This window comes from Gemmatimonadota bacterium, assembly GCA_016713785.1.
GTDB lineage: Bacteria > Gemmatimonadota > Gemmatimonadetes > Gemmatimonadales > GWC2-71-9 > JADJOM01.
In genome coordinates this window covers 512621-567110 of sequence record JADJOM010000003.1, presented here as the reverse complement: position 1 = coordinate 567110, position 54490 = coordinate 512621, and the positions used below count along the sequence as shown (strand labels likewise).

60 protein-coding genes and 1 other RNA gene (1 of these 61 only partly in view) are annotated in these 54490 nt (G+C 72.0%); 27 read left to right on the top strand and 34 right to left on the bottom strand.

Translation table 11 applies throughout. The features are described from left to right. The 17 genes from IPJ95_10240 to IPJ95_10160 all read left to right on the top strand — a co-directional run. Positions 1–311 carry the 3' portion of a VOC family protein gene (locus IPJ95_10240; protein MBK7923990.1) on the top strand. It extends 190 nt beyond the left edge of the window, so 311 of the gene's 501 nt are visible here — the last part of the coding sequence; its start codon lies off the left edge, out of view; it ends in the stop codon at positions 309–311. A 19-nt stretch (positions 312–330) separates the two neighbouring features. Next, the gene (locus IPJ95_10235) at positions 331–1077 is read left to right on the top strand and encodes a class I SAM-dependent methyltransferase (protein MBK7923989.1); all 747 of its coding nucleotides are present in this window, start codon (positions 331–333) and stop codon (positions 1075–1077) included. 15 nt (positions 1078–1092) lie between these two features. After that, complete coding sequence (locus IPJ95_10230; protein MBK7923988.1) at positions 1093–1545, top strand: GNAT family N-acetyltransferase; 453 nt, start codon at positions 1093–1095, stop codon at positions 1543–1545. A 43-nt stretch (positions 1546–1588) separates the two neighbouring features. Continuing rightward, a complete protein-coding gene (locus IPJ95_10225; GenBank protein ID MBK7923987.1) occupies positions 1589–2155 on the top strand; it encodes a DinB family protein in 567 nt (188 codons plus the stop codon). Next, entirely contained in the window at positions 2152–2487 is a 336-nt protein-coding gene (locus IPJ95_10220) for an MGMT family protein (GenBank protein ID MBK7923986.1), read from the top strand. Before IPJ95_10225 ends, IPJ95_10220 begins: the two co-directional genes overlap by 4 nt. Then, a complete protein-coding gene (locus IPJ95_10215; GenBank protein ID MBK7923985.1) occupies positions 2484–2990 on the top strand; it encodes a GTP-binding protein in 507 nt (168 codons plus the stop codon). The genes IPJ95_10220 and IPJ95_10215 overlap by 4 nt, the downstream gene beginning before the upstream one ends. A gap of 3 nt (positions 2991–2993) precedes the next feature. Then, positions 2994–3407, top strand: coding sequence for a ribonuclease E inhibitor RraB (locus IPJ95_10210; GenBank protein MBK7923984.1), 414 nt, complete (start codon positions 2994–2996; stop codon positions 3405–3407). Between the two features lie 2 nt (positions 3408–3409). After that, on the top strand, positions 3410–3919 hold the full coding sequence (locus tag IPJ95_10205) for a GNAT family N-acetyltransferase (GenBank protein ID MBK7923983.1): 510 nt from the start codon (positions 3410–3412) through the stop codon (positions 3917–3919). A gap of 72 nt (positions 3920–3991) precedes the next feature. Next, positions 3992–4426 carry a CBS domain-containing protein gene (locus IPJ95_10200; GenBank protein MBK7923982.1) on the top strand — a complete coding sequence of 145 codons (435 nt, stop codon included), beginning with the start codon at positions 3992–3994 and terminating at the stop codon, positions 4424–4426. A 37-nt stretch (positions 4427–4463) separates the two neighbouring features. Then, positions 4464–4907, top strand: coding sequence for a hypothetical protein (locus IPJ95_10195; GenBank protein MBK7923981.1), 444 nt, complete (start codon positions 4464–4466; stop codon positions 4905–4907). 24 nt (positions 4908–4931) lie between these two features. Further along, a complete protein-coding gene (locus tag IPJ95_10190) occupies positions 4932–6215 on the top strand; it encodes a PhzF family phenazine biosynthesis isomerase (protein MBK7923980.1) in 1284 nt (427 codons plus the stop codon). After that, positions 6212–6688, top strand: a complete 477-nt coding sequence (locus IPJ95_10185) for a GNAT family N-acetyltransferase (GenBank protein MBK7923979.1) — start codon at positions 6212–6214, stop codon at positions 6686–6688. Before IPJ95_10190 ends, IPJ95_10185 begins: the two co-directional genes overlap by 4 nt. A gap of 51 nt (positions 6689–6739) precedes the next feature. Beyond that, complete coding sequence (locus IPJ95_10180; protein MBK7923978.1) at positions 6740–7003, top strand: hypothetical protein; 264 nt, start codon at positions 6740–6742, stop codon at positions 7001–7003. A 42-nt stretch (positions 7004–7045) separates the two neighbouring features. Then, entirely contained in the window at positions 7046–7402 is a 357-nt protein-coding gene (locus IPJ95_10175) for a hypothetical protein (GenBank protein ID MBK7923977.1), read from the top strand. A 5-nt stretch (positions 7403–7407) separates the two neighbouring features. Then, positions 7408–8001 (top strand): DUF4126 domain-containing protein, encoded by a 594-nt coding sequence (locus tag IPJ95_10170; protein MBK7923976.1) that lies wholly within the window; start codon positions 7408–7410, stop codon positions 7999–8001. Positions 8002–8011: 10 nt separating this feature from the next. Continuing rightward, on the top strand, positions 8012–8536 hold the full coding sequence (locus IPJ95_10165; protein MBK7923975.1) for a hypothetical protein: 525 nt from the start codon (positions 8012–8014) through the stop codon (positions 8534–8536). After that, entirely contained in the window at positions 8533–9018 is a 486-nt protein-coding gene (locus tag IPJ95_10160) for a YbhB/YbcL family Raf kinase inhibitor-like protein (GenBank protein MBK7923974.1), read from the top strand. The genes IPJ95_10165 and IPJ95_10160 overlap by 4 nt, the downstream gene beginning before the upstream one ends. Here IPJ95_10160 and IPJ95_10155 read toward each other — a convergent pair. Further along, complete coding sequence (locus tag IPJ95_10155; GenBank protein ID MBK7923973.1) at positions 9015–9461, bottom strand: hypothetical protein; 447 nt, start codon at positions 9459–9461, stop codon at positions 9015–9017. The genes IPJ95_10160 and IPJ95_10155 overlap by 4 nt on opposite strands. 189 nt (positions 9462–9650) lie before the next feature. On the opposite strand from IPJ95_10155, the gene IPJ95_10150 reads away from it, so the two are divergent. The 6 genes from IPJ95_10150 to IPJ95_10125 all read left to right on the top strand — a co-directional run bounded on the left by IPJ95_10150 (position 9651) and on the right by IPJ95_10125 (position 14326). Continuing rightward, the gene (locus tag IPJ95_10150) at positions 9651–10283 is read left to right on the top strand and encodes an aquaporin family protein (protein MBK7923972.1); all 633 of its coding nucleotides are present in this window, start codon (positions 9651–9653) and stop codon (positions 10281–10283) included. 128 nt (positions 10284–10411) lie between these two features. Beyond that, positions 10412–10765: a DMT family protein gene (locus tag IPJ95_10145; GenBank protein ID MBK7923971.1), complete on the top strand. Its 354-nt coding sequence runs from the start codon at positions 10412–10414 to the stop codon at positions 10763–10765. A gap of 90 nt (positions 10766–10855) precedes the next feature. Next, on the top strand, positions 10856–11350 hold the full coding sequence (purE, locus tag IPJ95_10140; GenBank protein MBK7923970.1) for a 5-(carboxyamino)imidazole ribonucleotide mutase: 495 nt from the start codon (positions 10856–10858) through the stop codon (positions 11348–11350). Next, on the top strand, positions 11347–12477 hold the full coding sequence (locus IPJ95_10135; GenBank protein MBK7923969.1) for a 5-(carboxyamino)imidazole ribonucleotide synthase: 1131 nt from the start codon (positions 11347–11349) through the stop codon (positions 12475–12477). The genes purE and IPJ95_10135 overlap by 4 nt, the downstream gene beginning before the upstream one ends. Positions 12478–12509: 32 nt before the next feature. Further along, the gene (locus IPJ95_10130) at positions 12510–13088 is read left to right on the top strand and encodes a DUF2911 domain-containing protein (GenBank protein ID MBK7923968.1); all 579 of its coding nucleotides are present in this window, start codon (positions 12510–12512) and stop codon (positions 13086–13088) included. 17 nt (positions 13089–13105) lie between these two features. After that, entirely contained in the window at positions 13106–14326 is a 1221-nt protein-coding gene (locus tag IPJ95_10125; GenBank protein ID MBK7923967.1) for a glycosyltransferase family 4 protein, read from the top strand. A gap of 54 nt (positions 14327–14380) precedes the next feature. On the opposite strand, the gene ssrA is transcribed toward IPJ95_10125, so the two are convergent. Further along, positions 14381–14746, bottom strand: a transfer-messenger RNA (tmRNA) gene (ssrA, locus tag IPJ95_10120). 218 nt (positions 14747–14964) lie between these two features. Here ssrA and IPJ95_10115 point away from each other — a divergent pair. Continuing rightward, complete coding sequence (locus tag IPJ95_10115; protein MBK7923966.1) at positions 14965–17109, top strand: von Willebrand factor type A domain-containing protein; 2145 nt, start codon at positions 14965–14967, stop codon at positions 17107–17109. A gap of 85 nt (positions 17110–17194) precedes the next feature. On the opposite strand, the gene IPJ95_10110 is transcribed toward IPJ95_10115, so the two are convergent. Genes IPJ95_10110 through IPJ95_10090 form a run of 5 tightly spaced genes read right to left on the bottom strand, consistent with a single transcriptional unit; the run spans position 17195 to position 21614 of the window. Next, the gene (locus tag IPJ95_10110) at positions 17195–18601 is read right to left on the bottom strand and encodes a GGDEF domain-containing protein (protein ID MBK7923965.1); all 1407 of its coding nucleotides are present in this window, start codon (positions 18599–18601) and stop codon (positions 17195–17197) included. Then, complete coding sequence (locus tag IPJ95_10105) at positions 18598–19521, bottom strand: hypothetical protein (GenBank protein ID MBK7923964.1); 924 nt, start codon at positions 19519–19521, stop codon at positions 18598–18600. Before IPJ95_10105 ends, IPJ95_10110 begins: the two co-directional genes overlap by 4 nt. After that, a complete protein-coding gene (gene larB / locus IPJ95_10100; protein ID MBK7923963.1) occupies positions 19521–20294 on the bottom strand; it encodes a nickel pincer cofactor biosynthesis protein LarB in 774 nt (257 codons plus the stop codon). The genes IPJ95_10105 and larB overlap by 1 nt, the downstream gene beginning before the upstream one ends. Then, on the bottom strand, positions 20291–21286 hold the full coding sequence (dusB, locus tag IPJ95_10095) for a tRNA dihydrouridine synthase DusB (protein ID MBK7923962.1): 996 nt from the start codon (positions 21284–21286) through the stop codon (positions 20291–20293). The genes larB and dusB overlap by 4 nt, the downstream gene beginning before the upstream one ends. Before the next feature lie 55 nt (positions 21287–21341). Next, on the bottom strand, positions 21342–21614 hold the full coding sequence (locus IPJ95_10090) for a hypothetical protein (GenBank protein ID MBK7923961.1): 273 nt from the start codon (positions 21612–21614) through the stop codon (positions 21342–21344). Between the two features lie 133 nt (positions 21615–21747). Between IPJ95_10090 and IPJ95_10085 the strand changes: the two genes are divergently transcribed. Continuing rightward, positions 21748–22200 (top strand): PTS sugar transporter subunit IIA, encoded by a 453-nt coding sequence (locus IPJ95_10085; protein ID MBK7923960.1) that lies wholly within the window; start codon positions 21748–21750, stop codon positions 22198–22200. Positions 22201–22207: 7 nt separating this feature from the next. On the opposite strand, the gene guaA is transcribed toward IPJ95_10085, so the two are convergent. The 5 genes from guaA to IPJ95_10060 form a co-directional block, all read right to left on the bottom strand. Further along, positions 22208–23761 carry a glutamine-hydrolyzing GMP synthase gene (gene guaA / locus IPJ95_10080; GenBank protein ID MBK7923959.1) on the bottom strand — a complete coding sequence of 518 codons (1554 nt, stop codon included), beginning with the start codon at positions 23759–23761 and terminating at the stop codon, positions 22208–22210. 53 nt (positions 23762–23814) lie between these two features. Further along, positions 23815–25116 carry a diaminopimelate decarboxylase gene (lysA, locus tag IPJ95_10075; protein MBK7923958.1) on the bottom strand — a complete coding sequence of 434 codons (1302 nt, stop codon included), beginning with the start codon at positions 25114–25116 and terminating at the stop codon, positions 23815–23817. After that, positions 25116–26564 carry a proline--tRNA ligase gene (locus IPJ95_10070; protein ID MBK7923957.1) on the bottom strand — a complete coding sequence of 483 codons (1449 nt, stop codon included), beginning with the start codon at positions 26562–26564 and terminating at the stop codon, positions 25116–25118. Before IPJ95_10070 ends, lysA begins: the two co-directional genes overlap by 1 nt. 11 nt (positions 26565–26575) lie before the next feature. Continuing rightward, positions 26576–27880, bottom strand: coding sequence for a histidine--tRNA ligase (locus tag IPJ95_10065; protein ID MBK7923956.1), 1305 nt, complete (start codon positions 27878–27880; stop codon positions 26576–26578). 65 nt (positions 27881–27945) lie between these two features. Next, positions 27946–29178 carry a bifunctional folylpolyglutamate synthase/dihydrofolate synthase gene (locus IPJ95_10060; GenBank protein MBK7923955.1) on the bottom strand — a complete coding sequence of 411 codons (1233 nt, stop codon included), beginning with the start codon at positions 29176–29178 and terminating at the stop codon, positions 27946–27948. An 81-nt stretch (positions 29179–29259) separates the two neighbouring features. On the opposite strand from IPJ95_10060, the gene IPJ95_10055 reads away from it, so the two are divergent. Continuing rightward, on the top strand, positions 29260–29808 hold the full coding sequence (locus IPJ95_10055; GenBank protein ID MBK7923954.1) for a YkgJ family cysteine cluster protein: 549 nt from the start codon (positions 29260–29262) through the stop codon (positions 29806–29808). Between the two features lie 67 nt (positions 29809–29875). On the opposite strand, the gene IPJ95_10050 is transcribed toward IPJ95_10055, so the two are convergent. The 11 genes from IPJ95_10050 to rpsO all read right to left on the bottom strand — a co-directional run bounded on the left by IPJ95_10050 (position 29876) and on the right by rpsO (position 41925). Further along, a complete protein-coding gene (locus IPJ95_10050) occupies positions 29876–30736 on the bottom strand; it encodes an acetyl-CoA carboxylase carboxyltransferase subunit beta (GenBank protein ID MBK7923953.1) in 861 nt (286 codons plus the stop codon). A gap of 114 nt (positions 30737–30850) precedes the next feature. Beyond that, positions 30851–32098, bottom strand: coding sequence for a rod shape-determining protein RodA (rodA, locus tag IPJ95_10045; protein ID MBK7923952.1), 1248 nt, complete (start codon positions 32096–32098; stop codon positions 30851–30853). Then, positions 32098–33966 (bottom strand): penicillin-binding protein 2, encoded by a 1869-nt coding sequence (mrdA, locus tag IPJ95_10040; GenBank protein ID MBK7923951.1) that lies wholly within the window; start codon positions 33964–33966, stop codon positions 32098–32100. Before mrdA ends, rodA begins: the two co-directional genes overlap by 1 nt. Continuing rightward, positions 33963–34460 carry a rod shape-determining protein MreD gene (mreD, locus tag IPJ95_10035; GenBank protein ID MBK7923950.1) on the bottom strand — a complete coding sequence of 166 codons (498 nt, stop codon included), beginning with the start codon at positions 34458–34460 and terminating at the stop codon, positions 33963–33965. Before mreD ends, mrdA begins: the two co-directional genes overlap by 4 nt. Continuing rightward, a complete protein-coding gene (locus IPJ95_10030; GenBank protein MBK7923949.1) occupies positions 34457–35299 on the bottom strand; it encodes a rod shape-determining protein MreC in 843 nt (280 codons plus the stop codon). Before IPJ95_10030 ends, mreD begins: the two co-directional genes overlap by 4 nt. Beyond that, entirely contained in the window at positions 35300–36337 is a 1038-nt protein-coding gene (locus IPJ95_10025; protein ID MBK7923948.1) for a rod shape-determining protein, read from the bottom strand. A gap of 119 nt (positions 36338–36456) precedes the next feature. Continuing rightward, positions 36457–36912 carry a dUTP diphosphatase gene (dut, locus tag IPJ95_10020; protein ID MBK7923947.1) on the bottom strand — a complete coding sequence of 152 codons (456 nt, stop codon included), beginning with the start codon at positions 36910–36912 and terminating at the stop codon, positions 36457–36459. A 109-nt stretch (positions 36913–37021) separates the two neighbouring features. Further along, the gene (gene ald / locus IPJ95_10015; protein ID MBK7923946.1) at positions 37022–38134 is read right to left on the bottom strand and encodes an alanine dehydrogenase; all 1113 of its coding nucleotides are present in this window, start codon (positions 38132–38134) and stop codon (positions 37022–37024) included. A 93-nt stretch (positions 38135–38227) separates the two neighbouring features. After that, on the bottom strand, positions 38228–39397 hold the full coding sequence (locus tag IPJ95_10010) for an insulinase family protein (protein ID MBK7923945.1): 1170 nt from the start codon (positions 39395–39397) through the stop codon (positions 38228–38230). 95 nt (positions 39398–39492) lie between these two features. After that, positions 39493–41580 carry a polyribonucleotide nucleotidyltransferase gene (locus tag IPJ95_10005; GenBank protein ID MBK7923944.1) on the bottom strand — a complete coding sequence of 696 codons (2088 nt, stop codon included), beginning with the start codon at positions 41578–41580 and terminating at the stop codon, positions 39493–39495. Positions 41581–41664: 84 nt separating this feature from the next. Further along, positions 41665–41925: a 30S ribosomal protein S15 gene (gene rpsO, locus IPJ95_10000; GenBank protein ID MBK7923943.1), complete on the bottom strand. Its 261-nt coding sequence runs from the start codon at positions 41923–41925 to the stop codon at positions 41665–41667. A 109-nt stretch (positions 41926–42034) separates the two neighbouring features. On the opposite strand from rpsO, the gene IPJ95_09995 reads away from it, so the two are divergent. Beyond that, positions 42035–42979: a serine/threonine protein kinase gene (locus IPJ95_09995; protein ID MBK7923942.1), complete on the top strand. Its 945-nt coding sequence runs from the start codon at positions 42035–42037 to the stop codon at positions 42977–42979. Between the two features lie 7 nt (positions 42980–42986). Here the strand turns inward: IPJ95_09995 and IPJ95_09990 are convergent, their stop codons facing one another. The 11 genes from IPJ95_09990 to rpsB all read right to left on the bottom strand — a co-directional run bounded on the left by IPJ95_09990 (position 42987) and on the right by rpsB (position 54465). Beyond that, positions 42987–43889, bottom strand: coding sequence for a DUF4340 domain-containing protein (locus IPJ95_09990; protein MBK7923941.1), 903 nt, complete (start codon positions 43887–43889; stop codon positions 42987–42989). Next, the gene (locus IPJ95_09985; protein MBK7923940.1) at positions 43886–46126 is read right to left on the bottom strand and encodes a Gldg family protein; all 2241 of its coding nucleotides are present in this window, start codon (positions 46124–46126) and stop codon (positions 43886–43888) included. The genes IPJ95_09990 and IPJ95_09985 overlap by 4 nt, the downstream gene beginning before the upstream one ends. Further along, positions 46123–47061, bottom strand: coding sequence for an ATP-binding cassette domain-containing protein (locus tag IPJ95_09980; GenBank protein ID MBK7923939.1), 939 nt, complete (start codon positions 47059–47061; stop codon positions 46123–46125). Before IPJ95_09980 ends, IPJ95_09985 begins: the two co-directional genes overlap by 4 nt. A gap of 123 nt (positions 47062–47184) precedes the next feature. Further along, a complete protein-coding gene (gene rseP / locus IPJ95_09975) occupies positions 47185–48597 on the bottom strand; it encodes an RIP metalloprotease RseP (GenBank protein ID MBK7923938.1) in 1413 nt (470 codons plus the stop codon). After that, a complete protein-coding gene (locus tag IPJ95_09970) occupies positions 48594–49703 on the bottom strand; it encodes a 1-deoxy-D-xylulose-5-phosphate reductoisomerase (protein ID MBK7923937.1) in 1110 nt (369 codons plus the stop codon). The genes rseP and IPJ95_09970 overlap by 4 nt, the downstream gene beginning before the upstream one ends. Beyond that, entirely contained in the window at positions 49703–50560 is an 858-nt protein-coding gene (locus tag IPJ95_09965) for a phosphatidate cytidylyltransferase (protein MBK7923936.1), read from the bottom strand. The genes IPJ95_09970 and IPJ95_09965 overlap by 1 nt, the downstream gene beginning before the upstream one ends. A 9-nt stretch (positions 50561–50569) precedes the next feature. After that, positions 50570–51310 carry an isoprenyl transferase gene (locus tag IPJ95_09960; GenBank protein MBK7923935.1) on the bottom strand — a complete coding sequence of 247 codons (741 nt, stop codon included), beginning with the start codon at positions 51308–51310 and terminating at the stop codon, positions 50570–50572. A gap of 4 nt (positions 51311–51314) precedes the next feature. Beyond that, entirely contained in the window at positions 51315–51869 is a 555-nt protein-coding gene (gene frr, locus IPJ95_09955) for a ribosome recycling factor (GenBank protein MBK7923934.1), read from the bottom strand. Next, positions 51866–52576, bottom strand: coding sequence for a UMP kinase (locus IPJ95_09950; GenBank protein MBK7923933.1), 711 nt, complete (start codon positions 52574–52576; stop codon positions 51866–51868). Before IPJ95_09950 ends, frr begins: the two co-directional genes overlap by 4 nt. Then, the gene (tsf, locus tag IPJ95_09945; protein ID MBK7923932.1) at positions 52576–53451 is read right to left on the bottom strand and encodes a translation elongation factor Ts; all 876 of its coding nucleotides are present in this window, start codon (positions 53449–53451) and stop codon (positions 52576–52578) included. Before tsf ends, IPJ95_09950 begins: the two co-directional genes overlap by 1 nt. Positions 53452–53589: 138 nt before the next feature. Continuing rightward, complete coding sequence (gene rpsB, locus IPJ95_09940) at positions 53590–54465, bottom strand: 30S ribosomal protein S2 (protein MBK7923931.1); 876 nt, start codon at positions 54463–54465, stop codon at positions 53590–53592. Positions 54466–54490: the final 25 nt, after the last annotated feature.

Genomic DNA, 54490 nt, shown 5'->3' with positions numbered 1-54490 from the left:
GCGGGGGAGCCGCCCCGCCTCCGGGTAGCACGGGGCTGTACCACACCGCGATCCTCTACCCGACCCGCCGCGACCTGGCCGAGGCGTTCGAGCGGCTGCGGCAGGCCGCGCACCCCATCGACGGCGCGGCGGACCACGGCGTGAGCGAGGCGCTGTACCTCCGGGACCCGGACGACAACGGGGTGGAGCTCTACTGGGATCGCCCCGAGGCGGAGTGGCCCCACGCGCCTGACGGGACGCTGGCCATGTTCACCCGCCCGCTCGACCTGGCCGGGCTGCTGGCGGAGCTCCGCGCCGGGAACGAGCGGTAGCCGGGAGGGACGCGGGTCCATGGCCTTCGCCGATCACTTCTCCGGACACGCCCCGGCGTATGCCCGGGCCCGCCCGGGGTATCCGTCCGAGTTGTTCGACGCCCTCGCAGCCGCCGCCCCGGGGCGGGCGCTCGCCTGGGACGCCGGCACGGGCAGCGGCCAGGCCGCGGTGGGGCTCGCGCGGCCGTTCGCGCGGGTGGTGGCCACCGACGCGAGCCCCGCGCAGGTCGCGGCGGCGGCGGTCCACCCGCGGGTGGAGTACCACGTGGCGGCGGCGGGCGCGATCGACCTGCCGCCGGCCACCGTGGACCTGGTTACGGTGGCCCAGGCGGCCCACTGGTTCGACCTGCCCGCGTTCTACGCCGCCGCCGCGCGCGTGCTCCGTCCCGGCGGCGCCCTGGCGCTCTGGTGTTATGACCTGCCGCGGGTGACGCCCGAGGTGGACGCGGTGGTGGACTGGTTCTACCGTGAGGTCGTCGGGCCGTGGTGGCCGCCCGAACGCCGGCAGGTGGAGACGGGGTACCGCGAGTTGCCGTTTCCGTTCCCCGAGCAGCCGTTCCCCGTGATGGCCATGCACTGCGAGTGGACGGCCGGCGCCCTCGTCGACTATGTCGGGACCTGGTCGGCGGTGGCCCGCTATCGTGAGGCGCGGGGCACCGACCCGCTCGTGCCGCTGGCCGACGCGCTCGCCCCCCACTGGCCCCTGGCGGCCGCACCGCGTCCCGTGCGCTGGCCGCTGCGGGGCCGCCTCGGCCACCGTCCCTGACCCGGAAGCCCGTCCATGGAGATCCGCCGCGCCACCCTCGCTGACCTCGATGCCCTGGCCGGGCTCTTCGACGGGTATCGCCAGTTCTACCGGCAACCCGCCGATCCGGAGCTCTCCCGGGCGTTCCTCGAGGAGCGGCTCCGCCTGGCGGACACCGTGCTTTTCCTCGCCGCGGACGGCGAGTCGGTCCTGGGGTTCGTGCACCTCTTCCCGGTGTTCACCTCCACCGGCCCCCGGCCGGGCCGGCTCTGGCTGCTGAATGACCTCTTCGTGCAGGCGGCGGGCCGCCGCCGCGGCGTGGCCCGGGCCCTGATGGAACGCGCCACCGCCCACGCCCGGGAGACCGGCGCCCGCGGGCTGTTCCTGCAGACCGGGCGCAACAACCTCGCCGCGCGCGCGCTGTACGAATCGCTCGGCTACGTGCGGGACGATGTCTTCCTGGTCTACGAGCTCGGGCTCGACGGCTGAGGCGGACGCTGGCCCCCCTCCCCGCCCGGGGATAAGTTGCCGCATGCGTCCCGCCTTCGAGACCGGTCTGCCACGGGCCGGTGCCGAGCTGGCCCAGGCCCTCGGCACCCTGCTTGCCGCCGGCACCTCCTACCTGGCCACCATGCCTGACGAGCGGTTCTTCGCGCCCCAGGGTGCGGCCTGGTCGCCGGCGGAGCATGTGCGCCACCTGGTCAAGTCGGCCACGCCGCTCACGCTTGGCCTGCGGCTGCCGCGCTGGATCCTGGCCCTCCGGTTCGGGCGGGGCGGCGGGAGCTCCCGCGGCCTGGCGCGCCTCCGGGACGACTACGAGGCTGCGCTTGCCGCGGGCGGACAGGCGGGGCGCTTCGCGCCCTCGCGCGAGCCGCTGCCCGCCGACCCCGTGTCCCGCCGGCGCGAGATCATGGCCAGCTGGGCCCGGGCCACGGTGGAGCTGCAGCAGGCCGCCGGGCGCTGGCCCGAGGGAGCGCTCGACCGCCAGCGGCTGCCGCACCCGCTCCTCGGGCCACTCACCGTGCGCGAGATGCTCGCCTTCACCGTGCTGCACACGGCCCACCACCTCCGGCGGGTGGCCGAGCGGGCCGGGCCGTGACGTCGGCGGGGAAACCTGGCTCCAGCTTCGCGCGGATCGCGCGGGTGGTCCGCCGGGTGCCACGCGGCCAGGTGGCCACGTACGGCCAGGTGGCCCGCCTGGCCGGCCTGCCCCGCGGGGCGCGCCAGGTCGGGTATGCGCTGCATGCCCTCCCGTCCGGGTCCGTGGTTCCCTGGCACCGGGTGATCAACGCCGGTGGGCGCATCAGCCTCCCGCCGGAGGCCGGCGGCATCGAACAGCGGCTGCGCCTGCTGGCCGAGGGCATCACGGTGACGGAAGCGGGGCGGGTCTCATTGGCGCGCTACCAGTGGGACCCGGGGCGCGCCCGATGACCACCTGGGAACGGAAGGTCTGCCTGCTTGGCGCGGCGGGGGTTGGCAAGACCAGCCTGGTGCGGCGGTACGTCGAGGGCATCTTCAGCGACGCGTACCTGAGCACCATCGGGGTCAAGATCGACCGGCGGGCCGTGACCCTCGGGGTGGATACCGTGAACCTCATGGTCTGGGACATCGAGGGCGAAACCGACCACCGGAGCCTGCGGATGCGCTACCTGCGGGGTGCCGCGGGATACCTGCTGGTGGCCGATGGCACCCGTCCCGAGACGCTCGACGCCGCGGTGGCGCTGCAGGCGCTGGTCGCGGACCGGCTGCCCCACCTGCCGTTCGCCCTGCTGCTCAACAAGCACGACCTCAGCGACCGCTGGGCGCTCCCCGCCGGCCGGGTGGCCGAGCTGGCCGGTCGCTGGTCCGTGCTGACCACCAGCGCGCGCACCGGCGCCAGCGTCGGGGCGGCCTTCGACGGGCTGGCCCGCCGGCTCCTGCCTCCGATGGGGTGACCGGTGTCCCTCTCCCTCCTGCTGGTGCTGGGGCTGCTCGGACTCTACCTCTACGCCCGCGGGCACGCGGGCGTGGTGGCGCGCCACGCCGCGGACCCGGATGCGGCTCCCCTCGAGGAACTCGCGCGCGCCGGCTCCGATCTCGGCCAGCCGCACGAGATGGAGTTCTTCCTGTACTTCCCGGAGGAGGCCGCGGCCCATGCGGCCGCCGCGGCCCTCCGGGCCCGGGGCTTCGCGGCGCGTGTCGAGCGCGAACCCGAGGATCCCGACTGGCTCTGCCTGGCCACCCGGCAGCTGGTCCCGTCACTGGCCGCGCTGCAGGCCCTCCGGCAGGAGTTCACCGCCCTCACCGAGGCACGCGGGGGAGCCTACGACGGCTGGGGCACCACCGTGGTCCCGCGGGGGGGCGCGCCATGACCCTGCGGATCCGTCCCGCCACGCCTCGCGACGCGGCGCTGCTCGCCGGGCTCGGCGCCCGCACCTTCCGCGACGCCTTCGGGGCCCAGAACGACCCGGCGGACCTGGCGGCGTTCCTGGCCACGGAGTTCAGCCCGGAGCGCCAGGCCGCAGACCTGGCCCAGGCGGAGTGGACCACCCTCCTGGCGGAGGTGGATGGGCTAGCGGTCGGGTACGCCCAGAGCCTGCCGCGGGAGGCGCCGGTGCCGCTGGACCCGGGCCCGGTGCGATTCCTCCGCCGGCTGTACCTGGAGCAGGCGTGGACCGGACGCGGGGTGGGCCGGCCGTTGCTCTCGGCCATCGCCGCCGACGCGCGGGACCGCGGCGTCGCCACCCTCTGGCTCAACACCTGGGAGCGCGCGACCCACGCGATCGCGTTCTACCGGAAGCAGGGCTTCGCGGAGGTGGGCACCATGACCTTCATGGTGGGAAACGACCCGCAGCGGGACCTGGTCTTCGCCCTGCGGCTGTAATCCGGCCACGCTGGCGCGTTCCCGTCCCGGGGGCTATTGTGGCCTACCCCCGTCCTCGCCCGAGGAGGCGCCATGGCTACCGTTCGCGAAATCCTGGCACGGAAGGGTTCCACCGTCGTCACCGTCACGCCCGACACATCCGTCCTCGACGCCGCCCGCCTCATGAATGAGCGTGGCATCGGCGCCGTGGTGGTGGTGGAAGCGGGCGCCCTGATGGGCATCTTCACCGAGCGGGACATCATGCGGAGGGTCGTGGCCGTCGAGCGCAATCCGGCCGCCACGCCGGTCCGCGCCGTGCTCTCGCCGGCGGTGATCACCACCCAGCACGAGGCGCCGGTGGAGGATTGCGCCGCGCTCATGACCGAGCGCCGGATCCGCCACCTGCCGGTGGAGGGCCCGGGTGGCCTCTCCGGGATGATCACGATCGGCGACCTGCTGGCCTACCAGGTCTCGGAACAGGCCCTCACCATTGAACAGCTCAACAGCTACCTCTACGACACGCGCTGACCGGTGCGCGAGGGGCGCGCCGCTGCTGGTGGCGCTGGTGCTGCTGCTGGCGGCGCCCCTCGCCGCCCAGGCGCCGGCCCCGGACCTGCCGCTGTGGCTCACCGGCTGCTGGCGCATGACGGACCCCGATCGCATCATCGACGAGATCTGGTTTCCCCAGGCCGGTGGCGCCCTGCTCGGCGTCAGCCGCGCCCACGCCGGCGACTCGCTGCTCAGCTACGAGGTCATGGTCATCCGCCCCGGCGCCAACGGCCTCCTGTACGAGGCCAGCCCGTCGGGGCAGCTGCCGGCCACGTTCCTGGCCGGGGCGCAGTCGGACAGCGCCGTCACCTTCGAGAACCTGACCCACGACTTTCCCCAGCTGATCCGCTACGTCCGGCGCGGCCCCGACGCCCTGCTGGCCGTGGTGAGCGGGGCCGTCCGGGACCGGCAGCGGGTGATCAGCTACGAGTACCAACGCGTCGCCTGCAGCCTGCCCTAGCCCGCCTCCTCACGCGAGTCTTCCGTGCCCGCCCCGGATCCCCACCCGACCCGTGACCTGTCGCGCCTGCTCGCCGGCATGGCGCCCGTCCTCGACCCGACCCCCTGGGCGTTCTGTCGCGTGCCGGAGGGCCGCCTCCCGGATGGGGTGGAGCCCGTGGCCACCGTGCGGGAGGTGGAGGGGCTGACGGCGGTCGTCGCGGCGGCCGACGCCGCCCGGCTGGGCTGGCCGGTGGTGTTCGCCGCGCGGCGGATCATCCTCACGGTGCACTCCGATCTCGAGGCCGTCGGCTTCATGGCGCGGGTGAGCGCCGCGCTCACGGAGCACGGCATCCCCTGCAACGTGGCCGCGGGCATCGCGCACGACCACCTCTTCGTGCCGGAGGCGGCCGCCGGCGCCGCGCTCGCCCGGCTGGAGGCGCTCGCCGCGCGCCCCGGCCTCCGGTTTCGCCTGGTGGATGTCTTCACCGACCGGGCCTACGCCGGGAACGGCCTCGCCGTCTTCCCCGAGGCGGCCGGCCTCACCGCGCCGCAGATGCAGGCGATCGCGGCCGAGCTCCGCCAGGTGGAGTCGATCTTCCTCGAGCGCACCCCGGACCCGCGCCGGGTCCGGGCGCGGATCTTCACCCCGGAGGAGGAGCTGCCCTTCGCCGGGCATCCGTCCCTCGGCGCCGCCGCGGTGCTGCACGAGGAGACGGCGGACGGCGAGGCGGCGGCGGAGTGGCAGCTCGAGCTCACCGGGCGGACGGTGCCGGTCACCACGCGGCACGCCGCGGCCGGCCTGTCCGCCGAAATGCGCCAGGGGATCGCGACCTTCCGGCCACCGCTCAGCCCCGCCGCGGCCGCGCCGTTCCACGACGCGCTCGGGATGGCGCCCGCGCTCCGGCACCCGGCCCTGCCGCTGCAGACGGTCTCGACCGGGCTGCCGTACCTCATTGTGCCGGTCGCGGGCGATCTCGGCGCGGCCCGCATCCGGCATCCGGAGTTCGAGGCACTCCTCGCCACCGTGGGTGCCAAGTTCGTCTACCTCCTCGATCCGGCACGCCGGGAGGGGCGCACCTGGCTCAACGATGGCATCGTGGAGGATCCGGCCACCGGCAGCGCCGCCGGGCCGGCCGGGGCCTACCTGGTGCGGCACGGCCTCGCGGCGGCCGGCGAGCGTCAGCGGATCCTGCAGGGCGCCCGCGCCGGACGACCGAGCGACCTCTGGGTGACCATCGATGCGCGGCACGATGCGCTGGAGGTCCGCGTGGCCGGCACCGTGGTGCCCGTCGGAAGCGGACTGCTCGCGGCGCTCCCGGCGCCGTGACTGTGCTCCGGTTCGCCTCCCTCGCCGACCACCCCGAGGCCGTCCCCCTGCTCGCGGCCTGGCATCACGCCGAGTGGGCCCCGATCATCCGCGACTGGCCCCTGGCACTCGCCGAGGCCGAACTGGCCTCGCAGCAGCGTCGCGGCACCATTCCGAGTACGCTCATCGCCTTTGAACGGGAGCGACTGGTCGGCTCGGCCAGCCTGCTCGACGAGGACATGCCGGACTTCCCCGCGTTCACACCCTGGCTGGCCAGCGTGTTCGTGGTCCCCGATCGCCGGGGCGCGGGGATCGGGACGGCGCTGGTCCACCAGGCACTCGCCGACGCGCGGGGGCTCGGGGCCGCGAGGCTCTACCTCTACACCACCGAGGCGGAGGGGTGGTACGCGGCCCGGGGCTGGCGCGTGGTGGAGCGCCGCGCCGCCCGGGGCACGCCAGGGGTGATCATGTCCTACGACCTGGCCCCGGAGTGATGTAACTTTGGGGCAGGCTGGCCATCCGGCCGGCCGGACCACGGAGGATCCATGTCAGGCTGGCGTGAGCGGTGGAACAAGGTCGTGACCGACCTCGAGCAGGAGCGGGACGAGCTGAAGCTGCGGATCCATCTCGCCAAGGCCGAGGGCCGCGACGAGCTGCAGAAGCTGGACGCGAAGCTCGCGGAGCTGCGGTTCCGGGCCGACTCGGCCGGCACCGAGGCCCGCGACGCGATGGACGACATCGGCGAGGCCGCGAAGAAGCTCGCCGCCGAAGTGCGTGAAGGCTTCGACCGGGTCCGCAAGACGCTGTAGCATCGCGTCCCGGCCGGTCCCCCCTATCGTGTGGAGCTCGTGATGAGTCAGGCAGGCCTGGAAGAACAGATCGCCCAGTTGCGCGCCCAGCTGACCACCGTCGACGCGCAGCTGGCCCGCAGCGTCGGGACGCCGGAGGGCCTCGAGGACCTCAAGGCGGCGGTCGACAACGTCCGCACCAGCGTCTGGGCGGTGCTGTCGGCCTCGCGGTCCAGCAACTATCCGGGCTTCATCGCGCGGTTCCGGCTGCGGCGGGGCATCGACATCCTGCGGCAGATCGCGGGCGACCTCGAGGCCGAGGGCCCCAAGGGGCTGCATCCCGAGCACGTCGAGATCCAGGTCATCCTGCAGCAGCTGAACGAGAAGATCGGGCACCTGCGCGGGCGGGGATCGGCCTGAGCCCGGTGGCCGTCTCCCCGGTGCTCGAGGCGGTGGTGAGCCTGGCCGCGGGGCTCGGGCTCGCCGCCGCCTGCGGGTTCCGCATCTTCGTGCCGCTGCTGGTCGCGAGCCTGGCGGCGCGGTACGGGCAGCTGCCCCTGGCGGCGGGCTTCGACTGGGTGGGGAGCCTGCCGGCGCTCATCGCCTTCGCCAGCGCCACGGTGCTCGAAGTGGGCGCCTACTACGTGCCCTGGCTGGACCACGCGCTCGACACCGTGGCCACGCCGGCCGCCATGCTCGCGGGCGTGGTGGCCGCGGCCTCGGTGGTGACGGACCTGCCGCCGGCGCTCAAGTGGGCGGTGGCGATCATCGGGGGCGGCGGTGCCGCGGGGCTCATCCAGGGCACGTCCGTGCTGTTCCGGCTCAAGTCCACCGCGCTCACCGGCGGGGTGGCCAATCCGGTCATCGCGACGGTGGAGCTGATCGGGGCGACCGCCACCGCGGTGCTCGCCGTCCTGCTGCCGCTGGTGTGCCTCGCGGCCATGGCGGCGCTCCTGGTCTTCGGCTTCCGGACCACGGGCCGGATCCTGTTTGGCCGCCGCCCCGAGGTTCCCTCCTAGGGAGGACCTGATGCCCCGTCCCTGCCCCATCCTCCTGCTCCTCGCGGCCTGCGCGGGCCACCAGCCCCCGCCATCGACGGACGCCGCCTTCGCCGGGGTCCAGGCCCGCGGCGCGGTGGTGATGGGGGTCAGCCAGGCCACCTCGCGGCACGTCTTCGAGGACCTGCCCGATGGGGGGAGGATCCTCTACGTGATGGTGGATGCCGGCGACACCGCCGGCGCGGCGATGATCCGGCAGCACCTGGCGCACATCGCGGAGCGGTTCGCCGCCGGGGATTTCTCCGATCCCGCGCGGGTGCACGCCTTGACCGTCCCGGGCACCGAGGTCATGGCGGCGCGGCGCGAGCGGATCCGCTACGCGATGCAGGAACGGCCGGGAGGCGGCGAGGTGCGGATCACCACCACCGACGCCGCGGCCCTCGCGGCGGTGCGGGAGTTCCTGGCGTTCCAGCGCAGCGACCATCGCGCGCCGGGCAGCGAGTCGGCGCCGGCGATGGACCCCGACCACGCGCGCCACCATCCCGGGACGCGATGACCAGCCTGCAGCTCACCTCCCCGGCGTTTCCGGCGGGCGGCGCTATCCCTGCGGCGCATACCTGCGAGGGCGCGGACCGTTCGCCCGCGCTGGCCTGGGCCGGGGCGCCCCCCGGGACCCGCAGCCTGGTGCTGATCGTGGACGATCCCGACGCCCCGGACCCGGCGGCGCCGCGCATGACCTGGGTGCACTGGGTGCTGTACAACCTCCCGGCGGACACCGCGGGGCTGCCCGAGGCCGTGGCGCCGGCGGCGCTGCCGCCGGGGACCCTCGAGGGCGTCACCGACTTCCGGCGAACCGGCTGGGGCGGGCCCTGCCCGCCGATCGGCCGGCACCGCTACTACTTCCGGTTGTATGCGCTGGATTGCGTGCTGCCGGACCTGGGGCGCCCGGCCCGGGCCCGCGTGGACCAGGCCATGGCCGGGCACGTGCTGGCCCAGGCGGAGCTGATGGGGACCTACCAGAAGCGCGGGGCGCGCTAGCCGACGGTATCGGTGTCGAGCTGGCCGCTCATCTTGCGGCTGATATGGGACCACGACATGCCGATGGCGAGCACCAGGCTCACCGCCACCAGGATCAGGTGGGCGATCGCGCGGCTGCTGGTCGGGGAGATGGCGCCGTAGTAGATCATCGCCCAGATGGTGCACGCGAAGAGGGCGAGCACCAGCACCGCGCCCCCCACGCCGAGCGACCGCCGGGCCGCCTGCAGGAACACCACCCAGGCGGCGATCAGCAGCACCCCGGCGAGCCCCTTGAGCGGGGTAAAGCCGTGCAGGTAGCTGCCGATGCCGCTCTCGCCGGGGGTGCGGCTGAACACCCAGTGGAAGTACGAGACGCCTTCGGGGTTGTACGTCGCGTAGACCAGGGCGAGCGCCGCCACCAGCCGGAGCAGCAGCCCGCTCCAGGTGAAGCCCTTCTGTGCCATGTCGGCTCCGGGGGATGAGGTCCGAGCCCGCCAAGCTAGCCACCGGCCCTCCCGGACGCCAGCGAGCCCCGGGCGGCAGCCCCTTGCGCCAGCGGGGGCCCCGGTACCAATTACCCGCCGCCCGGCGACCCCTCCTCTCGTCCGCCGGGCGAGCCGGACCCCTTGCCCCACCCTCCATCGAGGCTCCCGATGCCCAAGTACCTGACCGAGTTCCTCGGCACCATGTTCCTCGTCCTGACCATCGGTCTCACCGTCCTCGCCGGCTCGGCCATGGCGCCGCTCGCCATCGGCGCCTCGCTCATGATCATGGTCTACATGGGCGGGCACATCTCGGGTGGGCACTACAACCCGGCCGTCTCGCTCGCGGTGATGCTGCGGGGCAAGCTGCCCGCGTCCGAACTGGCCCCGTACATGGTGGCGCAGGTGCTCGGCGCGGTGGTGGCGAGCCTCGCGGTCTACCTGATCATGGGGCAGACGTTCGCCCCGGCCCCATCCCCGACGGCTTCCGTCGTGGCGGCGCTGCTGGTGGAGGTCCTCTATACGTTTGCGCTGGCGCTCGTGGTGCTCAACGCCGCCACCAGCGACAAGACCACGGGCAATTCCTTCTACGGTCTGGCCATCGGCTTCACGGTGGTCGTGGCGGCGTTCGCGGGGGGCGGAGTCTCCGGCGGCGCCTTCAACCCGGCCGTGGGCCTCGGTCCGACGATCGTGCACGCCCTCATGGGCGGCGGGTCGTTCAGCAGCGTCTGGCTCTACCTCGTCGGCCCGTTCGTCGGCGGAGCGCTGGCGGCCTTCGTCTTCAAGGTGCAGGACCAGGCCTGAGCCTGGCGGCACCCGACGGCGGGCAGCACCGCACGGGCCCCGACCGGTACGCCGGCCGGGGCCCGTGAGCACACGGCCACCCCACGGACCCCGACCACGCGGTCTCGCCCCTTTCCCCGGAGGTTCCCATCAACGCCGTCCTCTTCCGGACCGTCGGTCTGCTCAGCCTGTCAAACGTCTTCATGACCTTTGCCTGGTATGCCCACCTGCGCAACCTGACCGACCGGCCCTGGTGGGTCGCCGCGCTGGTGAGCTGGGGCATCGCCCTCTTCGAGTACCTGCTCCAGGTGCCCGCCAACCGGATCGGGTACACCGCGCTCAACCTGGGTCAGCTCAAGATCCTGCAGGAGGCGATCACGCTCACGGTGTTCGTCCCCTTCGCCATCCTGTACATGAAGCAGCCATTCAAGCTCGACTACCTCTACGCGGCGACCTGCATCCTGGGCGCCGTCTACTTCATCTTCCGGAACCCCCAGGGCTGAAGGCGCGCCGCGCTTGCCCCGGGCCCCGGGGCGGGATTTATTCCTGCCGCGCGGCCGGACGCCCCGGAACCCCGTTTCCCTGAGGTCGGGATGAGTGCACCGCTGGTCGGACTCGTGATGGGCAGCGACTCGGACTGGGAGGTCATGCAGCACGCCGCCCGCCAGCTGCTCGATTTCGGGGTCCCGCACGAGGCCCGGGTGGTCTCCGCGCACCGCACCCCGGACCTGCTCTATCGCTACGCCGAGGAAGCCGCAGGCCGGGGCCTCCGCTGCATCATCGCCGGCGCCGGCGGCGCGGCCCATCTTCCCGGCATGCTGGCCGCCAAGACCGCAGTCCCCGTGCTGGGCGTGCCGGTGCCGTCGAAGCACCTCAACGGCCTCGATTCCCTGCTCTCGATCGTCCAGATGCCCGGCGGCATCCCCGTGGCCACCTTTGCCATCGGCGAGGCCGGTGCCCGGAACGCCGGGCTCTTCGCGGTGGGCCTCCTGGCCGGCACCGACCCCGCGCTCGCCGCGCGCCTCGCCGCCTTCCGCGAACGGCAGACCGAAAAGGTCCTCGGCCTCACGCTGCCGGAGCCCAGGTGATCCAGCCGGGCGCCATGCTCGGCCTTCTCGGTGGCGGGCAGCTGGGCCGCATGTTCACCCAGGCCGCCCTGCGGATGGGCTTCGAGGTGGCGGTCCTCGATCCCGACCCGGCGAGCCCCGCGGGACGGATCGCCACCCGGCACCTGCACGCCGCCTACACCGACCAGGCCGCCCTGCGCGAGCTCGGCGGCCTGGCCTGCGCGGTCACCACCGAGTTCGAGAACGTCCCCGCCGACAGCCTCGCCTTCCTGCGGCAGTTCTGCCCGGTGCGGCCCGGCCCGGAGGCGGTGCAGGTGACCCAGGACCGCGAGGCCGAGAAGACCTTCGCGCGGACCCACGGCCTCGACACCGCGCCGTTCCATCCCATCCTGCGCGAGGCCGACTGCGCCGAGGCGTTCCGGCACATCAAGGCGCCGGCGCTGCTCAAGACGTCGCGCCTGGGCTACGACGGGAAGGGCCAGGCCGGCATCGGCACGCTCGAGGAGCTGGTCGCGGCCTTCCGCGGGTTCGGGGGCCAGCCCTGCGTCCTCGAGGCGCGCCTCGACCTCGACGCGGAGATCTCGGTGGTGCTGGCGCGTGGCACGGACGGCAGCATCGTGACCTACCCGGTCGCGGAAAACCGCCACGTGCAGGGGATCCTCGACACCTCAGTGGTGCCGGCCCGGGTCCCCGACGCCCTGGCAGCGGAAGCACGCGAGGCCGCGGCCCGGCTGGCCACCGCCATGGACTACGTGGGCACCATGGCGGTGGAGTTCTTCGTGGTGGGGGGCGGGCGGCTGGTGGTCAACGAGATGGCCCCGCGGCCCCACAACAGCGGGCACTACACCCTCGACGCCTGCGCCACCGACCAGTTCGAGCAGCAGGTGCGGGCCGTGGCCGGGCTCCCCCTCGGCGACACCAGCCTGCTCCGGCCCGCCACGATGGTCAACCTGCTCGGCGACCTGTGGGCCGGCGGCCCGCCCCGCTGGGACCGGGCGCTCGCCGATCCCGGCGTGCACCTGCACCTCTACGGCAAGACCGAGCCTCGCCCCGGCCGCAAGATGGGGCATCTCACCGTGCTTGCCGGGGCGCCGGAGCTGGCCCTGGCGGGCGCGCTCGCGGCCCGTCAACGCCTGACGGAACGCTGATCCACTCCCTCACGAGAACCACCGAGGTTTCCATGCTGCTCCCTGCCCTGCTCGCCACGCTCACGCTGCCCCTGGCCGGCCCCGCGCCCGCCCCGGCCGCCTGCATCGTCATGAACGCCGAACGGATGCCCCTCGCGCGGCGCGGCAGCCCGCTCGATTCCCTCACCTTCAAGGTCGGCAGCGCCGAGGTGAAGCTCTGCTACAGCAGGCCGGCCGCGAAGGGCCGCACCATGATCGGCGGCAGCTTCGTGCCCTTCGGCACGCTGTGGCGCACCGGCGCCAATGAGCCCACGATGCTCCACACCACCGGGCCGATCGTCGTCGCCGGCGTGGCGCTGGCCGCCGGGTCGTACTCCCTCTACACGGTCCCCGGCGCCACGGAGTGGCAGGTCATCCCCAACCGGTCCATCACCCAGTGGGGCCACGAGTCGGCGTACACCGACGCGGTGAAGGCGCAGGAGGTCGGGCACGGCACGGCCCGGAGCTCGGCCCTCGCCACCGCGGTGGAGAGCCTCACCTTCCGCGCCGAGCCCGGCGCCGCTGGGGCGGTCAACCTGCTGCTCGAGTGGGAGAAGACCCGGGTCACCATCCCGGTGACTCCGGGACGCTGACCCACCGCGTCCCGGTCATGACATCCCCGGCCCCGGCTCCCATCGTCTACCTGTGGGACGCCGAGTACCCATGGGATGTTCGGACCGAGAAGGTATGCCGCTCGCTGGCGGCGGCGGGCCACGAGGTGCACCTCGTGGCCCGCAATCGTTCCCGGGCCACGGCCTCCGAGCGACTGCCCGAGGGGACGGTCCACCGGCTGTCCCCCCTGCCCTGGCTGCCGGCCCGGGTCGACGGGCTGCTGCAGTTCCCCGCCTTCTTCAACCCCCGCTGGGCCGGCCTGACCCGGCGGGTCCTGCGCGAGAGCCGCGCGCGGCTGCTCATCGTGCGCGACCTTCCGCTCGCGCCCCTGGCGCTCCGGGTCGCGGCGCCGCTGGGCATCCCCGTCCTCTTCGACATGGCCGAGGACTACCCCGCCCTCCTGCAGACCACGTGGGACGCCGGCCGGCACGGGGCGCTGGACTACCTGGTCCGCAACCCGCGGCTGGCCGCCGGGATCGAGCGTGGGGTGCTGCCGCGGATGAGCCATACGATGGTCGTGGTGGAGGAGTCCCGGGACCGCCTGGTGGCGGCGGGCGTGCCGCCGGCTCGGGTCTCGGTGGTCTCGAACACCCCGCCGCTCTCCCGGCTCTCGGCCACGCCCCCAGGGTCGCGGCCAGCAGGCCAGCCGGTCGAGGCGGTCTACCTCGGCATCGTCGAGCTCCCGCGGGGCATCGGCCGCCTCGTGGAAGCTGCGGCCCTGCTGCATGCCGCGCGCGTCCCGGTGCGCCTCACGGTCATCGGCGGCGGGCGGGATCTTGCGCTCGTCCAGGAGCAGGCGGCCGCGCGGGGACTTCCACCGGAGCGGCTGGCCTTCACGGGCCAGCTGCCGCACGAGGCCGCGCTCGCGCGCGTGGCCGCCGCGGACATCGGGCTGGTCCCCCACCTGCGCAACCCATGGATGGAGACCACGATCCCCAACAAGCTGTTCGACTTCATGGCGGCGGGCCTGCCGGTGGTGACCTCGGATGCCGCCCCGCTCGCGCGGGTGGTGCGCGAGGCCGGTTGCGGGCTGCTCGCGGCCGACGCCGCGCCGCAGGCGCTGGCGAGCGCGATCGGCACGCTGGCCGTGGACCCGGCCCTGCGCGCGCGGATGGCCGCGGCGGGTCGCGAGGCGATCCGGACCCGGTACCACTGGGAGGCGGATGAGCGGGTGCTGCGGGAGCTGGTGCGCCGGCTGGCGTCGGAGGAGGCGCCCTGACGCACGCATCCCCCCGGGGCGGGCCCCGGGGGGATGCGTGCATCGGGTGGAACCGGATGGAGGCGGAGGGAATCGAACCCTCGTCCGAGTGAGCTTCCAGAACCGCGCCTACGTGCGTAGGTGCATCTTCTCGCGTCGACCTGGACCGGCGCTGCACCAGCCTTCCCAGGCTCTATCCCCGAAGATCTCGCGATCGCCGTCGGGGCTTCGGCGACCGCCAGCCCGGATTTTCGTTCCGCCGCGGATCGCCCCAGGCGGGCTACCCTCGGAGGTGGAGCGACAAGCGAGCTAGAAGCTCAGCTTACGCAGCCATCGCCAATTCAGTGTTGGCAGTTGAATCGTTCCAGACGGTTTAGCCAGGAACCTGGACCTGGGCACGCAGCGATCCTTTCATCAAACCCGTCGAAGCCAGTCGCCCCCGGGTGCACGGAAGCTAGTGGCGCGTCCCCTCCGATTCAAGCAGGGCGTCGCCCCGTGCAACATGTGCGCTGCATCACCCGCTTGCGCGTCGCCACTGCTGCAGTCCACTGGTCTTGGCCGAGACCGCACTACCTCACAACCTGATCTGGCGCGGCGCCCCCGAGGCGTTCGTCAGGCAACGCCCGCCGGGCCCGGAGCCCGGCGGGGAGGAGGCGGTCATGCACGCATTCCAGGCAGGTCGGTGGTTCCCCGGGATCCTGGCGCTCGGGCTCGGGCTGGTCGCGCCCGTGGTCCCGCCCGGCCCGATGGGCACGGTGGCCGGCACGGTGGTCGACGGCGCGGGGGATCCCATCCCCGGGGCGCAGGTGCAGCTCGACCCGGGGGCGCGGGGCGCGGTGGCGGACCCGGCGGGACGCTACCGCATCGACAGCGTCGCGCCCGGCACCTACGACCTGCGGGCCTGCTTCGTGGGCTACCGGCCGATGCTCGTCAGGGGCCTGCGCGTGGCCGCCGACAGCGCCACCATCCAGGACGTCACCCTCGAACAGAGCCCCATCGAGCTGCAGGAGATCACGGTCGTCAGCGCCATGAATGCGCTCATCCCCCGGGACGCGGTCTCCACCCGTCAGAACATCACCGGGGAATACGCGGGCGCCCTGCCGACCGAGCGCATCAGCGGCGCACTCGCGCTGCAGCCGGGCATCTCGGTCCGTAGCGGGCGCGCGGACGAGTCCGCGGCGTACGTCGACGGGGTGCCGGTGCAGGGCGGTCACCGCGGTGGGCAGTTCATCGGCGGCGTGGACGTCTCGACCGGCGGCTTCGAGCAGGCATCGGTCACCCCGGGCGGCACCGCCGCCGAGTTCGGCAACGCCCAGCCCGGCGTGATCGGGATGGGCGGCGCGGGGACGGCGCGCACCACCCCTGCCACCCCGGGCAGCGAGGAATACAGCCGGATCGTGGAGCACCGCTTCCGCGACCCCGTCGCGGAGCCGCTGTCGACCTTCTCGATCGACGTGGACGCCGCCTCGTACACCAACGTCCGCCGCTTCCTCACCGAGGGCATGCTGCCGCCGCCGGACGCGGTGCGCATCGAGGAGATGGTCAACTACTTCCCCTACGACTACCCCGCCCCCGCCGGGCGGCATCCCTTCACGGTGACCCTCGAACAGGGCGCCTGCCCGTGGAACGAGGCGCACCGGCTGCTGCTGGTGGGCCTGCAGGGCCGCCGCCTGGACCTGGACCAGCTGCCGCCCAGCAACCTGGTGTTCCTGCTCGACGTCTCGGGCTCGATGGACAGCCCCGACAAGCTGCCCCTGGTGCAGCAGGCCTTCCGCCTGCTGGTGCAGCAGCTCCGCCCGCGCGACCGGGTGGCCATCGTGGTCTACGCGGGCGCGGCCGGGCTGGTCCTTCCCTCCACGCCGGGGAGCGCCAAGGGCACCATCCTGGCGGCGATCGACCGGCTGGAGGCGGGCGGCTCCACCGCGGGCGGCGCGGGGATCCAGCTGGCGTACCAGGTGGCCACGGAGCAGTTCCAGCGTGGCGGCAACAACCGGGTGATCCTGGCCACCGACGGCGACTTCAACGTGGGCGTGAGCAGCGAGGCCGAGCTGGTCCGGCTCATCGAGGAGAAGCGGGAAAGCGGCGTATTCCTTACCGTGCTCGGCTTCGGCACCGGCAACCTCAAGGACGCCCGGATGGAGCAGCTGGCGGACCAGGGGAACGGTCACTACGCCTACGTCGACAACCTGCGGGAGGCCCGCCGGGTGTTCGTCAGCGAACTCGGCGGCACCCTGCACACCATCGCCAAGGACGTGAAGCTGCAGCTCGAGTTCAACCCCGCCCGGGTGGCCGGCTACCGGCTGGTCGGGTACGAGAACCGGGTGCTGGCGCGGGAAGACTTCGACGATGACCGCAAGGACGCCGGAGACCTTGGCGCCGGCCACAGCGTCACCGCCCTGTACGAGATCATCCCGGCCGATCCGGAACTGGCGGTGGAGCAGCCGCAGGAGCTTCGCTACCAGCACGCCGGCCTGACCGAGCTGGGTCGGACGGGACAGGAGTGGGTCACCGCCAAGCTGCGGTACAAGGACCCGGCGGGGAGCCTCAGCCGGCTGCTGACGGCGAGCTACGCTCCCCCGCAGGTGGCCCGACGGGGCAGCGCGAACCTGCGCTTCGCGTCGGCGGTGGCGGAGTTCGGTCTGCTGCTGCGGGGGTCGGGGTTCCGGGGCACGGCCTCGGTGGAGAGTGTCCTGTCCCGCGCCCAGCTGGCCCTGGGCGAGGACCCGGAGGGCTACCGCGCGGAGTTCCTGGAGCTGGTCAGCCGGTACGCCCAGCTCGCCCGGCAGTACTCGCGGGAGGAGTGAGCCGGGCGGCGGGGGAACGACAGCCGCTCCGCGGGCTGGGGAAAGGTCCCCGGCCGGCGGAGCGGCTGGTCGTGCGCTGCGTGGGCTACAGCGGTCGCGCCGTCTCGACCCGGTCGCGGCCCTGCCGCTTGGCTTCCATCAGTGCCGCGTCGGCCTGGGCGGGGAGGTTTTCGAGGCTGCGCGAGGTGTCCGGCAGCGCGGCCACGCCGAAGCTCGCACTGAGCGGCCAGGTCCGTCCCTGCCAGTCCCAGGTGGTGGTGCCGAGCCGGATGCGGATCCGGTCCGCCACCTTGGCCCCGTATACCATGGAGGCCCCCGGCAGCCAGATGGCGAACTCCTCCCCGCCGATGCGGGCGGCGGTGTCGCCGCCGCGGATCACGTCGTGCACCAGGCGGGAGAAGTGCACCAGCGCGGCATCGCCGGCGTGGTGCCCCATGGTGTCGTTGAGCAGCTTGAACTTGTCGAGGTCGGCGTAGATCAGGGTGCCCTGGCTGATCCCCACCCGGCGCATCGCCTCGTCCAGCCCACGGCGGTTCTTGAGCCCCGTGAGCGGGTCGGTGACGGCGGCGTTGCCCATCTCCTCCAGCTTGCGGGCCCGCACCATCCGTGGCCCGGCGTTCCGCAGCGCTTCCTGCACCTCGGCGATCACCGGGCCGATCGGCTCGCCATTGTCGTCGGTCCAGAACGCCACCGCGCCCACCGTCTCGTCGAAGTGCCGGATCGGGAAGATGATCGCGGGGGTGAAGTGGCTGCGGCGGTCGTGCACGATGCCACCCAGCGGGTCGGCGATGCTGGTGAGCGAGGGCACCTCGCCGCTGGCCACCTGGAACAGCGGGCTCCCCGGCTGGGCAAAGGTGTCGAGCAGGCGGCGGTCGGCCCGGCCCGAGGTGCCGATCACCCGCACCGTGCCCTGGATCTCGACCACCACGATCACCTCCGCGGTGAGGATCCGCTCCAGCTGGTAGGCCAGTCGCAGGCCGATGCTGCCGAGCGATTCGACCGGCCCGTCGTCCTCCGACATCGCCTTGTCGAGGAGCGGCTTGCGGCCCAGTCCATCCAGCAGCGCCACCAGGTCATCGCCCCCCTGCCGCAGCACGTCGGGCGCCGTGTCGGCGGGGAGCAGCATCCCGGCGATGAGCCCGCCCGCGGAGGCGTACAGCAGGACGCCGGCGTCGATCCGCTCCGCCCCCGACGCCGCGCGATCGCGCAGCGCCGCCAGCCTGGCCTCGACGGCGGCCGTGGCGGTCGGAGAGAGCCGGCCGCCCGGCACCACCCGGTCCCAGTGCGGCTGGTCGCTGCCCTCCCGCGGCGGATGCGCCACCCAGAGCCCCTGGGCGCCGCGGGCGTCGGCCAGCCAGCGCAGCGCCGGGTCGGGGAGCAGGACCGGGTCGGCGCCGATCCGCGGGGCCGCCTCGCCCTGCCCCCGGCGGATGATCAGTGCCCCGGCGGCCCCCGCGGCCATCCCGCCCAGCCACCATGCGACACCGTTCATGACAACCACCCCCGTCGGTGGAACCAGCGCCAGATCCCGAGGCTCACCAGCAGCATCACGCCCCACACCGCCACGTAGCCGTACTTGTGGGGCAGCTCCGGCATGTGCTCGAAGTTCATCCCGTAGATCCCGACGATGAACGTGAGCGGCAGGAAGAACGCCGAGAAGACCGTCAGTACCTGCATGACCTCATTGGTGCGATGCGCCGCCAGGGCCAGCTGCATGTTGAGCAGGTTGTTCACGTCCTCGAGCAGCTCTTCCGCGTAGAAGTGCATGCTCTCGGCGTTCTCCCGCAGGTCCTGGATCCCCGCGTTGGCCCGCTCCCCCGCGCCGGGCAGGCGCGTCGTGATGCTGAGCGTGCGCCACAGCAGTCGCTTGGTGAGCGCCAGGCGGCGCTTCATGTGGTACATGTCGCGCAGCAGCGCCGCGACGTCGTGCTCCGCCATGAGCTTGGCCTCGAACCCATCCACCCGGGTCTCGGCCTCGACCAGGGGGTTCTCGTAGCTCGACACCACCCCGTTGGTGAGGTCCACCAGCAGCTGCGAGGCCAGCTCCCGCTCGTCGGCCCACTCCCGGACCCGTCCCCGCCACTGCTCCATCACGGCGTGGAGGTAGGGCTGGTCCTTGCGGTGGATGGTGATCAGGAACCCCGCGCCCCAGAACACCGCCACCTTCCGGGTGAGCCCCTGCACCGTGTCGGCGGTGGCCTCCGCCTTCTCGTCCTGGGCCCGCAGGATCAGGAACGTGGTGCCGTCGAACCGCTCGAACTTGGGCAGGTGTTCCGGGTCCAGGCAGTCCTGCACCGCCGTCGGCGTGAGCCCGTAGCGCAGCGCGATGCCGTCGAGGTCCTGCCGGGTCGGCTCGACCAGGTCGAGCCACACGAACCGCGGCTCGAGGCTCTCGAACACGGTGCGCAGCACTAGGTCCCTTCCCCCGCGCGCGCGGCGCGGCCGAGGATCCGGTGCGCGGCCATCGCCGCGCCGAAGCCGTTGTCGATGTTGACCACCGTGATCCCGGCGGCGCAGGAGTTGAGCATCGCCAGCAGCGCCGCCACCCCGCCGAAGGAGGCGCCGTAGCCCACGCTGGTCGGCACCGCGATCACCGGCCGCGCCACCAGCCCGCCGACCACGCTCGGCAGCGCGCCTTCCATCCCGGCGCAGACGATCAGCACCGCGGCCTCGTGGAGCCGGTCCGCCGCGGAGAGCAGGCGGTGGATCCCGGCCACGCCGACGTCCGCCAGCCGGTCCACCGGATGGCCCATCGCCGTGGCGGTGACCGCGGCCTCCTCAGCCACCGGCAGGTCGCTCGTCCCGGCCGAGACCACCAGCACCCGGCCGCCGCCCGCCGGGGGGGCATCGGGACCCCGAAGCCACGCCGTGCGCGCCTGGGCATTCCACTCGAGCGCCGGGAATGCTGCCGCCAGCGCCGCACCCTGTTCAGGCGTGACCCGCGTGGCCAGGACCCCCCCGCCCACGGCCGCGAGCCGCGCGGCGATCGCCAGGACCTGCTCCACCGTCTTGCCGGCCGCGAAGATCACCTCGGGCTGGCCCTGCCGCAGCGGCCGGTGATGGTCCAGCTGGGCGAACTCCATCGCTTCGGTGGGGAAGTGCCGCAGGCGGTCCAGCGCCTGGCCCACGTCGAGGCGGCCCCCGGCCACCTCGCGGAGCAGGCGCTCCAGCTGGTCGGGGTTCACGCCACCCCGGCGACGGACGCGGCCGGCGCGAGGTAGGCCTGGAAGATCGCCTCGGCCTCCGCCATGGACTCCACCTGGTACAGGCGGCCGCGGAGGTCGCCGGCGCCGTAGAGGCCCTTGGTGTACCAGCCGAAGTGCTTGCGGAACTCGATCACCGTCTTGCGGGTGTCGCCCTGCAGCGTGAGGGCCAGGCGCGCATGCGCCAGCGCCACCTGGAATCGCTCCGCCGCCGTGGGCGCCGCCGGCCGCGGCCGGCCCGCCAGCAGCGCCCGCGCGTCCCGGAACAGCCACGGGTTCCCGAAGGCCCCGCGGCCGACCATCACCCCCGCACAGCCGGTGTGCTCGACCATCCGCACCACGTCCTCGGGGGCCTGGATGTCGCCGTTGCCGATCACCGGGATCGTGAGCGCCTCCACTACCCGGGCGATCTCGTCCCAGCTGGCCTTGCCGGTGAACATCTGGGTCCGGGTGCGGGCGTGCAGGGTGAAGGCCGTGGCGCCGGCGTCCTGCATCCGGAGCGCGATGCCCACCGGGTCGCGGAGCTGGTCGTTCCAGCCACTCCGGGTCTTCACCGTGACCGGCAGGTGCGTGGCAGCCACGCAGGCGCGGATGATCTGTGCCACCAGGTCCAGGTCGCGCAGGCAGCCGGAGCCGCCATTGCGCTGCACCACCTTCTTCACCGGGCAGCCGAAGTTGATGTCGATGAACTCGGGCTTGTAGTGCTCGGTGATGAGCGCGGTGGCTTCCGCCATGGCGCGGGGATCGGCGCCGTAAATCTGGATCCCGATCGGCCGCTCGCACTCCTCGAACTCCGCCCCTTCGAGGGTCCGGTGAATGCGCCGCCGGATCGCCTCGGAGCTCAGGAATTCGGAGATGACCACGTCCGCCCCCATCCCGCGGCAGATCTGCCGGAAGGGGGCCTCGCTCACCCCGGCCATCGGGGCGAGGATCAGGGGGACCGTGGTGGTCCTGAGATAGGGCAACTGCTTCACGGGCACAAAGATACGGGCCCGCCCCGTTCCGGAAAAGAGCGCAGCTGTTCCGGGCTTACTTGGGGACGGTGGGGGTGGTGCCGACGGTCGGGAGCGCCGCCAGGCCGAGCCGGAGGGCCCAGGTCAGGAGCGGGGTGCCCAGACCGAACCCAAGTACCGCCACGTTGGCCGCGAGCCAGCGGGGCGTCCACCGGTCCACCAGCGACTGGCTCCGGGTGGCCAGGACGGCCAGACCGGCACCGGCGTTGATGAGCACGAGGAGCGCGACCGCAGTATGCCAGGCCCAGCTGCCCGTATGGGCCAGCCAGTCGATCAGGTCCGCTTTCATGGTCGATGTACCTCTGGGGGGCGAAGCAGGTGGCCGGACCAGCCTCACCGCCAAAGGTACGCGGGATTCCCAGCGCGGAAAGGGGGGCGCCCCCTTTGACAGCGCCCCAGCGGGAGCCTAAGCTACCGTCCCCATGCACCTTCGCGAATTCTTCGACCCCGCGGCCATCGCCCTGCCCCTGGCCGCCACCACCGGCGAGGCGGTGCTGCCCGAGCTGATCGGCCGCCTCGGCCTCGACGAGCGTGCCAGCCAGACCCTGCTCAAGATCCTGCGCCGACGCGAGGAGCTTGGCTCCACCGGCGTCGGCCACGGCATCGCCATCCCGCACGGACGCTCGCTGGTGGTGGGGCGGGTCCGGCTGGCCTATGGCCATGCCCCGGGTGGCATCGCCTGGCGCTCGGTGGACGACCAGCCGGTGCACCACTTCTTCCTGATCGTCGCGCCCCCGATCGAGGTGAGCAACCAGTACCTGCCGATCCTCGGCAAGATCGCGACCTTCGCCAAGGAGCCCGACGTGCCGGGCCGGCTGGCCCGGCTCTCGAGCCCCGACGAGTTCTACCGCCTCCTCGACGAAAAGGGCGTATAGCCCGACGCTACTCCCACTCGATCGTCGCCGGCGGCTTCGAGCTCACGTCGTAGACTACCCGGTTGACCCCCTCCACCTCGTTGGCGATCCGGTTGGATGCCCGGGCCAGCACGTCGGGCGGGAATGGGAACCAGTCGGCGGTCATGCCGTCCCGGCTGGTCACCGCCCGGAGCCCCACCACCTGGTCGTAGCTCCGCTCATCCCCCTGCACCCCCACCGACCGGATCGGGAGCAGCACCGCGAAGGCCTGCCAGATCTCGTCGTAGAGCCCGGCGGCGCGGATCTCCTCGATGTAGATGTGATCGGCCTTGCGCAGCACGTCGAGCTGGTGCCGGTTCACCTCACCCAGGATCCGGATGGCGAGGCCCGGGCCGGGGAACGGATGGCGGCCCACCATCTCCTCCGGCAGCCCCAGCTCCCGGCCCACCTGCCGCACCTCGTCCTTGAACAGCTCCCGCAGCGGCTCGATCAGCCCGAACGGCAGCTTCTCCGGCAGGCCACCCACGTTGTGGTGGGTCTTGATGGTCACCGACGGGCCACCCAGCGGCGACATCGACTCGATCACGTCGGGGTAGAGCGTCCCCTGCACCAGGAAGCCCACGTCATTGCCGACCTGTCGCGCCTCCTGCTCGAAGATGTCGATGAAGGCGTGCCCGATCCGCTTGCGCTTGGTCTCGGGATCGGTGACCCCCGCCAGGTCGGCCAGGAAGCGGTCGCTGGCGTCCACCACCCGCAGGTCGATGCCGTAGTGCCGCCGGAAGGTGTGCTCCACCTGCTCCCGCTCGTGCAGCCGGAGCAGCCCGTGGTCCACGAAGATGCAGGTGAGCTGGTCGCCGATGGCCTTGTGCACCAGCACCGCCGCCACCGAGCTGTCCACCCCGCCGGAGAGCCCGCAGATCACCCGCTGCCGCCCCACCAGCTCACGGATGCGGGCCACCTCGCCGTCGATGAAGTGCCCCGGGGTCCAGTCCGGGGTGCAGCCGCAGATCTCGAAGAGGAAGTTGTTGAGCATCTCGCCGCCCCGCGGCGTGTGCGCCACCTCGGGGTGGAACTGCACGCCGTACAGCGGCTTGGTCTGGTGCTCCATGGCGGAGACCGGGGCATTGCTGCTGCTGGCGGTGACCGTGTAGCCGGCGGGCGCGGTGTCCACGTGGTCGCCGTGGCTCATCCACACCGGCGTCTCCTCGCCGGTCCCGAACCCCCGGAACAGCCGGCCCCCCTTCACCTCGACCATCGCCCGGCCGTATTCGCGGCGGTCGGCGCGCTGCACCTTGCCGCCGGAGAGGTGGGCCAGGAGCTGCATGCCGTAGCACAGGCCGAGCACCGGGGTGCCGAGGTCGAGCAGGGCCGGCTCGGCGGTGGGGACGTTCTCGCCATACACCGAGTTGGGGCCGCCCGAGAGGATGATCCCGCGGGGCTTCCAGTCCCGGATCCACTCCACGCTCCGGCTGGGCGGGTGGATCTCGCAGTAGACGTGGGCCTCGCGCACCCGGCGCGCGATGAGCTGGGTGTACTGCGACCCGAAATCGATGATGAGGATGCCGCCGTGATGGTTGCTCATACGTCCTGGGTCCGGGTCAGGTCCGGCGCCGCGCACCGGGCGCGCACCGCAAGCTACGTCCAGCGGGGCTCGGCGGTCTCGCCCGCGAACAGGCTCTCGATCGACTCCCGTTCGCGCACGATCCCCCAGCGCCCCTCGTCCACGAGCACCTCGGCGGGCCGCGGCCGGCCGTTGTAGGTCGACGACATCACGAAGCCATAGGCCCCCGCGCCGAGCACGGCGAGCCCCTCCCCCGCGCGCACCCCGGGAAGCACCCGGTCGCGGGCCAGGAAGTCCCCGGTCTCGCACACCGGGCCGACGACGTCGACCACCGACTCGGGCCGCCCCGCCGCCTCCAGCTCCACGATGTCGTGGTACGCCATGTAGTGGCTGGGCCGGACCAGGTCGTTCATGCCGGCATCCACCAGCACCAGGTCCTTGCCACCGGAGTGCTTGCGCGAGAGCACCGTGGTCAGCAGCAGCCCCGCGCTCCCCACCAGGAACCGCCCCGGCTCCACCACCAGGGTGAGCCCCGTCTCGCGGGCCAGCGGCAGCACCGCCTCGGCGAACCGCGCCGGGTCGAGCGGCACCTCGTCCTTGTAGCGGATCCCGAGGCCGCCCCCGATGTCCAGGTGCCGGAGCGTGTCCACCCCCGCCGCCTGGATGTCCCGGATGAGGCCCAGCAGCCGGCCCACGCCCTCGCGGTAGGGGGCGGGGTCCAGGATCTGGCTGCCGATGTGCATGGCGATGCTGTCGAGCCGCAGCCGCGGGTGGGCGTGCACCGCCCGCGCCAGCGGCACCACCTGGTCGAACGGCACCCCGAACTTGATGCCGCCCTGCCCCGTGGCGATGTACGGATGGGTCTCGGCCGAGACGTCGGGATTCACCCGGATGCCGATCGCGGTGGTGGTCCCCAGCCGCTCGGCGATGGCGCCGAGCTTCTCGAGCTCGTCGCTCGACTCGAGGTGGATGTGGCCCACCCCGGAGACCAGCGCCGCCGCGAGTTCGGTCGGCGACTTCCCCACCCCGCTGAACACCACCCGCTCGGCCGGGAATCCCGCCGCGAGCGCCCGGCGCAGCTCCCCCCCGGAGACGATGTCGGCGCCGGCGCCGAGGTCGCGGAACACCCGCAGCACGGCCAGGTTGCTGTTGGCCTTCACGGCAAAGCAGATCCGGTGCGGTACCGGGGCCAGCGCCGCCGCCAGCCGCCGATACTGCCGCCGGATCACCCCGGCGTTGTAGACGTAGACCGGGGTGCCCGCCCCCCCCGCGATCGCCGCGACCGGGACCCCGCCGAGCAGCAGCGTGGCGCCGCGACGCTCGAGCCCGGCGTCCTCGAACAGCGCGGGGCGGAAGGACGCGGGGGCGGCCCCCATCAGTAGGCCCGGGCCCAGACGGCTTCGGTGGTGGCGGGGCGGTCACACCACATGCAGCGGTCGGGCCGGGTCGGGGAGCGGAACTCCTCGTCGGGGAGGCAGCGGATGGTGGCCTTGGTCTGCTCCTTGATGTCGGCTTCACAGGCGGCGTCGCCGCACCAGCCGCCATAGGCAAAGCCGCCGTCGCGGGCCAGGAAGTCGAGGAACGAGCCCTTGGTGACGCCGCGGATGCTGTTCTGCTCCCGCCGGGTGCGCGCCGCCTCGAGCAGCTCCTGCTGCATGCTGTCCATCTCGAGCCGGAGGGTGTGCACCAGCCCCACCGTGTCGAACGGGGTCTTCTTCCCGCCAGTGCGCCGGGCCAGCATCACCTTGCCGGCGGCCACGTCGCGGGGACCGATCTCCAGCCGGAACGGGACCCCGCGCCCCTCCCACTCGTAGTACTTGGCGCCGGGCTTGAGCCCGTCGCGCGCGTCGAGGTGGGCCCGGATGCCGCCGCTCTTCAGCTCGCGCAGGGTGCGGTCCGCGGCCTCGAGCACCTGCACCCGTTCCTCGTCGGTCTTGTAGATCGGCACGATCACCGCCTGGTACTGCGCCAGGCGCGGCGGCGTGATGACGCCGTTGTCGTCGCCGTGGCTCATCACCAGCGCGCCCACCAGGCGGGTGGAGACGCCCCAGCTGGTGTTCCAGACGTAGTCGAGCGCGCCCTTGTCGTTCTGGAAGGTCACCTGGAAGGCCTTGGCGAAGTTCTGCCCCAGGTTGTGGCTGGTGCCCGCCTGCAGCGCCTTGTTGTCCTGCATCAGCGCCTCGATGCAGTAGGTGCGCATGGCCCCCGCGAACCGCTCGCTGTCCGTCTTGCGGCCGGTGAGCACCGGCATCGCCATCCACTCCTCGGCGAAGGTCCGGTAGGTGCCCAGGATCTTGAGGGTGAACGCCTCGGCGTCGGCCTCGTCGACGTGCGCCGTGTGCCCCTCCTGCCACAGGAACTCCGCCGTGCGCAGGAACAGCCGGGTGCGCATCTCCCAGCGGACCACGTTGGCCCACTGGTTCATGAGCATCGGGAGGTCGCGGTAGCTCTGGATCCACTTGGCGTACATCGAGTAGATGATGGTCTCCGACGTGGGCCGGATGACCAGCGGCTCCTCCAGCTCCTTGCCGCCCCCGTGCGTCACCACCGCGAGCTCCGGCGCGAAGCCCTCGACGTGCTCCGCCTCCTTGGACAGGAAGCTCTGCGGGATGAGCAGCGGGAAGTAGGCGTTCTGGACGCCGTGCTCCTTGAACATGTCGTCCAGCGCCCGCTGCATCTGTTCCCAGATGGCGTAGCCGTTGGGCCGGATGACCATGCAGCCGCGCACGGGGCTGTAGTCGGCGAGCTCCGCGCGCATGATCACTTCGTTGTACCAGGCGCTGAAGTCCTGCGCGCGGGGGGTCAGCTTCTTGTCGTCGGCCATCGGGGTCCCGTTCAGGTCGCGCGCGCCGCCCGGAGCTCCGCGACGAGCGCGGAGGCCGGCACGGCCCGCTGGGTCTTCGCGTGCAGGTTCTTGAGCTGCACCTCGCCACGGGCCCGGTCGTCCGGGCCGATCACCACCGCGAACGCCGCCTGGCGCGCGTCCGCGAGCTTGAGCTGCTTGCCGAGGCCATCGGGGTGCAGCGCGTACTCCACCCGCACGCCGGCCTCGCGGAGGTCGTGGGCCACGTGCAGCACGTAGGGCTGGTCGTCGGCCGTCACCCCGGCCACGAAGGCGTCGATCGCCGCCGGGGCGGCCGGCGCCAGGCCCCGCGCCTTGAGCAGCTCGCCCAGTACCACGTCGCCGATGGCAAAGCCCACCGCCGGCAGCTCCACGCCCCCCAGCAGCCGGAGCAGCTCGTCATAGCGCCCGCCGCCCGCGATGGCGCGCAGCGACCGGCCGGCGTCGAACAGCTCGAAGACGGTGCCGGTGTAGTAGGCGAGCCCGCGGACGATCGAGAGGTCCACGTCGACGAACGCCCCGAGGCCCATCGCCTCCAGGGCACCGAGCGCCTCGCCGAGGGATGCCCCCGCCTCGGAGCCGCCGGGGACCACCGCCAGCGCTTCCCGGACCGCGGGCCAGCCGCGCAGCGCCGCGACGTCGAGCACCCGCGCCCCGACGCCCGGCGCGAAGCGCGCGTCGCGGCCCTCGCGGATCTCCGCCACCTGCTCCGGCTTCATCCGCTCCAGCTTGTCGATCACGCCGTAGGCGACCGGCAGGTCGGCGGTGGCCACCCCCGCCCCGCCCAGCAGCGCCTGCAGCACCCGGCGGTCGGAGAGCCGCACCCGCACGTCGGCCGGGCCGAGCCCGAAGGCGCGCATCAGGTCGATGGCCAGCGCGACCAGCTCGGCGTCGGCCAGGGGCCCCGGTTCGCCCATGAGGTCGCAGTTGAGCTGGAAGAACTCGCGGGAGCGGCCCTTCTGGGTGCGCTCGTAGCGGTACATCTGGCCGATGGAAAACCACCGGATCGGCTTCTTCATGCCGCCGGCCCGTGCCGCCACCATCCGCGCCACCGTGGGGGTCAGTTCCGGCCGCAGCGCGACCTCCCGTCCCCCCTTGTCGGCGAAGTTGTACAGCTGCCCGACGATCTCATCCCCGCTCTTGGCCGTGTAGAGCTCGAGCGGCTCGAGCGGGGGACCGTCGAACTCCTCGAACCCGTACCGGGCACAGGTGCGTCGCCACGTGTCGAAGAGGTAGGCCCGGAAGGCGAAATCAGCGGGGTAGAAGTCCCGAAAACCCGGCAGGGGCTGGGAGGTCATAGGGGGGTGAATCTAGCCGGTCCGGGGGGGGCATCCAACCCCGTTTTCGTGCCACCAGCCTCGTTTTATGGCTCCATGCCGAGGGCGCCCATGACGTCGCCCACCGTGTGGAAGGAGCCGGTCACCAGCACGGTACCGGCCCCGGCCTCCGCCGTCCGGAGCGCCTCCGCGAAGTCCGGCACCAGCCGCCAGGCGGCCCGCGCGGGGGGACGCGTCGGATCGTCCAGCCACGCCTGCAGCCACGCCAAGTCCCACCGGCGGCCCGCCGCACTGGGGGCCACCGTCAGCACCCCCCGGTCCACCGCCTGGTCCAGCCGCACCAGCATGTCGGGCCAGGCCTTGTCCCCCAGGATGGAGACCAGCGCATGGATGGGCCGAGGCAGCTCCGCCCGGGCCACCGCCTCGACGAGTGCCCGCATCCCGTCGGGATTGTGGGCCACGTCGAAGAGCCACTTTCCCCGCCGGTCGAAGCGGCCGGGGATCTGTGCCGCCCGGAACCCGGCCTCGATCGCCTGGCGATCGGGCCGGTAGTCCGGCGGGAGCGCCATCAGGATCCCGTGGGCCACCCCGGCGTTGCGCCGCTGGTAGGCGCCGGCCAGGGCCAGCGGGCCGGGCCACTCGTAGCCGGCCGGCAGCACCCGGACATCGGCCCTTCCCCGGAGCCGGCGGGCGGTGGCCCGGGCCTCCCCGCGGAGCACCTCGACCAGCGCCGGGCGGGTCTCCCCGATGACGAAGGGCACCCCCGGCTTGGCGATCCCGGCCTTCTCCCGGGCGATCTCCTCCAGGGTATCCCCCAGGTACTTCTGGTGGTCGAGCTCGATCTTGGTCACCGCGGAGACCAGCGGGGTGACCACGTTGGTGCTGTCGAGCCGGCCCCCGAGCCCCACCTCCACCACCGCCAGGTCCACCCCACGGGCGGCGAAGTCGGCCAGCGCGATCGCCGTCGTCGCCTCGAAGAAGGTGCCCTGGCGGGCCAGCATCTCCGGCATCAGCCGCTCGGTCCAGGCCGCCACCGCGGCCTCGGAGATCGGCACCCCGTCCACCTGGATGCGCTCCCGGAACGAGACCAGGTGCGGCGAGGTGTACAGCCCGACCCGGAAGCCCCGGGCGCGGAGCGCCGCGGCCACCAGGGTGGACACGCTCCCCTTCCCGTTGGTCCCGCCGATGTGGATGGTGGGAAAGACCGTGTGCGGATCGCCCACGGCGGCCAGCAGGGCGCGCGTGGTCTCCAGCCCGAACTTGATCGACGTCGTCCGGGGGAAGAGGAAGTCGAGCGCCTGCTGGTAGGAGAGCCCCACGGGCGGGAAGATCCGGGAAAAGTGTGGAGGGCGGGATTACATTCCACGACCGAGTCGCCGACCAACCTATCGCCACCGCCCATGTCCCGCTACACCGCCCTGCCCGATCCCTTCATCACCGAGCTGCTCGCGATCCCCGGGTTCCGGGAGCTGACCGAGGGCTTCTCGCTCTGCCCCGAGTGCGAGCGCTGCGAGCGGAGCCTGGTGTACCTCTCCCCCGCCGAGCAGCGGAGCGCCCGGGCGCTGGGGTTGCGGCTCTATGGCAAGGGTTCCGCCACCCGGCTCAACCGGAAGGGGTGCCAGTGCCCCTTCTACCTGGGGGCCACTGGCGGGTGCGGCAGCTACGCCGACCGGCCGCTCATCTGCCACCTCTTTCCCCTCGACATCATCGAGCACGAGGAGGACGAGACCTACTGGTGGGTGCTCTTCGGGGCCTGCGAGGAGGTGGCGCGGGGCAAGCTGGTGGGCCGGGTGGAGGAGGCGCGCCGCCTGGCCGCGGAGATCGACCGCCGCATGCCCGACGAGTTGCGCCGCTCGTTCATGGCCGACGCCGACGCGGCGGTCTTCGAGCCGGTGTTCTACGATCATCCCATCCACTACCTGCTGCCGTTGACGCCGCCGCCGGGCTGAGCGCGGAAAACAGCGGCGCCCCGTCCGGAGACGGGGCGCCGTGAGCCATCCAGAGGCACCAACCGACCTACTCGGCCGCCTCTTCCCGCAGCCGCTGCCCGCGCATGTGGCGCAGCAGCCGGGCGGTGGTCTCGCGCAGCGAGGCGCGCGGCACCACCTCGTCGATCTGGCCCTTCTCGAGCAGGAACTCCGCCGTCTGGAAGCCCGCGGGGAGGTCCTGCCCGATGGTCTGCTTGATCACCCGCTGCCCCGCGAACCCGATCACCGCCCCCGGCTCCGCCAGGATGGCGTCGCCCTGCATGGCGAACGAGGCGGACACGCCGCCGGTGGTCGGGTTGGTGAGGACGGTGATGTACGGCACGGAGAGGGCGTAGAGCTGGGCGATCGCCGCGGAGGTCTTGGCCATCTGCATGAGGGAGAACACCCCCTCCTGCATGCGCGCCCCGCCCGAGGTGCAGACCAGCACCAGCGGCACCCGCTTCTCCGCCGACCGTCGCGCCAGACGGGCAATCTTCTCGCCCACCACCGAGCCCATGGACCCGCCCATGAAGGCAAAGTTCATCACGCCGAGGTGCAGCGGGCTGCCCTCCAGCCGGGCGGAGCCGGTGAAGATGGCGTCCGAGCCCCCGACCTTCTTGTAGGCCGCCGTCAGGCGCTGGGGATAGTTCTCGAACTTGAGGGGGTCGCCGGACCGCAGGTTGGCGTAGAGCTCCCGCCAGGTGCCCTCATCGGTCAGGAGCTCGATGTACTCTTCCGCGGAGAACCGCCGGTGATGCCCGCACTCCGGGCAGACATTGAGCGCCCGCTCGAACTTCTCCCGGATATCGATGTGCCCGCACGCGTCGCACTTCTCCCACGCGTCCGGCGGAATCTCGAGGCGCTCCCGTACGGAGGACCGGGGTTTCCGCTCTTTTTTGAACCATGCCATGACGGCCATAGGGGGTTCAGGGAGAGATGTGAGCCTGCCCGAGGGACCTGCCTGTGACCACCCAATCTGTAATGACCCCCCGTCCGGCGCCAGACCCCAATCGCTAAGTCGTTATCAGACATCACCATAGCCTCCGAGCCGCGCGTCCCATGCGGCCCGGAGGCAGAGCCCGACCGTCACCGCCGTGCTCAGCAGGAACGACCCCCCATACGAAAAGAACGGCAGGGGGATGCCGGTAATCGGCATCACATTGACCGTCATCCCCACGTTCTCGAACACATGCGTGAACAGCAGCCCCAGGATCCCGAAGACCATCAGGCTGCTGTAGGGGTCGGTGGCCCGGCGGGCGATCCGGACCAGGATGGTGAACAGGGTGAAGAACAGCATCAGGGCCAGCAGCACCCCCAGGAACCCCAGCTCCTCCCCGACCACGGCAAAGATGAAGTCGGTGTGCTGCTCGGGCAGGAAGGCGAGCCGCTTCTGGGGGCCCTCCAGGTACCCGTTGCCGAGCCACCCCCCCGACCCGATCGCCACCTTGGACTGGATGGCGTGGTACCCCGCCTTCTGGGGGTCCACCTCGGGATTGAGGAAGGTGAGCAGCCGGTTCTGCTGGTACGGCTCGAGCTTGCGCCAGATGGGCAGGGCGATGAACCCCATGGCCGAGTTCGCGATGAACAGCGCCACCCCTTCCCAGAAGTACGGCCGCCAGACCACCAGCGCCACGCCCAGCAGCAGCATCCACCCCACCCAGGTGAACCAGGTGAAGGCCAGCAGCAGGCTGATGATCGGCGAGGCCAGGAAGACGAGCAGGATCGGGTGCACCCCGGCCCAGAACAGCATGGCGAACAGGATCCCGGCAAAGACCAGGGCGCTCCCCAGGTCGGGCTGGGCCAGCACCAGCAGCGCCGGGATCCCGGCGATCAGGGTGGCGGGCATGAGGTCGCGCATCGTCTCCGGCGCCTCCCGGAGCCCCGAGAGGTGCCGCGCCAGCATCAGCAGCACCGCCAGCTTGGCGAACTCGGCCGGCTGTCCGATGGCGTGGCCGCCGATGTAGATCCAGCTCTTGCTGCTGGCCGCGGTGCCGGCCCCCCGCCCCACCACCAGGGTGAGCAGCAGGAGCAGCAGCGCCACCACGTAGACCGGGAGCGAGGCCCATTCGAGCAGGCGCGGGGAGAACCGGAAGGCGATGGCCGCCACCACGGCGCCGCCGCCGAGCCAGACCAGCTGCCGCTCCCACGCGCCCGCCGCGGCGAAGCTCGGCACGTCCGTCTGCCCGGCCGAGTAGAGCACCACCAGCCCGAACAGGAACAGCGCCCCCACCGCCCCGAGGAGTGACCGGTCGAGTCCCATGCTGCGTGGCATCAGCGGGTCTCCGTCCCCGGCGGGACCGCCGGCTCGGGCCCCGCCGTGGAATCCGGCGGCGTCACCGGCCCGCCCCCGGGGGAGTCCCCGGGGAGCACCAGGCGCCGCGGCCGGTCGGAGCCGGTGCTGTCGGGGCCGAGCAGGTACCGCTTGATCGTGCGCACCACGTAGGGGGCCACGTCGCTGCCGTGGCGGCCGAACTCGAAGATGGCCCCGACCACGATCTCCGGGTTCTCGGCGGGCGCAAACCCGATGAACCAGCCGTGGTCGCGGTTCTTGTCGGCGTTCTGCGCCGTGCCGGTCTTGCCCGCCACCGCGATTTCCTTGAGCCGGCTGCGGGCCGCGGTCCCCTGCTCCACCACGGCGATCAGCGCCTTCCGCAGCCCGTCGAGCTGCGGCCGCGTGAGCCCGAGGTCGAACGACCGGGCGCTGTCGGGCCGGACCAGGTACGGCGTGGGCGACCGCCCGTCCCCGGCCAGCGCGGCGTAGAACCGCACCATGTTCACCAGCGTCTGGGTGTTCTCCCCCTGCCCGATCGCGAGGTTGAGCACCACGGAATTGCTCCAGCCCCGCGGGCCGTAGCGTCGGTCGTAGTACTCGGTGGTGCCGGGCCAGATCGGGCCCGCCTCATTGACCAGGTCGATGTGGGTCCGGTCCTGGAACCCCATCGACACGCCGTCGGAGAGGATGTTGGCGAGCTGGACGCGGAGCCCCAGCTGGTAGAAGTAGACGTCACAGCTCTGGGCCACCGCGCCCAGCAGGTCCAGCGAGCCGTGCCCCCGCTTGTTCCAGCACTTGAAGTAGCGGTTGCCGAACTGCATCCCGCCGCCGCAGCTCTGCGGCATGTGGGTGTGCAGGTCCACCAGGCCGCGCTTGAGTGCCATGGCCGCGGTGGCCAGCTTGAACGGGGAGCCCGGCGGGTAGCGCACCTGCAGCGCCCGGTCGAGGAGCGGCAGGGTCGGGTCGGTGGTGAGCCGGCGCAGCTCCGCCCGCGAGATGCCGCCGATGAAGGAATTCGGGTCGTACGCCGGCGTGGAGTAGAGCGCCCGGATCTCGCCCGAGGGCGTCATCGCGATGAGCGCGCCCGCCTGTCCCGGGGGCCAGATGCTGTCCACGTACAGCTGCAGGTCGAGGTCGATGGTGGTCCGCAGCGTATGGCCGGGCACCGAGGGCAGCGGCGGTGCCGCGCCCTGTTCCCGCACCAGGCGGCCCCGGGCGTCGACCTCGATGTAGCGCATCCCGGGCACGCCGCGGAGCGAGTCGTCGTATTCCTGTTCCAGCCCCGCCCGTCCCACCACCGACCCGAGCCGTGCGCCGCTGTAGCGGCCGGCGTCGAGCTCGCCCTGCGACACCTCGTTGACGTAGCCGATCAGGTGCGCCACCGCCTTGCCGCGGGGATACACGCGCCGCGGTTCCGACTGGATGACGAGCCCCGGCAGCACCGCCCGATGCTCCTCCAGCGCCGCCACCTGCTCCCGGGTGGCGTTGCCGAGCACCGTGGCCGGCTGGTAGCGGGCGGCGAGGTAGCGGTCCACCACCTCCTCGGTGGCGCCGGAATCGAGCGGAACCACCTGGCGGAACCGCCCGAGGACCCGGCGCAGCGAGTCGGTGGACGAGGCGAGCAGCGCCACGGAGAAGCCGGGGACCGTCTCCGCGATGACCCGCCCATTGCGGTCGAAGACCGTGCCCCGGGCTGGCGGCAGCGGCACCGGCCGCAGGCGGTTGTTCTCCGCCCGCAGGCGGTAGCGGTCGAACTGGAGGATCTGGGTCCGGAAGAAGGCGCCCACCAGCACCAGGAAGGCGATGGCCAGCACCCAGCGCGCCCGGTCGGCGCGCTCCCGCAGCCGGGTGGGATGGAACTCGTTCATGCCTCGAGCCGGATGTCGAGCCAGCGCTGGAACACCACCAGCACCAGGGCGGCCATGAGTGCGGTGGTCAGCGCCTGCAGGGGCGCGTACACCAGCAGGCCCAGGCGAAGGCCGCCCGGGGCCGGGCCGCTCGCCAGCAGCTGCACCGCGTTCCGGACCCACACGCCGAGCGCGATGACCAGCCCATTGACGAAGAGGTTGTCCGGGAAGAAGACCGCGCGCCCCCACGCCGCCAGGTAGCCCACCAGGGTGTGGGCCAGCGCGCCCGCGCCGACCCGGGCCGGCGTCACGGCGTCCCCCACGAGCCCCACCAGGAAGCCCGCCACGGCCGCCGCCCCCGGCCGGCTGCGGATGGCGTAGAGCATCAGGGCCAGCAGCAGGAAGTCGGGGGCGATGGCCGGATACCCCAGCCGGGGCCGCACCGCGAAGTGGAGCAGCACCAGCAGCCCCAGCACGGTCCACAGCCGGCTCCGGTCCGCGCGGATGGCGATCACGGCAGGCTGTCCGGGCCGAAGGCGCCCTCGGGCACCCGTTCCGCCGGGGCGCGCAGGATGAGCACCTGCGAGGCCTCCTCGGGGCTGGCCGCGGGCCGCAGCACGTAGACCCGCTCCCAGCCGGTCTCTTCCTGCCCGGGCCCGATCACGGTGCCGATCGGGATGCCCTGGGGGTAGACCCCACCGAGCCCGGAGGTCACCACCAGGGTCCCGTTGGGCACGGAATCGCGGATCGCGACGCCGCGCAGCTGCAGCAGGAGCTCCGATCCGGTGATCTGCAGCGCGGGCCCGACCACGCCGAAGACGCCCCCGGGCACGGTGTAGGCGCTGGCGCGGAACTCCGGGTGGGTCCAGGTCCAGGCGATCGCCCGCTCCGCCTCGACGACGCGCACCACGCCCACCAGCCCCTCCGCCCCGACCACCGGGTCGAACGGCTGCACTCCCGCCCGGGCCCCGGCGGAGAGCAGCAGGGTCCGCCCGTCCGTCGGGGTCGACTGGTGCAGCACCTCGGCGGCCACGTAGGGTACGCGGACGCGCGCCCCCAGGCCCAGCAGGGCGCGCAGCCGCTGGTTTTCGGCCCGGAGGGACGGCAGGAACTGGGCGGCGTAGGCGGCGGAGTCGCGCTCGCCGCGGAGGCGGTCAAAGGAGGCGCGGCTGGTGCGGCCGGCCTCGGACCATTCCTGGATCTGCAGGAAGGGCCGGAGCACCGTGGCGCGGATGGCGCCGGTCACCCGCTCCCCCAGCTCGGGGCGGAGCAGCATGGCGGCGGACAGGATCACGCACAGGGAGAAGAGGACATTGTCCCGGCGGAGCAGCGCGCGATCCGACTGCGGAGGCATCTAGCGGTAGAGAACGCTTTGGTACTTCTCGTAATCGTCGAGGATGCGGCCGGCGCCCCGCACCACGCAGGTGAGCGGGTCCTCGTCGATGTGGATCGGCAGGCCGGTCTCCTGCGCGAGCAGGATGTCGAGGCCGCGGATCAGCGCCCCGCCCCCGGTCATCACGATGCCGCGGTCCACGATGTCGCTGGCGAGCTCGGGGGGGGTGATCTCGAGGGCGCGGCGCACCGCGTCGACGATCTGCTGGATCGGCTCCTGCACCGCCTCGCGGATCTCGCTCGAGTGCACCCGCACCGTCTTGGGGATGCCGGAGACCAGGTCGCGCCCCTTCACTTCCATCTCGCGCTCGTCGCCGGTGGGCGCGGCGGAGCCGATCTTGATCTTGATCGCCTCGGCGGTGGGCTCGCCGACGAGGAGGTTGTAGTTCTTGCGCATGAACTGGACGATCGCCTGGTCCAGCTCGTCACCCGCCACCCGGATCGAGGTGTCGGAGACGATCCCCGAGAGCGCGATGACCGCGATCTCGGTGGTGCCGCCGCCGATGTCGATCACCATGTTGCCGGTGGGCGTCTCCACCGGCAGCCCGACGCCGATGGCCGCGGCCATCGGCTCCGCCACCATGTCCACCTGCTTGGCGCCGGCGGTCTCGGCGGAGTCGCGCACCGCGCGCCGCTCCACCTCGGTGATGCCCGAGGGCACGCACACGATCACCTTGGGGCGGACGCGGAAGACGTGCTTGTCGATGATCTGCTTGAGGAAGTAGCGCAGCATCTTCTCGGTGACGTCGAAGTCGGCGATCACGCCGTCCTTCAGCGGCCGCACCGCGATGATGTTGTCAGGCGTGCGCCCCAGCATGCGCTTGGCCTCGAGCCCGTAGCCCTTCGGCCGGCCGCTCGACTTCTCGATGGCCACGACCGACGGCTCGTTCAGCACGATGCCCTCACCCTTCACGTAGATGAGGGTGTTGGCCGTGCCGAGATCGACCGCGATCTCGTTGGCGGGAAGAAACGACCCGAGTTTTAGGGATGGAAACTTCATTACCGGGCCACAGGAGGTCGAATTGGGGCCAAAGGTAACGGAGGCTCTAAACCGCCACAAGACGGCAACTTAGGCTGCTCCGGGCCGCCGGAACCGGTGACCGGGGTCACCGAGCCCCCCTACCCCCCGAGGCGCCCCGTCCCGGTGCTCCCGAAGCCCCCCTCCCCCCGGTCGGTCGGCGGCAGGCTGGCCACCTCCCGGAACACCGCCGCCTCCACCCGGGCGAAGACCAGCTGCCCCACCCGCATCCCCCGGGTCACCTCGAACGGCTCCCCCCCGAGGTTCACCAGGGCAATCATCAGCTCCCCCCGGTAGTCGCTGTCGATCGTGGCCGGCGTGTTGGGCAGCGTGATCCCGTGCTTGAGGGCCAGCCCCGACCGGGGCCGGATCTGGCACTCGAACCCGTGGGGGATCGCGATCGCGAACCCCGTCCGGAACAGCCGCCGCTCCCCGGGGCCCAGGGTCCCCTGGTCCGCGCTGGCGATGTCGAGCCCGGCGGCCCCTGGCGTGGCCTGGGCGGGCACCGGCAGGCCCTCGCCGTGGGGCAGCAGGCGGGTGAACTGGATGTCGAGCATGGGCCGGTGGGGTAGAGGTGGGCGCGGGTGGGGCCGGGGGCGGGCCCCCCCGGGCCGGCACCGGGGCGGCGGGGCGCAGGGGCCGCCCCGCCCTCCCGGCCGGCAGCAGCTAGAGGACCTTCCCGACTTCGACCAGCGGCAGCCCGAAGGCCTCCGCCACGCCGGGGTAGACCACCTTGCCCTCGACCACGTTCAGCCCGAGCCGCAGGGCCGCGTCGTCCTTGCAGGCCTTCTGCCAGCCGTCCCGCGCCAGCCGCAGGCCGTAGGACAGGGTGGCATTGGTCAGCGCCAGGGTGGAGGTCCGGGGCACCCCGCCGGGCATGTTGGCCACGGCGTAGTGCAGGATGCCGTCCACGAAGTAGGTGGGGTTCTCGTGGGTGGTCGGCTTGATGGTCTCCACGCAGCCCCCCTGGTCCACGGCCACGTCCACGATGACCGAGCCCGGCTTCATGAGCTTGAGGTCCTCGCGCTTGACCAGGTGCGGGGCCTTGGCGCCCGGCAGCAGCACCGCGCCGACCACCAGGTCGGCCCGGCGGATGGCGTCGAGGATGTTGTGCCGGTTGGAATAGAGGGTGGTGACGTTGGCCGGGAGCACGTCGTCGAGGTAGCGCAGCCGTTCCAGCGACACGTCGAGGATGGTCACCCGCGCGCCCATGCCGGCCGCCATCTTGGCGGCGTTGATGCCCACCACGCCACCGCCGATGATTGCCACCTCGGCGGGCGGCACGCCGGGCACGCCGCCCAGCAGCACGCCGCTGCCCCCGAAGACTTTCTCCAGGTACTTGGCCCCCTCCTGCACCGCCATCCGCCCTGCCACCTCGGACATGGGCGTGAGCAGCGGCAGCTCGCCGTGGGGCAGCTGCACCGTCTCGTACGCCACCGCGATGGCCTTGGAGGCGATGACCGCCCGGGTCAGCTCCTCGGCGGCGGCAAAGTGGAAGTAGGTGTAGATGACCTGGCCCGCACGCATCCGCGGCCACTCGACCGCGATGGGCTCCTTCACCTTCATGATCATCTCCGCCTTGGCCCAGACTTCGTCGGCGGTCGGGAGGATCTTCGCGCCGGCCGCCACGTACGCCTCGTCCGGGAAGCCGCTGCCGACGCCGGCGCCCTGCTCGACGTACACGGTGTGGCCGCGGGTGACGAACGCCTCGGCGCCCGCGGGCACCAGGGCGATCCGGTTCTCGTTGGTTTTGATTTCCTTGGGTACGCCGATGATCATCGGTAGCTCAGCGGTCACAGGGTTGCAGGCGGGAGCCGGGGGGCGCCGCGTCCCGGACTCACGGGTCCGGGGGCGCGGCGCACGGCGGATCGCCTAGGCGGGCCCCAGACGGACGACCGTCTGGCGGGCCGGGTCGAAATACTCGGCGGTCAGGCCGGCGATCTCCGCGCCGGTCACCGCGTCAATCTCCGCGAGGATCGCGTCCAGCGGACGATACGCCTCGTCGTGCAGGGCCAGCGTGGCCAGCCGGTTCATCCGGTTGACCGGGCTTTCCAGCGACAGCATCACCTGCCCCTTGAGCTGCTGCTTGCCCTGCGCCAGCTCCTCCGCGGGCAGCCCCTCCGACGCCAGGCGGGTGTACTCCCCCCGCACCGCCTCGGCCGCCTGGTCGGCGGTCGCGGGCTGGGTGCCAAGGTACACCCCAGCCACCCCGGACGCCTCGAAGAACTGCTGGTAGGCGTACACGCCGTATGCCAGCCCCAGCTCCTCGCGGATCCGTTGGAAGAGCCGGCTCGACATCCCGCCGCCGAAGGCATTGGTGATGATCGACAGGGCAAAGCGGCGGCGGTCGCGGTAGGGAAAGGTGTCGGACCCGACGACCAGGTGGGTCTGGGCCGAGTCGCGGGCCACCCGGTGCTCCTCGCCCCGTCGCGCGGGGACCGGCGTCACGGGGGCCCGCCGCGGGGTCGCCGTCTCCCCGTCGAACCACCCCTCGCGGCCCAGCAGCTCCAGGATGGCCTCGTGATCCACCCGGCCGGCGGCGGCCACCACGCAGTTGCCCGGGTGGTACCCGCTGCCATGCACCGCCCGCAGGTCGCCGGCGGAGAGCTCGCTCACCGAGGCCCGGGTGCCCAGGATGGAGTAGCCGTAGGGATGCTCGGGCCACAGCTGCTCGCTGAAGAGCTCGAACACCTGGTCGTCGGGGGTGTCCTCGACCGTCGCGATCTCCTCCAGCACCACGTTCCGCTCCAGCGCCAGGTCCTCCTCGCGGAGCAGCGGCCGGCGGACCAGGTCGGTCAGCACGTCGAGGGCCCGGGGGAGGTCCTCGTCGAGGACGTGGGCCTGGTAGTTGGTGTGGTCGCGGCTGGTGTAGGCGTCGAGCGCGCCGCCCCGGGCCTCGAGCTCGAGGGCGAGCTGTCGGGCGGAGCGGCGCGCGGTGCCCTTGAACACCATGTGCTCGAGCAGGTGGGACACGCCCATCTTGGCCCGGGGCTCGTGGGCGCTGGCGGTCCGGACCCAGACCCCGGCGGCGACGGAGCGCACGCCGGGGAGGAGTTCCGTCTGGACGACGAGACCGTTTGGTGCAACGGTCCGGAAGAGACCCTGGTCGAGGCGGGTTGTCTCCACGGTCCCGGGCCTCACTCCTTCGGGATGAGCGCCTTCCGGGACAGCTTCATGCGGCCCTTCTCGTCCACCTCGAGCAGCTTGACCTTGACCACGTCGCCCTTCTTGACGACGTCCTCGGTCTTCTCGGTGCGGCCGTGCTGCAGCTCGCTGATGTGGAGCAGCCCCTCGACGCCGGGGATGATCTCGACGAAGGCGCCGAAGGCGGTGGTGCTCTTCACCGGGCCCTCGTAGATCTTGCCAACTTCCGGCTCCATCACCATCGACTCGATCATCTGGCGGGCCTTCTCGCCCCCCTCGCCGCCCGGCGAGGAGATGGTGACCAGCCCGGAATCCTCGATCGAGATCGTGGCGCCGGTGGCCTCCTGGATGCCCCGGATGGTCTTGCCCTTGGGGCCGATGACGTCGCCGATCTTGTCCGGCTTGATCATGATGGTGATGATGCGCGGCGCGTACTTGGAGAGCTCCGGCCGCGGGGCGGCGAGCGCCTTGGCCATCTCCTTGAGGATGTGGAGCCGGCCCTTGCGGGCCTTCTCCAGCGCCTCCTCCATGATCTTGAGGTCCATGCCCTCGATCTTGATGTCCATCTGGATCGAGGTGATGCCGTTGGTGGTCCCGGCCACCTTGAAGTCCATGTCGCCGAGGTGGTCCTCGGAGCCCAGGATGTCGGTGAGCACCGCGACCTTCTTGCCTTCCTTGATCAGGCCCATCGCCACGCCGGCGCAGGCGGCCTTCATCGGCACGCCGGCGTCCATGAGGGCCAGCGACCCGCCGCACACCGACGCCATCGAGGAGGAGCCGTTGGACTCCAGGATCTCGGAGACGATGCGCACGGTGTAGGGGAACTTCTCGAAGTCGGGGAGCAGCGGGTGCAGCGCGCGCTCCGCCAGGGCCCCGTGCCCGATCTCGCGGCGGCTGGTGCCGCGCACCGGCTTGACCTCGCCGGTGGAGTAGGGCGGGAAGTTGTAGTGCAGCATGAACGACTTGCTCGACTCGCCCACCGTGTCGATGGTGTCGAGCCGCTGCTCGTCATCGGCGGTGCCCAGCGTGGCCGACACCAGCGCCTGGGTCTCGCCCCGCTGGAAGATGGCCGAGCCGTGCGCCCGCGGCAGGAAGGTGGTCTCGATGACGATCGGCCGGATGGTGTCACAGTCGCGCCCGTCCACCCGCTCGCCCTTCTCCAGCACCTGCGCCCGCATCACCTTGTACTCGATGTCCTCGAGCAGGGAGGAGATCTGCTTGCCGGCGTCGGGGAAGGACTCCGCCAGCGCCTCCTTGACCCTGGCCTTGAGCGCCTCGGCGCCCGCCGCCCGCGCGTGCTTGTCCTTGGCGTTGATGACCTTGGCCATCTCGTCCTCGGCCAGCGCCTTGACCTTCTTCACCAGCGCCGGGTCGATCTCCTCCTTGGTCCACGCCAGCTTGGGCTTCGCGGCCTTGGCGATGATCTTCTCCTGGATGCCGAGCAGCTCCTTGAGCCCCTTCTGGGCCACCTTGAGCGCCTCCAGCACCTCGGCCTCCGACACCTCGAGCGCGCCCCCCTCGACCATCACCACCGAGTCGGCGCTGCCGCTGACCGTGATGTCCACCGTCGAGAACTCGAGCTGCTGGAAGGTCGGGTTGAGGATCCAGTTCCCCTCCACCCGGCCCACCCGCACCGCCGCGATCGGGCCGTTCCACGGCACCGTCGAGACCGACAGCGCCAGCGACGCGGCCACCACGCTCAGCACGTCGGCGTCGTTCTCCTGGTCGGCGGAGACCACCGTGACGAAGACCTGGACCTCGTTCTTGAAGCCCTCGGGGAACAGCGGCCGGATGGACCGGTCCACCACCCGCGCGGCGAGGATCTCCTTGTCGCTGGGCCGGGTCTCCCGCTTGATGAACCCGCCGGGGAACTTGCCCGCGGCGTAGGTCCGCTCGCGGTACTCCACGGTCAGCGGGAAGAAGGGCAGCGTCGACTGGTTGGCCGACACCGTGACGGCGGCGAGGACCACCGTGTCCCCGAAGCGGATCACGGAAGCACCGGCAGCCTGCTTGGCCAGGCGGCCCGTCTCGATCACGAGCGGGCGGCCGGCGAACGTGGTTTCAATGCGTTGAGCGGTCACGACCTGTTCCTGTGCCTGAGGCCCCAATAGGTTGAAGGGCGTCCCTGCGAGCTTGGCAGGGACGCCCTGTGGCGAACGATCCAGTTAGTGCCGGAGCCCGAGCTGCTCGATCAGCGCCCGGTACGTCGGCAGGTCGTTCTGCCTGAGATAATTCAGCAGCCGGCGACGGGTGCCCACCATCTTGAGCAGGCCGCGGCGGCCGTGATGGTCCTTGGGGTGGGTACGGAAGTGGTCGGTGAGGGAGTTGATCCGCTCGGTGAGGAGCGAGATCTGCACCTTCGCGGAACCAGTGTCGGTCTCATGCGACCGCTGCTTGGCGATGACCGCCTGCTTGTCAAAACCCATGCTGCGTGTATCCTCTTGGCACTGACGGCGGGGCAACCGCCCCTGATCTCTCATAAACTCAGTTAGCACAACATTATAACTCCGCCCTCACCGATCGGGCAACCCCGTCATGTCCAGCGACCAGCCCGCTCCGGGCCTCCGCCTCGGCCCCTACACCCTCGACCAGCTCCTGGGTCAGGGGGGATTCGCGTGGGTGTACGCCGCCCACCGGGATGATGGTAAGTCCTTCGCCATCAAGATCTTGAAGCCTCGGTACGCCTCGGATCCCGCCTTCGAAAGCCGCTTCCGCCAGGAGGCGGCCTTCGCGGCCCAGCTGGAACACCCCAACATCATTCATATCCAGGACGTCGGGGCCCAGGCCGGGCTCGCCTACTTCGTGATGGACCTCTGCCCCGACACCCTGAGCGCTCGCCTGGGGCGGGAAGCGATCCTGCCCGAGGCCGAGGCGGTGGCCATCGCGGCGGGCGTGGCCGGGGCCCTGGCCTTTGCCCACCACCGGGAAGTGATCCACCGGGACATCAAGCCCGACAACATCCTGCTGGCCGCGGACGGGCGCGCGGTGCTCACCGACTTCGGGATCGCCCGCGCCGTGAGCGGCTACGTGCAGGCCACCGGCTTCATGATGACCATCGGGACGCCAGCGTACATCTCGCCCGAGCAGGCCCAGGGCCGGCCGCTCGATGGCCGGACCGACCTCTATTCCCTCGGCATCACGCTGTACCGGATGCTCACCGGCGACGTGCCCTTCCGGTCCAAGGACTGGTTCGAGCTGGCGCGCATGCACGTGGAGGACACCCCGGAGGCCCCGCGCGTCCGCCGGCCCGACCTCTCCAAGCGGTGCGAGCGGATCATCATGCGGCTCCTCGCCAAGCACCCCACCGACCGCTACGCCACCGCGGAGGCGCTGCTCGAGGACCTTCGGGACATCACCGACAAGGCCCGCAGCACCTCGGACATCCCGGTGCCCGAAGGCTACCTGCGCGACTCCCGCGCCGCCGCCGCGGAGGCCGACGCCGCGGCCAGGGAGAAGAAGAGCTGGTGGAAAATGTGGTGAGGGCGGCTCAGGGCCGGAGCGCGCGCTCCTCGGGCGCGATCTGGTCCGCCACCCGGCGCTCGATCCGGAACACCACCCCGTCGGCCTCACGCCGGACCCAGAAGGCCCCGCTCTCGGTCGAGTCCAGGGCGAGCGCCAGCAGCGGCTGCCCCGCCAGGCCGTGCACCGTGACGCCGCGCTCGGCCGCGGCAAAGTCCGGGGCCGGACCCTGCGCGTCGGGAAACCCCGCGGCACGCACGTCGCCGAACTGGGTCACCAGCCGGGCGGCCGCCACCGAGTCGGTGACGCCATCGGCCAGCCGCCACCCGCCCGCGGTCCGGCCCAGGGCCCAGGTTGCACGGCCGCGCCGTACCTCGATCCGCCCGATGCTGTCGGCCGGGAGCTGGGCCACCTGGCGGTCCCGCCACTGCTCCTCCGGCTGCATCATCCGCTCGGCAAAGGCGCCCTTGAGCAGGTACACCGGCGCCTCCCCGGCACGGCGGACGTAGAACCCCTCGAAGTCCGGGCCCCGCATCCCCACCCACAGGTCGAGCGCGGGCGGCCCCGCGGTCACCAGGGTGAGCCGCCGGCCATGCAGGGAGTCCACCCCGAGCCGCTCGTGGCTGATCGCGCTCTCGGAGACCAGCTCGCCGGGCGCGGCGCTGTCGTTGAGCGCGGCGACGAAGCCCGCCACCGCGGTCCCCGCCGCCGGGAGGCCGTTCACCCGCCAGCGCTCCCCCTCCCGCACCACCACCGCGGTGTCCGGTCCCTGCCGGATCTCGATGCGCGAGAGGTCCGGCAGCGACAGCCGGGGCAGTGCCAGCGCGCCGCTTGCATCGCGGGCGGGCCGGCGGAACAGCGCGAGCGCGCCCCACAGGATCACCAGCCCCGCCAGCACCAGGACGATCCGCAGCAGCATCCGCGCGCTCATCGGCCCTCCGACCCGCCGGCGAGCGGGGCCCAGGGCGTCAGCGACCGGCGCCGGCGGCCAGTCAACCGCACCAGTCCATAGAGGGCCAGGAGCAGGGGCAGCCCCACGAGGTTGGCGTACTTGACGCCCTGCTGCAGCGCCGGGCTCGAGAACAGCAGCCGCGGGGGCCGGCGGTCCCGGCTGCGGATCGAGATCAGCGACTCATCCTGGGAGAGCCAGTCGATCGCGTTGAGCGCGAACACCGCGTTCTCGGTGGCGCTGCTGGCATACCGGTCGGTGGCGAATTCCATGTTGCCCACCACGACCACCCGTCCGCGGGGCCCGGTGCCGCTGTCACTCGCCTGCACCGCCGCCGCCAGCATCCGCGGCTTGGGGTCGACGGGCGGGAATTCCCGCTGCGGGTTGAGGTCGATGTCGCCCTCGGCCACCGAGGCGAGCCGGCTGGTCATGAGCAACGGGAGGATGGTGGTGTGCGCGCCCGGCACCACCTGCACCGTGCTGGTCCAGGGCAGGAACACCTCGCCCACCCCGTCCGTGATCACGGTCTCCCCGCCGGCCTGGGCCCGGACCCAGAACGGATAGGGCATGTAGACGGGAGCGCCGTTGGGCCCCGGCACCGGCACGATCTGGTTGGACGAGAGGTCGTACACCAGGTCCGGTCGCACCTTCACCCCGAAGCGCGCCAGCAGCGGGTTCCACGCCGACTCGCGCCCCACCGCGCGGGGCGCCTGCCCGTCGAGGGGCGCCCCGGTGGTCATGATCAGCGCGCTGCCCCCGCGGTCGAAGAACGCGTCCAGCCGGCGGCGCGTGGCCGCGGAGAGGGAGTCCGGCTGGCCGGCGATGATGAGCGCCTGCAGGGAATCCGGCAGCGGGGTCGTGTCGCCGAGCGAGACCACCACCAGCGTGTAACTCTTGGAGAGCTGGTCCTGCACCATGTCGAGGCTGCGGCCCTCCACCCCCCAGTCGTCCATGGCGGCCACCAGCCCGACCATCGGCTTGCGGGGCCGGGTCAGCCCGCGGATGGCCACGGCCAGCCGGTACTCGAGGTCGTCGGTGCGGCGCACGACCGGGATCGGCTCACTGCCGTTGGCGTACTGCACCACCAGGCCGAGGTAGCCTTCCTTGACCTGGAGCTCGGACTTGCCCACCACGTTGAACTGCACCGCGGTGATGCCCAGCGCCTGGGCGTCCTTGCGCGCCTCGGCGTCGGTGGCGGGGTTGCGTTCCACGATCCGGATGCGGCCCTGCCCCGCCTCGCGGAAGTCGCGCAGCAGGTCGTCCAGGTCGCGCTTGATCAGCGCCACCTCGGCGGGCAGTTCGTCGGACGCGAAGAGCTTGATGGTGACGATGTCCGGCAGCTCGCGGACCAGCTGGCGCGTGGCCGAGGACAGCGTGTACGCCCGGCCGGGGGTGAGGTCGAGGCGGCCGCCGATGTAGCTGCCCAGCAGGTTCACCAGCACCAGCGCGCCGACCAGGAGCAGCACCCCGAGGCGGAGGCGGCGCACCGGCGCCTGGCCCACCGCCAGCCTGCGGGCCAGCAGCGAGCCGAAGGCGAGCGTCAGGAAGATCGCCGCGAGGGACACGAAGTAGGTCGCGTCGCGCAGGTCGATCACCCCGCGGCCGATGGTCCCGAAGTGGGTGAGGACGCCGAGCCGGTCGGCCACCAGGCCGAGCCGGGGCGAGAGCCCCACGATCAGCGGGTTGATGAGGCCCGGCAGCACCAGCACGAACATCACCGCCACGCCGGTGATGAACGCCGTGATCTGGCTCCGGGTGATGCACGAGGCCCAGACCCCGATCGCCGCGAACGCCGCGATGAGCAGCAGGGAGCCGACGTACTGGGCCACGATCGGCCCCCACGCCAGCTCGGCCCCGAGGGTGAGGCCCAGCGGGACCGGCAGCGTGAGCAGCAGGGCGATGGCCAGGAAGCAGACCACCCCGAGGTACTTCCCGAGCAGCAGCTGCAGTTCATTGATGGGCTGGGCCAGCAGCACCTCCAGCTGGCCGGTGCGGGCGTCCTCCGCCAGCGACCGCATGGCCACCGCCGGGGCAAAGAACAGCAGCAGCTTGGGCAGGATCTCCAGCATCGGCCGGAGCGAGGCGCTGCTGGTGAGGTAGGCGGCGCCGAAGAAGAAGAACGCGTTGGCCACCAGGAACACCGCGAGCAGCACGTAGCCGGCCGGGTTGTCGAACAGCGCCTTGACCTCGCGCCGGGCCAGGATGAGGATCGGCGTCACGCAGCCGCCCCCTTCCCGGTGAGGTCGCGGAAGAGGTCCTCCAGGCTGCCGGCTTCCAGGTGCAGCTCGTAGAGCGTCCAGCCCGCTTGCTGCGCGGTACGGAAGATGAGCGGACGGATGTCCTCCGCCGCGGCCGCGGCCAGCCGCACCCGCACCCGGTCCCCGTCCTCCGTGACCTCCGCCGCGTGGACCCCGGGCAGGGCGCGCAGCCGCTCCGCGACGCCGGCCCCGCTCGCCTCCACGCTCACGTGCACCTGCCCGCCGGCGCGGCTCACCAGCTCCTCCACCGGCCCGTCGGCAGCGAGCCGCCCGCGGTTGATGATGAGCAGCCGGCTGGCGACGTGCTGCGCCTCCGTCAGGATGTGCGTCGAAAGGAGCACCGTGCGATCCCGGCCCAGGTGGCTGATGAGCTGCCGGATCTCCACCCGCTGGTTGGGATCGAGGCCCTCGGTCGGCTCGTCGAGCACCAGGAGGTCCGGGCGGTGCAGGATCGCGGCGGCGAGCCCCACCCGCTGCCGGTAGCCCTTGGAGAGCTCCCCGATGGGGCGGTAGAACACCGCCTCGAGTCCGGTGGCGGCCACGGCGTCATCGGTGGCGCCGGCCAGCGCCCGCCCCGCCAGGTCGCGGAGCCTGCCATGGAAGGCCAGGTACTCGGACACCAGCATCTCGGTGTAGAGCGGGTTGTTCTCCGGCAGGTACCCCACCCGACGCTTGGCCTCGCGGCCGGCCTCGGCCAGCGGCACCCCATCAAAGAGGATCCGGCCGCCGTCGGGGTCGTGATACTGGGTGATCATGCGCATGGTGGTGGACTTGCCCGCCCCGTTGGGGCCGAGGAAGCCCACCACCTGGCCGCGATCCACCGCGAAGCTCACGTCGTCCACGGCGGTGACCTGGCCGTAGCGCTTGGTGACGTGCTCGAGGGTCAGCAGGGTCATAGGTCCAGGGGTCGCGAGGGTTGGTGCCAGGGGGTCGACCGCGGGGCCGGGCCGGCCCGGCCGTCCGCGGTCAGGGATGCCGGGCGGCGCGGCGGGGTCGCAGCCGCGCCGGGGCGGGCCCGGCTAGCCGCCGAACAGGCCGCGGAACCAGCCGAGGATGCCATCCCAGTTGCGCGCCAGGTCGTTCTTGAAGGCCAGGACCATGAGCATCACGATCATGACGAAGCCCACGATCGTCAGCCGCTCGCGGAGCTTGAGCGACAGCGGCCGGCGGCGGATGCCCTCCGCCAGCAGGAACAGGAACTGGCCGCCGTCGAGAATCGGGACCGGGAGCAGGTTGAGCACCGCCAGGTTCACCGAGACCAGCGCCATGAAGGCCATGAACTGCTCCGCCCCCATGCGCGCGCTCTGCGCCGCCATCTGGCCGATGAGGATCGGGCCGCCGACCTCCCGGCTGGAAATCCGCGCCGAGAGCAGGCCCTGCAGCGTCCGGAAGATCTGCGTCGAGGCCTGCCCCGTGGCGTGCAGCCCGGCGGCCAGCGCGCCGCCCAGCGTGTAGGGGCTGCTCTCGAACTGCACCGCCGCCCGGAAGGCCACCCCGACCTTGCCCACCGTCAGTGCCCCCTCCGCGGTGGGATCGGGCGTCACCGCCACGGTCACCCGTCCACTGTCCCGGCCCAGGGTCCACTGCATCGGGGTGCCGGCGGAGGCCCGGATCTGGCGGACCAGCCCGTCCCACTGCATCACCGGCTCCCCGTTGACCGCCACCACCGTGTCGCCCGGCTGCACGCCGGCGCGGGCGGCAGGGCGGCCCGCCTCGACCATGTCGGCCACCGGCTGGTGATACGGCGCCAGCGCCAGGGTGGCCCGGACCCGGTCGGTGAGCGCGGCGGGATGGATGTGGAGGACCACCATCCGGCCGTCCGCGAGCCCGATGGCCACCGAGTCGGCCCCCCCGCTGCTGATCCCCTGCTCCACGTCGTTCCACGAGGTCACCGTGTCGCCATCGATCGAGACGATGCGGTCTCCCGGGCGGAGGGTGGCCAGCCCCTCGGCGCCGGCCGGCAGGCTGTCGGTGACCACGCCGCCGACGGTGGTCACCGGGTCGATCTGCTCCCCGTTCCGGAAGGCGAGGCCGGTGAAGGTGAACCAGGCGAGCAGCGTGTTCATCGTGACCCCGGCAAGGATCACGATCATCCGCTTCCACACCGGCTTGGCCTCGAAGTACTCGTGCGGCTCCACCGGGGGGGCGCCCTCGGGGCGGCCGTCGGGATCGCTGCCTTCGAGCGCGCTGCTGCTGACCGCCTCCTCCTGGCTGGCCATCTTCACGTAGCCGCCCAGCGGCAGCCAGCAGAGCGCGTACTCGGTGTGCCCCTTCCGCACCCGCAGGCCGGGGATCGGGTTCCCCATGCCGATGGCGAAGCGATGCACCCGGATGCCGGCCCACTTGGCGGCGAGAAAGTGCCCCAGCTCGTGCACGAAGATGAGCACGCCGAGGGTGACCACCAGCGGCCAGATGTTGTGGATGAGCGTCACGCCAGCACTCCATGCGCGTGCGCGCGGGCCCACTGGTCCGCGGCACGGACAGTCTCGAGTTCGCGCACCGGTTCGATCCGGTGGGCCTGCAGCACCTGCTCGATCACCTCGGCGATGCGCCGGAAGGCGATCCGGCCGTCGAGGAAGGCGGCGACCGCCACCTCGTTGGCCGCGTTGAACACCGTCGGCGCCGTCCCGCCCGCCCGCCCCGCCGCCACCCCGGCCCCGTAGGCCCGGAACACCTCGGCCCGCACCGGTTCGAACGTCAGCGAGCCGATCGCCACGGGGTCGAACCGGCGCACCCCGGCATCCGGCAGGCGCTCCGGGTGCGTCAGGGCATACAGGATCGGCAGCTCCATCGACGGAAAGCCGAGCTGCCCGATCACGCTGCCGTCGCAGAACTCCACGAAGGCGTGGACGATGCTCTGCGGGTGCACCACCACCTCCAGCGCGTCGTACGGCAGCTGGAAGAGGTAGTGCGCCTCGATCACCTCCAGCGCCTTGTTGGCCAGGGTGGCGCTGTCGACGGTGATCTTGTTCCCCATCCGCCAGGTCGGGTGGTTGAGCGCCTCCGCCACCGTCGCCGCGGCGATCCGGTCGGCGGGCCACTCGCGGAACGGCCCGCCGCTCGCCGTCAGGATCAGGCGGGCCACCCCCTGGTCCCGCCCCGCCAGGCACTGCAGCACCGCGCTGTGCTCGGAATCGACCGGCACCAGTTCGCCGCGCCCGGCGGCGCACGCCTCGCGCACCAGGTCGCCGGCCATGACCAGCGTCTCCTTGTTGGCGAGCGCCACCCGCTTGCCGGCCCGGAGCGCGGCCAGGGTCGCGTCGAGGCCGGCGGCCCCCACCACGGCGTTGAGCACGATGTCGGCGTCGGGATGCGTGGCGGCTTCCACCAGGAGTTCCGCCCCCCGGTCCGCCACCAGCCCGGAGAGCCGTGGCGCCCACGCGCGGACCTGGCGCTCCAGCGCCTCCCGGTTGTCGCGCGCGGTGAGGGCCACCACCCGGAACCGGTCGCGCTGCCGGTCGAGCACCTGCAGGGCGCTCGTGCCGATCGACCCCGTGGAGCCGAGGATCGCCACCCCGAGCGGCGCGCGGGCGGACATCAGAGCTGGCCGAACAGGCGGTACAACGCGGCGGACACCGGCAGCACGAAGTACAGCGAGTCAAACCGGTCGAGCACCCCGCCGTGCCCGGGGATCAGGGCGGAGCTGTCCTTCACCCCGACCTCGCGCTTGTAGAGCGACTCGGCGAGGTCGCCCACCTGTCCCAGGATCCCGAGCGCGAGCGCGAAGGCGAGTCCCTGCCCCAGCGGCAGCGCCACGCCGAGGCGCTCGAGCACCAGGGCGTTCATCACCGGCACCGTGGCCAGCGCGCCGGCCACCCCCGCCAGTGAACCCGACCAGGTCTTGCCCGGGCTCACCGAGGGCCAGAGCTTGGGCCCGCCCATCGCCCGCCCGCCGAACATCGCGGCGGTGTCGCACACCCAGGTGATCACCAGCGGGAAGAACACCAGCCAGGCGCCGGCCCACGACATGGGGCCGAAGGCCCCGTGCCGGATCGGGATGAGGAACGCGGCGAGCCCCGCGGGATACAGCACCCCGAAGGCGGTGGCCGCCGACACGGCAAAGGGATGCTGGTCGGGCTGCCGGCGCACCAGGGTCAGGGTCAGCAGCGCCACCATCCAGAGGGCGGCAAGGAACCAGGCCCAGGCCGCAACCGCCGCCGAGCCGGAGACGCCGAGATAGGCGAGCACCGGCACCAGGGCAGCGGACCCGAGGCCGAACCGCGTGAGCGGCGCGACACCCTGACGGCGGGCAAAGTCGTACAACTCGCGGGCGCCGAGCACCGCGGCGGCCGACACCACAGCCACCAGCGGCCACCCCCCGAGGTAGACGACGCCGAGCGCCGCGGGGATCGCGACGACGGCAAAGGCGACGCGCTGCGTGAGGTTGGACGCCATCGAGGGGGGCTAGACCGAGACCTTACCGAACCGGCGGTCGCGGCGCTGGTACTCGAGGATGGCTTCCCAGAGGTGCTGGCGGGTGAAGTCGGGCCACAGCACCGGGGTGACGAAGAGCTCGGCGTAGGCCAGCTGCCACAGCATGAAGTTGGAGATCCGGAGCTCGCCGGAAGTGCGGATGAGGAGGTCGGGATCGGGCCAGGCAGAGGTGTAAAGCCGGCGTGAGATCGCGTCCTCGTCGACGTCGGCGGGGTCCATCCGGCCGGCCCGCACCTCCTCCGCCAGCAGCCGCGCCGCCCGCGCCAGCTCGGCACGGGAGCCGTACGAGATCAGGATGTTGAGCGAGAGCCGCCGGCCGCCCGAGGTGTGGGACATGAGCCGGTCCACTGCCGCGCGCTGGGAGACGGGGAGCCGGTCGAGGTCGCCGAGGAAGCGGACCACGACGCCCTGTTCCTTGAGGTCGGCCATCTCGCGCGCGATGTACTCCTCCAGCAGCCCCATCAGCGCGCCGATCTCCTCCGCGGGCCGCTGCCAGTTCTCCTGGCTGAACGCGAACAGGGAGAGCACCTCGACCCCCGCGGCGAGCGCCCCCTCGACCACCTCGCGCACCGCCTTCATCCCGGCCTTGTGGCCAAACGGCCGCGGGAGCGCGCGTCCTCGCGCCCAGCGGCCGTTGCCGTCCATGATGATGGCGACGTGCGCCGGCAGCGCGCCGTTCAGCTTCACCTGCCGGAGCAACTCGTCCGTCATGGACTCAGACTTCCAGGATCTCCGCCTCTTTGGCGGCGATCAGGGCATCGATCTGCTTGATGTGCTCGTCCGTGACCTTCTGCAGCTCCTTCTCGCCGCGGGTCTTGTCGTCCTCGGCGACCTTCTCGACCTTCTTGATCTTGGCGTGCGCCTCGCCGCGCGCATGCCGCACCGCGACCCGCCCCTCCTCGCCGAGCTTGTGCATCACGCGGACGAGGTCCCGGCGGCGCTCCTCGGTGAGCGCGGGGATCGGCACCCGGATCAGGCCGCCCTGGCTCGCCGGGTTGAGCCCCAGGTCGGAGTCGCGGATGGCCTTCTCAATGGCCTGGCTCAGCCCCTTGTCGAACGGCTGCACCGTCAGCATCCGGGGCTCGGGGGCCGCGACCATCGCCACCTGGTTGAGGGGCATGGTGTTGCCGTAGGCCTCGACCCGCACGATGTCGAGGAGCGAGGTGGTGGCCTTGCCGGTCCGGATGCCAGAGAACTCGCGGCGGGTGTTCTCCACCGCCTTGTGCATCAGGTCCCTGGCGTGCTTGATCAGCTCGGGAATGGTGGTCATTGGACGATGGTCCCGACCGCGGCGCCCTGCAGCACCCGGTCCAGGTTGCCGGCGAGGTTCATGTTGAAGACGACGATCGGCAGCTTGTTGGTCTGGCACAGCCCGAAGGCACTGCGGTCCATCACTTCGTACCCGTTCACCAGGGCGTCCTGGAAGGTCAGCTCGGGGATGAGCTCGGCGGTGGGGTCCTTCCGCGGGTCCGCGGTGTAGATCCCGTCCACGTTGGTCCCCTTGAGGATGACCTCGGCCTCCACCTCGAGCGCCCGCAGCACCGCGGCGGTGTCGGTGGAGAAATAGGGATTGCCGGTGCCCCCCGCAAAGATAACCAGCCGCCCCTTTTCCATGTGCCGCAGCGCGCGACGCCGGATGTAGGGCTCGGCGAGCGATTCCATGCGGATGGCGGTCATGACCCGGGTCTGGACGCCCTTGCGCTCCAGGATGTCCTGGACCGCCAGGGCGTTGATCACCGTGGCCAGCATCCCCATGTAGTCGGCGGAGACGCGGTCGAGCCCTTCCTTGCTGGCGGAGGTGCCGCGCAGGATGTTGCCGCCGCCCACCACCAGCGACAGCTGCACCCCGCGCGCGTGCACGCGCAGCAGCTCCTCGGCAAAGGCGTCCACCACCCGGTAGTCCAGGCCGTAGCCCTTGTCCCCGGCGAGCGCTTCCCCGGAGAGCTTGAGCAGCGCGCGGGTGTACGCGCGGCGCATCAGCCCTCCCCGACCTTGAACCGCGCAAAGCCCCGCACGGCAATGGCGCCGCCGGCGGCCTTGGTGGCGTCCTTCACCAGGTCCGCGATGGTCTTCTTGTCATCCTTCACGAAGGCCTGGCCCAGCAGGGTGCGGTCGCTGACGAACTTACGGACCTTGCCGTCGACGATCTTGGCCCGGATGTTCTCCGGCTTGCCCTCCTGGGCCACCTGCTCCTCCGCGATCCGCCGCTCGCGGGCCACCAGGGCGGCGTCGAGGTCCGCCTCCGCCACGCCCAGGGGCTGGGGATCCGCCGAGGCGATGTGGAACCCGAGCTCCTTGCCGAGGCCAGCGAGCGCCTCGCCGGCGGGGCCCTCGAGGTTGATCAGCACGCCGAGCATGTGGTTGAAGTGCAGGTAGGTCGCGACCTGGCCCCCGGCCTGGGCAAAGCGGGCCACCCGCTTGAGCGCCATCGCCTCGCCCGTCTTCCCCGAGACGCTCTTCACCGCCTCGCCGACGGTGGCGCCCCGGAAGGGCTGGCCCTCGATGGCGCTGCCCGGGTGCACGCCCTGCGGCGCGTGCGCGAGGGCATGCTTCGCCAGGTCACGGGCGAGCGCGATGAAGTCGTCGTTCTTGGCGACGAAGTCGGTCTCGCAGTTGAGCTCGATCATCCCGGCGTCCCGGCCGTCCGCCGCGGTCTCGATCACCACGAGGCCCTGCGAGGCGCTGCGGTCGCTGCGCTTCTCGGCCTTGGCGATGCCCTTCTTGCGCAGGATCTCGCCGGCCTTCTCGAGGTCCCCATTGGCCTCCTGGAGCGCGGCCTTGCAGTCCATCATCCCCGCGCCGGTCCGCGCCCGGAGCTCCGCCACCAACTTCGCCGAAATCGGCTCGCTCATTGCCCAATCCTTGTTCGTGATGCGTGAATGGCGCCCCGGGGGGACGCCCATGCCAGTTCGCCTATAGGAAGCCGCCGTCCGGGGCCCAGGGGGCCGGGGACGGCGGCAGCGCCTGCAACGGGGCCACGGGTGCCCGCGTTATGCGTCGGTGTCGCTCGCCGGGGCGTCCCCGCCCGCCTCACCGTTCTTGATCCGGGCGGCGATGGCCTCCGGCTTGGGCCGCCGCTTGCGCCGGGTCCGGCGCTTCTTGCGGTCCTCCGGGTCCCCTTCCGAGCCGCCGTCGGTGCTGTAGGTCTCGGCGTCGCTGTCCTCGACCGCCTCGCGCAGCGGGCTCTGGGCCCGCGCCTCACGGATCACCTCGGCCAGCGCCCCGGTGATCAGGGAGACCGACCGGATGGCGTCGTCGTTGCCGGGGATCGGCACCGTGATCACGTCCGGGTCCGCGTTGGTGTCGACGATCGCCACCACCGGGATGCCGAGCTTGTTGGCCTCCTGGACGGCGATCTTCTCCTTCTTGGCGTCGACCACGAACAGCGCCCCGGGGAGCCGGCCCATCTGCTTGATGCCCTCGAGGTTGCGCAGCAGCTTCTCGCGCTCCCGCTCGAACAGCAGCTTTTCCTTCTTGGTGTAGTTCTCGAACTCGCCCTCGGCCGAACCCTGCTCGAGGTCGCGCAGCCGGCGGATCTGCTTCTTGATGGTCTGGAAGTTCGTCAGCATGCCGCCGAGCCACCGCTCGGTGACCCACCACGACGCGCTGTTGGCCGCCTCGGACTGGACGATCCCCTTGAGCTGCTTCTTGGTGCAGACGAAGAGCACGCCCTCACCCTTGAGCACGACGCTCTTGAGCAGCTCCTGGGCCGCCAGGATCTGCTTGAGGGTCTTCTGGAGATCGATGATGTAGATCCCGGAGCGCTCGGCGAAAATGAACCGGCGCATCTTGGGATTCCACCGGCGCGTCTGGTGACCGAAATGCACGCCGGCTTCGAGGAGGTCCTGCAGCTGGGGCTGAGCCATCGGGGTGGTGCCGCCTTCGTCGGTG

Bases quoted from the DNA above. Each gene is read 5' to 3' on its own strand.
- IPJ95_10235 (MBK7923989.1), top strand. From the start codon at position 331: ATGGCCTTCGCCGATCACTTCTCCGGACACGCCCCGGCGTATGCCCGG.
- IPJ95_10230 (MBK7923988.1), top strand. From the start codon at position 1,093: ATGGAGATCCGCCGCGCCACCCTCGCTGACCTCGATGCCCTGGCCGGG.
- IPJ95_10225 (MBK7923987.1), top strand. From the start codon at position 1,589: ATGCGTCCCGCCTTCGAGACCGGTCTGCCACGGGCCGGTGCCGAGCTG.
- IPJ95_10215 (MBK7923985.1), top strand. From the start codon at position 2,484: ATGACCACCTGGGAACGGAAGGTCTGCCTGCTTGGCGCGGCGGGGGTT.
- IPJ95_10200 (MBK7923982.1), top strand. From the start codon at position 3,992: ATGGCTACCGTTCGCGAAATCCTGGCACGGAAGGGTTCCACCGTCGTC.
- IPJ95_10180 (MBK7923978.1), top strand. From the start codon at position 6,740: ATGTCAGGCTGGCGTGAGCGGTGGAACAAGGTCGTGACCGACCTCGAG.
- IPJ95_10175 (MBK7923977.1), top strand. From the start codon at position 7,046: ATGAGTCAGGCAGGCCTGGAAGAACAGATCGCCCAGTTGCGCGCCCAG.
- IPJ95_10165 (MBK7923975.1), top strand. From the start codon at position 8,012: ATGCCCCGTCCCTGCCCCATCCTCCTGCTCCTCGCGGCCTGCGCGGGC.
- IPJ95_10160 (MBK7923974.1), top strand. From the start codon at position 8,533: ATGACCAGCCTGCAGCTCACCTCCCCGGCGTTTCCGGCGGGCGGCGCT.
- IPJ95_10155 (MBK7923973.1), bottom strand. From the start codon at position 9,461: ATGGCACAGAAGGGCTTCACCTGGAGCGGGCTGCTGCTCCGGCTGGTG.
- IPJ95_10150 (MBK7923972.1), top strand. From the start codon at position 9,651: ATGCCCAAGTACCTGACCGAGTTCCTCGGCACCATGTTCCTCGTCCTG.
- purE (MBK7923970.1), top strand. From the start codon at position 10,856: ATGAGTGCACCGCTGGTCGGACTCGTGATGGGCAGCGACTCGGACTGG.
- IPJ95_10130 (MBK7923968.1), top strand. From the start codon at position 12,510: ATGCTGCTCCCTGCCCTGCTCGCCACGCTCACGCTGCCCCTGGCCGGC.
- IPJ95_10125 (MBK7923967.1), top strand. From the start codon at position 13,106: ATGACATCCCCGGCCCCGGCTCCCATCGTCTACCTGTGGGACGCCGAG.
- IPJ95_10115 (MBK7923966.1), top strand. From the start codon at position 14,965: ATGCACGCATTCCAGGCAGGTCGGTGGTTCCCCGGGATCCTGGCGCTC.
- IPJ95_10110 (MBK7923965.1), bottom strand. From the start codon at position 18,601: ATGAACGGTGTCGCATGGTGGCTGGGCGGGATGGCCGCGGGGGCCGCC.
- IPJ95_10090 (MBK7923961.1), bottom strand. From the start codon at position 21,614: ATGAAAGCGGACCTGATCGACTGGCTGGCCCATACGGGCAGCTGGGCC.
- IPJ95_10085 (MBK7923960.1), top strand. From the start codon at position 21,748: ATGCACCTTCGCGAATTCTTCGACCCCGCGGCCATCGCCCTGCCCCTG.
- guaA (MBK7923959.1), bottom strand. From the start codon at position 23,761: ATGAGCAACCATCACGGCGGCATCCTCATCATCGATTTCGGGTCGCAG.
- lysA (MBK7923958.1), bottom strand. From the start codon at position 25,116: ATGGGGGCCGCCCCCGCGTCCTTCCGCCCCGCGCTGTTCGAGGACGCC.
- IPJ95_10070 (MBK7923957.1), bottom strand. From the start codon at position 26,564: ATGGCCGACGACAAGAAGCTGACCCCCCGCGCGCAGGACTTCAGCGCC.
- IPJ95_10065 (MBK7923956.1), bottom strand. From the start codon at position 27,880: ATGACCTCCCAGCCCCTGCCGGGTTTTCGGGACTTCTACCCCGCTGAT.
- IPJ95_10055 (MBK7923954.1), top strand. From the start codon at position 29,260: ATGTCCCGCTACACCGCCCTGCCCGATCCCTTCATCACCGAGCTGCTC.
- IPJ95_10050 (MBK7923953.1), bottom strand. From the start codon at position 30,736: ATGGCATGGTTCAAAAAAGAGCGGAAACCCCGGTCCTCCGTACGGGAG.
- rodA (MBK7923952.1), bottom strand. From the start codon at position 32,098: ATGCCACGCAGCATGGGACTCGACCGGTCACTCCTCGGGGCGGTGGGG.
- mrdA (MBK7923951.1), bottom strand. From the start codon at position 33,966: ATGAACGAGTTCCATCCCACCCGGCTGCGGGAGCGCGCCGACCGGGCG.
- IPJ95_10030 (MBK7923949.1), bottom strand. From the start codon at position 35,299: ATGCCTCCGCAGTCGGATCGCGCGCTGCTCCGCCGGGACAATGTCCTC.
- IPJ95_10025 (MBK7923948.1), bottom strand. From the start codon at position 36,337: ATGAAGTTTCCATCCCTAAAACTCGGGTCGTTTCTTCCCGCCAACGAG.
- dut (MBK7923947.1), bottom strand. From the start codon at position 36,912: ATGCTCGACATCCAGTTCACCCGCCTGCTGCCCCACGGCGAGGGCCTG.
- ald (MBK7923946.1), bottom strand. From the start codon at position 38,134: ATGATCATCGGCGTACCCAAGGAAATCAAAACCAACGAGAACCGGATC.
- rpsO (MBK7923943.1), bottom strand. From the start codon at position 41,925: ATGGGTTTTGACAAGCAGGCGGTCATCGCCAAGCAGCGGTCGCATGAG.
- IPJ95_09995 (MBK7923942.1), top strand. From the start codon at position 42,035: ATGTCCAGCGACCAGCCCGCTCCGGGCCTCCGCCTCGGCCCCTACACC.
- IPJ95_09990 (MBK7923941.1), bottom strand. From the start codon at position 43,889: ATGAGCGCGCGGATGCTGCTGCGGATCGTCCTGGTGCTGGCGGGGCTG.
- IPJ95_09980 (MBK7923939.1), bottom strand. From the start codon at position 47,061: ATGACCCTGCTGACCCTCGAGCACGTCACCAAGCGCTACGGCCAGGTC.
- IPJ95_09970 (MBK7923937.1), bottom strand. From the start codon at position 49,703: ATGTCCGCCCGCGCGCCGCTCGGGGTGGCGATCCTCGGCTCCACGGGG.
- IPJ95_09965 (MBK7923936.1), bottom strand. From the start codon at position 50,560: ATGGCGTCCAACCTCACGCAGCGCGTCGCCTTTGCCGTCGTCGCGATC.
- IPJ95_09960 (MBK7923935.1), bottom strand. From the start codon at position 51,310: ATGACGGACGAGTTGCTCCGGCAGGTGAAGCTGAACGGCGCGCTGCCG.
- frr (MBK7923934.1), bottom strand. From the start codon at position 51,869: ATGACCACCATTCCCGAGCTGATCAAGCACGCCAGGGACCTGATGCAC.
- IPJ95_09950 (MBK7923933.1), bottom strand. From the start codon at position 52,576: ATGCGCCGCGCGTACACCCGCGCGCTGCTCAAGCTCTCCGGGGAAGCG.
- tsf (MBK7923932.1), bottom strand. From the start codon at position 53,451: ATGAGCGAGCCGATTTCGGCGAAGTTGGTGGCGGAGCTCCGGGCGCGG.
- rpsB (MBK7923931.1), bottom strand. From the start codon at position 54,465: ATGGCTCAGCCCCAGCTGCAGGACCTCCTCGAAGCCGGCGTGCATTTC.